At 70.7% G+C, this 42,717-nt stretch carries 41 protein-coding genes (1 of these 41 only partly in view); 21 read left to right on the forward strand and 20 right to left on the reverse strand.

The genetic code is table 11. The features are described 5' to 3' along the window. From ACESMR_RS19710 to ACESMR_RS19740, 7 genes are all read right to left on the reverse strand, one after another. Nucleotides 1-105, reverse strand: the beginning of a protein-coding gene (locus ACESMR_RS19710; protein WP_373048832.1) for a WD40/YVTN/BNR-like repeat-containing protein. The gene continues 2,130 nt to the left of window position 1, outside the view; 105 of the gene's 2,235 nt are visible here — the first part of the coding sequence; its start codon is at nt 103-105; its stop codon lies beyond the left edge, outside the window. A gap of 11 nt (nt 106-116) precedes the next feature. Further along, nucleotides 117-1,091: a hypothetical protein gene (locus tag ACESMR_RS19715; protein ID WP_373048833.1), complete on the reverse strand. Its 975-nt coding sequence runs from the start codon at nt 1,089-1,091 to the stop codon at nt 117-119. Between the two features lie 48 nt (nt 1,092-1,139). After that, nucleotides 1,140-3,185: a hypothetical protein gene (locus tag ACESMR_RS19720; RefSeq protein WP_373048834.1), complete on the reverse strand. Its 2,046-nt coding sequence runs from the start codon at nt 3,183-3,185 to the stop codon at nt 1,140-1,142. Beyond that, nucleotides 3,182-3,781, reverse strand: a complete 600-nt coding sequence (locus ACESMR_RS19725) for a hypothetical protein (protein ID WP_373048835.1) — start codon at nt 3,779-3,781, stop codon at nt 3,182-3,184. The genes ACESMR_RS19720 and ACESMR_RS19725 overlap by 4 nt, the downstream gene beginning before the upstream one ends. A 238-nt stretch (nt 3,782-4,019) precedes the next feature. Continuing rightward, on the reverse strand, nt 4,020-4,808 hold the full coding sequence (locus tag ACESMR_RS19730) for an ABC transporter permease (RefSeq protein WP_373048836.1): 789 nt from the start codon (nt 4,806-4,808) through the stop codon (nt 4,020-4,022). Nucleotides 4,809-4,810: 2 nt separating this feature from the next. Further along, entirely contained in the window at nt 4,811-5,617 is an 807-nt protein-coding gene (locus ACESMR_RS19735; protein ID WP_373048837.1) for an ABC transporter permease, read from the reverse strand. Continuing rightward, nucleotides 5,614-6,594: an ATP-binding cassette domain-containing protein gene (locus tag ACESMR_RS19740; RefSeq protein WP_373048838.1), complete on the reverse strand. Its 981-nt coding sequence runs from the start codon at nt 6,592-6,594 to the stop codon at nt 5,614-5,616. Before ACESMR_RS19740 ends, ACESMR_RS19735 begins: the two co-directional genes overlap by 4 nt. Nucleotides 6,595-6,766: 172 nt before the next feature. On the opposite strand from ACESMR_RS19740, the gene ACESMR_RS19745 reads away from it, so the two are divergent. The 3 genes from ACESMR_RS19745 (at nt 6,767) to ACESMR_RS19755 (ending at nt 9,605) form a co-directional block, all read left to right on the forward strand. Beyond that, a complete protein-coding gene (locus ACESMR_RS19745) occupies nt 6,767-8,524 on the forward strand; it encodes a phospho-sugar mutase (RefSeq protein ID WP_373048839.1) in 1,758 nt (585 codons plus the stop codon). Between the two features lie 197 nt (nt 8,525-8,721). Continuing rightward, nucleotides 8,722-9,456 carry a 3-oxoacyl-ACP reductase family protein gene (locus tag ACESMR_RS19750; protein WP_373048840.1) on the forward strand — a complete coding sequence of 245 codons (735 nt, stop codon included), beginning with the start codon at nt 8,722-8,724 and terminating at the stop codon, nt 9,454-9,456. Nucleotides 9,457-9,476: 20 nt separating this feature from the next. Next, on the forward strand, nt 9,477-9,605 hold the full coding sequence (locus ACESMR_RS19755; RefSeq protein ID WP_373048841.1) for a hypothetical protein: 129 nt from the start codon (nt 9,477-9,479) through the stop codon (nt 9,603-9,605). A gap of 115 nt (nt 9,606-9,720) precedes the next feature. Here the strand turns inward: ACESMR_RS19755 and ACESMR_RS19760 are convergent, their stop codons facing one another. Further along, nucleotides 9,721-10,350 (reverse strand): hypothetical protein, encoded by a 630-nt coding sequence (locus tag ACESMR_RS19760; RefSeq protein WP_373048842.1) that lies wholly within the window; start codon nt 10,348-10,350, stop codon nt 9,721-9,723. 204 nt (nt 10,351-10,554) lie between these two features. On the opposite strand from ACESMR_RS19760, the gene ACESMR_RS19765 reads away from it, so the two are divergent. After that, the gene (locus ACESMR_RS19765) at nt 10,555-12,078 is read left to right on the forward strand and encodes a leucyl aminopeptidase (RefSeq protein WP_373048843.1); all 1,524 of its coding nucleotides are present in this window, start codon (nt 10,555-10,557) and stop codon (nt 12,076-12,078) included. Nucleotides 12,079-12,307: 229 nt separating this feature from the next. On the opposite strand, the gene ACESMR_RS19770 is transcribed toward ACESMR_RS19765, so the two are convergent. Then, nucleotides 12,308-12,973: an RNA polymerase sigma factor gene (locus tag ACESMR_RS19770; RefSeq protein ID WP_373048844.1), complete on the reverse strand. Its 666-nt coding sequence runs from the start codon at nt 12,971-12,973 to the stop codon at nt 12,308-12,310. Between the two features lie 98 nt (nt 12,974-13,071). Here ACESMR_RS19770 and ACESMR_RS19775 point away from each other — a divergent pair, with 98 nt between their 5' ends. Then, nucleotides 13,072-13,488 (forward strand): DoxX family membrane protein, encoded by a 417-nt coding sequence (locus ACESMR_RS19775; protein ID WP_373048845.1) that lies wholly within the window; start codon nt 13,072-13,074, stop codon nt 13,486-13,488. Nucleotides 13,489-13,508: 20 nt separating this feature from the next. Here the strand turns inward: ACESMR_RS19775 and aat are convergent, their stop codons facing one another. From aat to ACESMR_RS19790, 3 genes are read right to left on the reverse strand one after another with little or no spacing between them, the layout of a single operon-like run. Then, nucleotides 13,509-14,225 (reverse strand): leucyl/phenylalanyl-tRNA--protein transferase, encoded by a 717-nt coding sequence (aat, locus tag ACESMR_RS19780; RefSeq protein ID WP_373048846.1) that lies wholly within the window; start codon nt 14,223-14,225, stop codon nt 13,509-13,511. Next, on the reverse strand, nt 14,125-15,474 hold the full coding sequence (locus ACESMR_RS19785) for an MFS transporter (RefSeq protein ID WP_373048847.1): 1,350 nt from the start codon (nt 15,472-15,474) through the stop codon (nt 14,125-14,127). The genes aat and ACESMR_RS19785 overlap by 101 nt, the downstream gene beginning before the upstream one ends. Nucleotides 15,475-15,479: 5 nt before the next feature. Further along, a complete protein-coding gene (locus ACESMR_RS19790) occupies nt 15,480-16,184 on the reverse strand; it encodes a hypothetical protein (protein ID WP_373048848.1) in 705 nt (234 codons plus the stop codon). A 114-nt stretch (nt 16,185-16,298) separates the two neighbouring features. Between ACESMR_RS19790 and ACESMR_RS19795 the strand changes: the two genes are divergently transcribed. After that, nucleotides 16,299-16,958, forward strand: a complete 660-nt coding sequence (locus ACESMR_RS19795; protein WP_373048849.1) for a M50 family metallopeptidase — start codon at nt 16,299-16,301, stop codon at nt 16,956-16,958. Between the two features lie 11 nt (nt 16,959-16,969). Here the strand turns inward: ACESMR_RS19795 and ACESMR_RS19800 are convergent, their stop codons facing one another. Genes ACESMR_RS19800 through ACESMR_RS19820 form a run of 5 tightly spaced genes read right to left on the reverse strand, consistent with a single transcriptional unit; the run spans nt 16,970 to nt 22,636 of the window. Then, entirely contained in the window at nt 16,970-17,473 is a 504-nt protein-coding gene (locus ACESMR_RS19800) for a peroxiredoxin family protein (protein WP_373048850.1), read from the reverse strand. Between the two features lie 8 nt (nt 17,474-17,481). Continuing rightward, nucleotides 17,482-18,138: an MBL fold metallo-hydrolase gene (locus ACESMR_RS19805; RefSeq protein WP_373048851.1), complete on the reverse strand. Its 657-nt coding sequence runs from the start codon at nt 18,136-18,138 to the stop codon at nt 17,482-17,484. A 14-nt stretch (nt 18,139-18,152) separates the two neighbouring features. Then, nucleotides 18,153-19,280, reverse strand: coding sequence for an MYXO-CTERM sorting domain-containing protein (locus ACESMR_RS19810; protein WP_373048852.1), 1,128 nt, complete (start codon nt 19,278-19,280; stop codon nt 18,153-18,155). A 59-nt stretch (nt 19,281-19,339) separates the two neighbouring features. Next, on the reverse strand, nt 19,340-20,449 hold the full coding sequence (locus tag ACESMR_RS19815; RefSeq protein WP_373048853.1) for a DNA topoisomerase IV subunit A: 1,110 nt from the start codon (nt 20,447-20,449) through the stop codon (nt 19,340-19,342). Then, on the reverse strand, nt 20,450-22,636 hold the full coding sequence (locus tag ACESMR_RS19820) for a DNA topoisomerase VI subunit B (protein WP_373048854.1): 2,187 nt from the start codon (nt 22,634-22,636) through the stop codon (nt 20,450-20,452). A 270-nt stretch (nt 22,637-22,906) separates the two neighbouring features. Between ACESMR_RS19820 and ACESMR_RS19825 the strand changes: the two genes are divergently transcribed. Together ACESMR_RS19825 and ACESMR_RS19830 are read left to right on the forward strand one after the other, a co-directional pair. Then, on the forward strand, nt 22,907-23,818 hold the full coding sequence (locus ACESMR_RS19825; protein WP_373048855.1) for a zinc metalloprotease HtpX: 912 nt from the start codon (nt 22,907-22,909) through the stop codon (nt 23,816-23,818). 238 nt (nt 23,819-24,056) lie between these two features. Beyond that, the gene (locus ACESMR_RS19830) at nt 24,057-24,338 is read left to right on the forward strand and encodes an STAS domain-containing protein (protein ID WP_373048856.1); all 282 of its coding nucleotides are present in this window, start codon (nt 24,057-24,059) and stop codon (nt 24,336-24,338) included. A 66-nt stretch (nt 24,339-24,404) separates the two neighbouring features. On the opposite strand, the gene ACESMR_RS19835 is transcribed toward ACESMR_RS19830, so the two are convergent. Continuing rightward, a complete protein-coding gene (locus ACESMR_RS19835; protein ID WP_373048857.1) occupies nt 24,405-24,938 on the reverse strand; it encodes a hypothetical protein in 534 nt (177 codons plus the stop codon). 221 nt (nt 24,939-25,159) lie between these two features. Between ACESMR_RS19835 and sppA the strand changes: the two genes are divergently transcribed. The 5 genes from sppA (at nt 25,160) to ACESMR_RS19860 (ending at nt 34,045) form a co-directional block, all read left to right on the forward strand. Continuing rightward, complete coding sequence (gene sppA / locus ACESMR_RS19840) at nt 25,160-27,676, forward strand: signal peptide peptidase SppA (protein ID WP_373048858.1); 2,517 nt, start codon at nt 25,160-25,162, stop codon at nt 27,674-27,676. Between the two features lie 432 nt (nt 27,677-28,108). Further along, entirely contained in the window at nt 28,109-30,028 is a 1,920-nt protein-coding gene (locus ACESMR_RS19845) for a DnaJ domain-containing protein (RefSeq protein ID WP_373048859.1), read from the forward strand. 5 nt (nt 30,029-30,033) lie between these two features. Further along, the gene (gene rho / locus ACESMR_RS19850; protein ID WP_373048860.1) at nt 30,034-31,380 is read left to right on the forward strand and encodes a transcription termination factor Rho; all 1,347 of its coding nucleotides are present in this window, start codon (nt 30,034-30,036) and stop codon (nt 31,378-31,380) included. Nucleotides 31,381-31,551: 171 nt separating this feature from the next. After that, nucleotides 31,552-32,256, forward strand: a complete 705-nt coding sequence (locus ACESMR_RS19855) for a winged helix-turn-helix domain-containing protein (protein ID WP_373048861.1) — start codon at nt 31,552-31,554, stop codon at nt 32,254-32,256. A 55-nt stretch (nt 32,257-32,311) separates the two neighbouring features. Then, a complete protein-coding gene (locus tag ACESMR_RS19860) occupies nt 32,312-34,045 on the forward strand; it encodes a sensor histidine kinase (protein ID WP_373048862.1) in 1,734 nt (577 codons plus the stop codon). An 82-nt stretch (nt 34,046-34,127) separates the two neighbouring features. Here ACESMR_RS19860 and ACESMR_RS19865 read toward each other — a convergent pair whose 3' ends face one another. Continuing rightward, on the reverse strand, nt 34,128-35,405 hold the full coding sequence (locus tag ACESMR_RS19865) for a porin (RefSeq protein ID WP_373048863.1): 1,278 nt from the start codon (nt 35,403-35,405) through the stop codon (nt 34,128-34,130). Nucleotides 35,406-35,753: 348 nt separating this feature from the next. On the opposite strand from ACESMR_RS19865, the gene ACESMR_RS19870 reads away from it, so the two are divergent. Genes ACESMR_RS19870 through phoU form a run of 5 tightly spaced genes read left to right on the forward strand, consistent with a single transcriptional unit; the run spans nt 35,754 to nt 40,171 of the window. After that, on the forward strand, nt 35,754-36,722 hold the full coding sequence (locus ACESMR_RS19870) for a phosphate ABC transporter substrate-binding protein (protein WP_373048864.1): 969 nt from the start codon (nt 35,754-35,756) through the stop codon (nt 36,720-36,722). 15 nt (nt 36,723-36,737) lie between these two features. Continuing rightward, the gene (gene pstC / locus ACESMR_RS19875) at nt 36,738-37,787 is read left to right on the forward strand and encodes a phosphate ABC transporter permease subunit PstC (protein ID WP_373048865.1); all 1,050 of its coding nucleotides are present in this window, start codon (nt 36,738-36,740) and stop codon (nt 37,785-37,787) included. After that, nucleotides 37,784-38,695 (forward strand): phosphate ABC transporter permease PstA, encoded by a 912-nt coding sequence (pstA, locus tag ACESMR_RS19880; protein ID WP_373048866.1) that lies wholly within the window; start codon nt 37,784-37,786, stop codon nt 38,693-38,695. The genes pstC and pstA overlap by 4 nt, the downstream gene beginning before the upstream one ends. Nucleotides 38,696-38,700: 5 nt before the next feature. Further along, nucleotides 38,701-39,474 carry a phosphate ABC transporter ATP-binding protein PstB gene (gene pstB, locus ACESMR_RS19885; RefSeq protein WP_373048867.1) on the forward strand — a complete coding sequence of 258 codons (774 nt, stop codon included), beginning with the start codon at nt 38,701-38,703 and terminating at the stop codon, nt 39,472-39,474. Nucleotides 39,475-39,484: 10 nt separating this feature from the next. Beyond that, the gene (gene phoU, locus ACESMR_RS19890) at nt 39,485-40,171 is read left to right on the forward strand and encodes a phosphate signaling complex protein PhoU (protein WP_373048868.1); all 687 of its coding nucleotides are present in this window, start codon (nt 39,485-39,487) and stop codon (nt 40,169-40,171) included. Between the two features lie 117 nt (nt 40,172-40,288). Here phoU and ACESMR_RS19895 read toward each other — a convergent pair whose 3' ends face one another. Next, nucleotides 40,289-40,543, reverse strand: coding sequence for a hypothetical protein (locus ACESMR_RS19895; protein ID WP_373048869.1), 255 nt, complete (start codon nt 40,541-40,543; stop codon nt 40,289-40,291). A gap of 231 nt (nt 40,544-40,774) precedes the next feature. On the opposite strand from ACESMR_RS19895, the gene ACESMR_RS19900 reads away from it, so the two are divergent. The 3 genes from ACESMR_RS19900 to ACESMR_RS19910 all read left to right on the forward strand — a co-directional run bounded on the left by ACESMR_RS19900 (nt 40,775) and on the right by ACESMR_RS19910 (nt 42,487). Then, nucleotides 40,775-41,497 carry a response regulator gene (locus ACESMR_RS19900; RefSeq protein ID WP_373048870.1) on the forward strand — a complete coding sequence of 241 codons (723 nt, stop codon included), beginning with the start codon at nt 40,775-40,777 and terminating at the stop codon, nt 41,495-41,497. Nucleotides 41,498-41,718: 221 nt separating this feature from the next. Next, nucleotides 41,719-42,087, forward strand: a complete 369-nt coding sequence (locus tag ACESMR_RS19905; RefSeq protein ID WP_373048871.1) for a hypothetical protein — start codon at nt 41,719-41,721, stop codon at nt 42,085-42,087. Nucleotides 42,088-42,124: 37 nt separating this feature from the next. Continuing rightward, nucleotides 42,125-42,487, forward strand: a complete 363-nt coding sequence (locus ACESMR_RS19910; RefSeq protein ID WP_373048872.1) for a hypothetical protein — start codon at nt 42,125-42,127, stop codon at nt 42,485-42,487. Nucleotides 42,488-42,717 lie beyond the last annotated feature (230 nt).

Here is a 42,717-nt window from a genome sequence, read left to right on the forward strand (position 1 = left end):
CGTCTCGCACGGCTCCATGAAATGGGTCTCGCCGCCGGGCGCCTCGCTCGAGAAGCCGCAGGCGCCGAGCGTCACCAGCGCACATGCCGCAATTACGTACCGCATCATGGCAGCTCTCACTCTCCGACTTCCTCGTCCTCGCGGACCGTCTGGCCCACGTAGAACACCACCTGGTAGTTGGAACCGGTCTCCTGCTTTCCGTGGGCTTCGACGCGCTCGCGCAGCCTCGTGCCCTCTTCGCGGACGCGCCTCAGGAAGCCGCTCACCTCTTCTTCGAGGGGATGCCCGTGCCAGACGTCGTAGCGGAAGGTGCTTCCCCCGATGGCATCGCCGGGGAGCGCGCGCCGCTCGCGCCGCTGCAGCTTGTTGGTGATGAGCGTCACCACGGCCTGGTAGTGGTCGAAGATCGCCGCCTCCCAGCCGAAGGCGGAGCCGAGCGGGATCACGCAGGCGTCGACCCGGAGCAGCCCGTCGCTCTCGGTGACCCTGCCGTCGGCGACCAGGCGATCGATCGCTGCGTCGAATTGCGCGCCGTCCATGCGGACGATCTCGCGGAGCGCCGGCCTGCCGATCGGCGCGTGGTGGTGGACCTGCACCCAGAGGAAGGCGGTCTCTGCTTCCGGATCGGCCTTGCGCCCCAGCGCACCGAGTTCCTCTGCGGAGGCGACGCGGTAGCCGGTGGCGTCGCCGCGGCCGGTCTGGAAGACCAGCCCGGTCTCGACCAGATCCCGGAGCACGCCGCGGACCGAGGCCTCGTCGTCGCGGCAGAAGCGCTGGAGGACCTCGGCCCTGCTCGCCACCTGCCGTTCCTCGAGGTAGCTCAGCACCGCTTCCCAGAGCGAGCGGCCGCGCTCGGTGGCGGACTCGCTCAGCCGCTGCACCTTGTCGTGGTAGGTGCGGAGCGAGAGGCCGAACATGTCGGCGATGACCTTGCGGCCGAGGCCCTGGTTCTTCAGCTCCGCGACCAGGTCGAGGAATACCTGGTTGGCGACGCTGGCGAGCTGGGCCCGCGCGCCGTGCTGCGTGGCGAGCTGCGCCACCAGCACCATGGTCTGCCGCGTGATCGCATCGATCAGCAGGTTGACGTTCATTCGACTCCTCGCAGAGTGCCCACTCTCGCCGCCCGGTCGGGGTAGTGCCTAGTGCGGAAATCCGCACACCCCCTCCGCTTCCGGGGCGAGCCGCCAGACCCCGCCGCCCTCGGTGCCCATGTACCAGATTCCCCCGACCCGACGGAGGCTGCGGATGGGCTGGTTCGGCATCCCCCCGCCCAGCACCCTCCACCGCGTCCCGTCGGTCGTACAGCGCACCTGCCAGCCCCCGCCGGCGAGGCGCCACGCCACCGCCACCTCCCCCGCGCCACCTGCCAGCGCCACCGCCTCGGCCCCCGGCATCTCCGGTGGGTCGAACCGCTCGAACCGCAGGCCGCCATCGGTGGAGCGATGGATCCAACCGCCGCGGCCCAGCGGTCCTGCCCGGGCGAAGAGAATCGTACCCGATCCCGCCAGCTCGACCACCGGCGTGAGGTCGTCGCCGATCCGGATCGGAAGCCCCTGCCCGACCGCTTCCCAGCTACCGCCGCCGTCCCCGGAGCGGAAGAGCCCGTTCCCCAGGGTGGCGGCGAAGAGCGCCCCCTCCACCGACGCCAGGGCGACGAGGGGCTCGAACCGCTCCTCGCCACCGACGGTGCGGCTCGGCAGGCCGGAGCTGGCCGGGTGCCAGCTTCCCGCCTCGAAGCGCCAGACCCCGGCGCCGGTGAGCTGCAGCGGCTCCCAGGGATCACTCGTCCGCTCGAAGCCGGAGCCGGTGGCGGCGAGCACGCTGCCCTCGTGATCGACGAAGGCCGCCACCTCCCGGTACTGGGTCCCTGCGATTCCCTGGTAGGTGGGAAAGCCCTCGACGACTGGCGTGAAGCGCTGGCCGCCGTCGGTGGAGGCGAAGACGCCGCCCCCTGCGGTCGCTGCCAGGAGCACCCCGCCGGCGACTTCGGCGGTGAGGATCGGCGGCGCGTCCTCCCCCGGTGGCTCGAGCCGCCGCCAGGTGGCCCCGGTGTCGGCGGAGACGTGGAGCCTGCCGTGTGGATCGCGGGCGAGGAGCATCCCCTCGCCGCCTGCCAGCGCATCGATGCGGGTCCGAACCAGCTCCGCCTCCACCGGCCCCCACCGCTCCCGGTGGCGGTCGAAGCGGAGGAGACGATCCTCGACCACGGCGAAGACCCCGGCGTCGCCTCCGTGGAAACCGGTGAGGAAGCCGGGGCCGAGACCGTCGTCCGCAGGGGTCCACCGGTCGAGGGCCACGTCCCAGCGGTAGACGTAGCCGGAGCCCAGGGCGGCGAAGAAGCCCTCCGGGGTGCCGACGAGGTGGGACGATTGGTAGCTCAACTTCTCGCTGCCGCCGAGAAGCACCTCGCTCCAGGTGGCGCCGAAGTCGGCGGAGCGGTGGATGGTCCCCCGCTCCTGGGAGACGGCGAAGAAATTCTCGGCGTGGTAGCCGAACGCGTCGGCGCCTGCGACGTCGTAGCCCACCCCGGCGAGCGCCTCCCAGCTCGCCCCGCCGTCGAAGGATCGGTAGAGGAGCTGGCCGCCGTAGCCCGGGGCGAGGAGGACGTCACCGCCGCTGATGATGCGGGTGGGAAGCGCCCCGTTCCCGGAGAGGGGCGCGAGGTGGGTCCAGCTCGCGCCGCCATCGGCGCTCCGCACCGCGGCGAGCCGCTCCTCGGCCGCCTCGTAGATCACCGCGAAGAGCCGCTCGCCGTCAGCAGCGAGGGAGACGATCGGCCCGGGGGCCTCGATCGCCCGCCAGCTCCTGCCCCGATCGTCGCTGCGGTAGAGGTGCTGGGAGTCGACCACGGCGAAGATCGAGCGCGCGCCCTCGACCAGCTGCGAGAGCGCGCCTGCGGGAAGGCCAGCGGCCTCCTCCCAGTGGAGGCCGCCATCCTCGGAGCGGAGCAGCACGTCCCAGGTGCCGAGCAACACCGTATCGCCGCTCACGAGGAGGGCGGTGGCGCGGCTCGTTCCGACGGGCCCCGCCGTCTGCTCCCAACCTGCGGGACCGGTGCACAGCGCCAGCTCGCAGGGCTCGGGGGGCGGCTCGCCGCATCCCTCACAGGGCACGGGCGCAGCCTCCCGCTGCCCGGCCCCGCAGGCGGAGAGGAGAAGCGCCACGGCGAGGAGGACGATCTTCACCGCTCGCGCATCCCGGCGACGCTCTGGCCGCAGTACCAGACCACCTGGTAGGGAACGGCGCCAGGCGGACGCGCCGCCGCGCTCGCCCGTGCGCGGAGATCGACGGCGTCGCGGCGCTCGCGGGAGAGGCGGCCGAGGATCTCGGTCTCGAGGGGATGGCCGCGCCAGAGATCGAAGCGGAAGGTGCTGCCGCCCACTGCGTCGGCAGGCGCCGCGCGCTGCACCGCCTCCAGCTTGCCGGAGATGGCGGCGACCACCGCGTTGTAGTGATCGAGGACCGCAGCCTCCCAACCTGCCGACGCCTCCAGCGGGATGACGCAGCTCTCGCAGCAGAGGCGGCCCTTCTCCTCGGTGAGCCTGCCGTCCGCGAGGAGCACGTCGACGATGGGATCGAGCTCCACCGCGTCGAGCTGCACCATCTCCCGCAGACGGGCCCGGGTCATCGGGCCGTTGTGGTGCACCGCCACCTGCACGAACGTCTCGAGACCGGCGACGCCCTTCCCGGCGCGGCGGTAGGTCGCCGCCAGCTGGGAGATCAGCACCAGGGTTTCGCGGGTGATTGCCTCGATCAACAGCTCCACGTTCATGGGAGCCATTCAAGCGATCGGGTGCCTTTGCCGATAGTGCGGAATCCCGCACGAGTCGCGCGCCGACGATCACAAGGAGTGTCAACCGGCGATCGGCTTCTGCCGTACCCTGGCACGACCACTTGCCCGACGACGCGCCTCTGCAGACGAGCGCCGGCTCGCAGCTCCTGCCATCGTCGCAACGGGCGCCGGCCGGGAGGCTCCCGCTTCCCCGCTTCCCCGCTTCCCACCCGCCGCACCCGGCCCTTCACCCGCCCGCGCTGGTGTAGTGGCGGATCGCGTTCTTCCACACCAGCCGCGCCACGAAGGAGAAGACCGCCGCCCCCAGCAGCGCCCACCCCGCCTGCCCCGGCCCGAGCCGCCCGAGGATCGCCAGCGCCGGGTAGGTGGTCATCACCGCCAGCGGGATGACGAAAGTGAAGACGAACGAAAGCACGCCGCGAAAGACCGACGAGGGCCACCGGGCCGCGTCGTAGATCGAGGCGAAGAGGTAGGAGAGGTTGTCGATCTTCACCACGAAGAACGCCAGGCTCACCACCAGGATCCAGAGCGAGTAGAGGATCGTCACCGCGCCCACGAGCAGCGCCAGCGTGGTGAGCACCGCGCCTGCGCTGGGCACGTGCCGCAACTCGACGAGCGCCCACGCCAGCAGCGCGAGGCCACCCAGCACGTCGGCGCTCTTCCAGATCTCGAAGCGCGCGGTGGAGACGAGGAATTGCGCGTCCGCCGGCTTGAGCAGGATGAAGTCGAGGGTGCCCTTGCGGATGTGCTCGACCACACTCTGGAGCGCCGGCTGGATCCCGCCGTCGAGCACGCCCTTGAGCACGGTGAACCACGCCACCACCACCAGCGCCTCGGGCCAGGTCCAGCCCACCACCGTCTCGCGCTTGTCGAAGAGGACGAGCAGCGGCACCAGCGCCGAAGCCGTCCAGAAGAGCGACATCACCGCGTCGACGAGGAAGTCGACCCGGTATTGGAGGGTGAGGAGCGCGGAGGCACGGAGCTGCACCGCGAGCAGCCGAAGGTAGCGGCGCACCCTTATCCCCCGTAGGCCGCGTAGCGCTTCAGCCCCGCCGCCCAGAGCCGCAGGCCCGCCACGAGGAAGAAGGCCACGTAGAGCCACTGCACGCAGAGCCCCACCGCGAGCCCCTCCCGGTCGACGAGCCCCAGCATCAGCTCGACCGGGAACGAGAGCAGAAAGCGGAAGGGGAGCCAGCGCGCCACCGCCCACAGCCACTCGGGCAGCAGCTCGAGCGGCAGGATGTAACCGGAGAGCACGAAGAAGAGCCCCAGCCAGAGCTCGAAGATCGAGAGCGAGCTCTCCCAGAAGAGCCCCAGCGTCCCGATCAGCGCCATCACGCAGAAGGTCATCAGCCACGCGCCGAGGAGCGCCACCGGCACCGCCGCCCAGAGCAGGAGATCGCCGGTGAGCGTCTCGCGCCCCACCCAGAAGAGCGCGCCCGCGGCGATGGGAAGCGACACCAACACGCGCATCGGGATCGCCGCGAGGTTGTCGGCGGCGAAGACGAGGAAGGGGTGCATCGGCTTGAGCAGCCGCATCCCCAGCGTCCCCTGCCGGATCTCGAAATTGAGCTCCCAGACCACCCACGATCCGGTGAGGAGCCGCACGATCAGCGTGGCGAGGAAGTAGCCGATGAATTCCGTCTCGCCGAAGCGCCCCACCGGCGCCTCCGCCGCCACCGCCGTCCAGAGGAGCAGCATCACCAGCGGCATGTTGGTGGCGAGGATCCAGACCAGGAACTCGCTGCGGTAGGCGATGGCGGAGGCGAAGCCCACCCGCAGGAGCGTCGGCGTCGCGCGCCGGATCTCGGCGACGCGGCTCACGCGCGCCGCCCCCTGGCGAAGAGCTCGGAGAGCACCTCCTCGAGCGGCGCCTCCTCGACGTTGAGATCGATCACCGGCAGCTCGGCGAGCGCAGCTGCGACCACGTCGCGCAGCTGCCCCGCGGGCACGCCGAGGATCGCCTGCGATCCGTCGCGCAGCACCACCCGCCCGCCGATCCGCTCGAGCTCCGCCGCGGTCACCTCGCGCCCCAGCCGCAGCGTGATCCGCTTCTCGGGGCGGGTCTGCCTGGCCAGCTCCTCCAGCGCGCCGTCCCAGGTGAGCCGGCCGTGGTCGATGACGATCACCCGCGGGCAGAGCGCCGCCACGTCGTCCATGTAGTGGCTGGTGAGGATCACGGTGGCGCCGTGCCGCTCGTTGTAGGCCTTGATGAAATCGCGGACCACCGCCTGCATGGTCACGTCGAGGCCGATGGTGGGCTCGTCGAGGAAGAGCACCCGGGGCCGGTGGAGGAGCGCCGCCGCCAGCTCGCATTTCATCCGCTCGCCGAGCGAGAGCTGCCGCGTCGGCTTGCCCACCAGGTCGCCGAGCTGCAGCAATTCCACCAGCTCGTCGAGGGTCTCGCGGAACCGGGCCCGGGGCACGTCGTAGATCGCCCGGTTGAGCTCGAAGGTCTCCGCCGGCGGCAGATCCCAGAGGAGCTGCTGCTTCTGCCCGGTGACGAGCATGATCGAGCGGAGGAAATCGGCCTCCCGCCGCCCGGGCTCGTGCCCCGCCACCAACGCCCTGCCGGCGGTGGGGTGGAGCAGGCCGGAGAGCATCTTGAGCGTGGTGGTCTTGCCGGCGCCGTTCGGCCCGAGGAAGCCCACCCGCTCTCCTGCGGCGATCTCGAAGGAGATCCCGTCCACCGCCTTCACGGTCTCGTAGCGGCGCCGCACCACCGAGCGGAGCGCTGCGGCGAGGCCCGGGGGCCGCTTGTGGACCTGGTAGTGCTTGGCGAGATCGCGGACGGAGATCATGGCGGCCGGGAAGGTAAGCCGGTGGCGCCCCCTTCCGCCACCGCACTTTGCACGTCAGGAAGCGGACGCCCCCCGCGCGCGTGCCGGTCGACGCCGGCGCTCCCCGTTGCTAACTGGAGGCGCATTCTGCGCGAACGCCGCCCGTGGACGCGGCGACCAGGGAGACCGCACCATGGACCAGAGCCTTCGCACGGCGGCAGAGAAATGGCTCGCCGAGGACCCCGATCCCGACACGCGTGCCGAGCTGCAGCAGCTCCTCGACAGGGGCGAAGAGGCGCAGCTCCGGGATCGCTTCGGCATGCGGCTGGAGTTCGGCACCGCGGGCCTGCGCGGCGTGATCGGCGCCGGCCCCAACCGCTTCAACCGCTCGGTGGTGATCCGCACCACCGCGGGCCTCGCCCGCTATCTCCTCGAGACGGTCGCCGACGTGAAGCAGCGCGGCGTGGTGATCGGCTTCGACGGCCGCCGCCTCTCCGCCGAGACGGCGAAGGACACGGCGGCGGTCCTCGCCGGCCACGGCATCCCGGCGCGGGTCTACACCGAGCTCGCCCCCACCCCGCTCACCGCCTTCACCGTGACCCACCTCGGCGCCGCAGCCGGCGTGATGATCACCGCCAGCCACAACCCGCCGGAGTACAACGGCTACAAGGTCTACTGGAGCAACGGCGCGCAGATCGTCCCGCCCCACGACAAGGGGATCAGCGCCGCCATCGACGCGGTGGGCGCCATCCCGGAGGTCCCGCGGCTCGAGGAGAAGGAAGCCCGGGCGCAGGGGCTCTGGCAGGATCTCGGCACGCAGGAGATCGACGCCTACTTCGCCGCGATCCGCGACCTCTCCACCAGCAGGGCCGGCCGCGACGATCTCACCGTCGTCTACACGCCGCTCCACGGCGTCGGCGGCAAGCTCGCCACCCGCGCCCTGCGCGAATTCGGCTTCACGAAGATCCACGTGGTGGAGGAGCAATTCGAGCCGGACATGCATTTTCCCACGGTCCGCTTTCCCAACCCCGAGGAGCCCGGGGCGATGGACCTCTCGCTGGAGCTGGCCCGGAAGACGAAGGCGGACCTCGTCCTCGCCAACGATCCCGACGCGGACCGGCTCGCGGTGGCGGTGCGCCGTCCAGACGGCTCCTACCGGCAGCTCTCCGGCAACCAGATCGGCGTGGTCCTCGCCGCCTGGCTGATGCAGCACGACCGGCGCGGCGGCGACAAGCGGCTGGTGATCAGCACCATCGTCTCCACGCCGATGGCGGGCGAGATGGCGAAGGCCTTCGGCGTCGCCTACGACGAGGTGCTCACGGGCTTCAAGTGGATCGCCAACCGCGCCATCGACCGCAAGCGGGAGAAGGGGGAGCGCTTCCTCGTCGGCTTCGAGGAGGCCCTGGGCTACAGCGTCGGCGAGGTCTGCCGCGACAAGGACGGCGTGAGCGCCGCTGCAGTCTTCGCGGAGCTCGCCGCGGAGGCGAAGACCCGCGGCCGCGACGTGGTGGACGAACTCGAGGACCTCTACCGGCGCTTCGGCGTCTACCTCTCGCGCCAGCATGCGGCGACGATGAAGGGCGCGGCGGGGCAGCAGCAGATCGCGAAGATCATGGACGCCTTCCGCCACCGGGCGCCGCAGGCGATCGGAGGCCTCGAGGTGCTGCAGATCCGCGACTTCAAGCTCGGCGTGATCACCAGCGCCTCCGGCGGCGAGGTGGACCGGATCACCCTGCCCTCCTCCAACGTCCTCACCTTCGACCTCCAGGGCGGCACCCGGGTGATCGCCCGGCCATCGGGCACCGAGCCGAAGATCAAATACTACTTCGACCTCCGGGAGCCGGTGCGCGCGGGGGAACCGATCGAAGCGGCGGAGCAGCGGGCCACCGAGCGACTCGACCGCCTCGAGGCGGACTTCGTGCGGCTGGCGAACGACGCAGCCGAGGCCTGAAGGGCAACGGCCCCGGTGTACCGAAGAGCGGCGTCCTCGCCTCGCGGGGGCGCCGCTTCTCGTTGCAGTAAAGCCGTAATTTACCGGCCTTTGCAGCCTGCCTGCCTGACTTCCTGATCCTGCCCGGGTGGCCTTAGCTTGGAGGGGCTGGCGCACCGCGTCGTGCGTCGATCGGTTGAGGGAAAGGGGCCGACACGATGAAGAAGGTGGCGCTGATCACGGGGGCATCCGGCGCACTCGGGCACGCGATCGCCCTGCGCCTGGCGCAGGACGGCTACGACCTGGCGCTCCACTACCGGTCGGGCGAGGAAGAGGCCCAGCACCTGGCTGCAGACCTCCAGCGGCAGGGGATCCGGGCCCTGCCCGTGCAGGCGGACATCTGCCTGCAGGAGGAGGTCGACAAGATGATCGAGGTGGTGGAGCAGGAGCTCGGCCCCCTCTCCGTGGTGGTGAACAACGCAGGCCTGGTGCGCGACCGCACCATCGCCAAGCTCACCGACGAGGATTGGGACATCGTCCTCGACACCAACCTCCGCGGCGCTTTCCACGTCTGCAAGGCGGCGGTGCAGCGGATGCGCCCCCGCAAGAGCGGCCGGATCGTCAACATCAGCTCGATCGTCGGCGCCATGGGCAACTACGGCCAGATCAACTACGCCGCCTCCAAGGCGGGGCTCATCGGCCTCACCAAGAGCCTGGCGAAAGAGGTGGCGAGGGACCAGGTTACGGTCAACGCCGTCTGTCCCGGCTTCATGGACACCCCGATGGTCCGCGGGGTCCCGGAGGCGGTGCAGGAGAAGCTGGTCGCCCAGATCCCCCTCGGCCGCTTCGGCGAGCCGTCCGCGGTGGGCGAGGCAGTTGCCTACCTGGCCGGTCCGGGGGGCGATTGGGTCACCGGCCAGGTCCTCCACGTGAACGGCGGGATGTACATGTAAAGGGGGAAGGAGGTGGCGCTTTGGCCGAGCCGAACGTTCCGGGCAAGCCTGCGAAGAGCACGTGGGTGAAGATTTTCCTCGTCTTCCTATTCCTGGCGATCCTCTTCTCCTGGATGACCTGCGCGTCCTTCGGGCTGCCCTTCCCGTAGCGGCCCGGGCCTGCGCCCGCCGGTAGCAGCAGGGCCCCGCTCCTCCTCGCAAGGCAGGGGGGACGGGGCCCTTCGCATCTCCCTTCGCCCTTCGCATTTCGCCGCTGCGGTCGCTTCAGTCCGCCGGCGCCCCGCGCCCCGCCGCCTCCGGCGAAGGCGGCTCCGACCGCACCACCCCGGGCTCCAGCCCCTCGGTCGGAGGCGCGGCCGGCAGGAGGTTGGGGGGCAGCTGCTGCTCCACCCGCATCCCCGGCACCTCGGAGGTGAAGGGCGGAAGGGTGCTCTCCCCCAGCTGCGCTGCAGCGGCCTCGTCGCCGGGCTGCACCGCTTCGATCCGCCGGGCCATTCGCACGTTCCCGTCGAGATCGAAGACCGCGTGGACCGGTGCGCCGAGGGGCAGCTGGGTCACGGAGACGGCCTTGCCGTCGAGGAGGTAGAGGGTCTCCGGCCGCAGAAAGAGGATGGCGTCGGGGGCGCCGCCGCCCCGCTGCACGCGGATCTGGTCGGGCGAGCTCGCCACCAGCTTTCCCTCGAGCTGCAGGTCGAAGCCACGGTTCCGGTCCTGGAGGAGCCAGTCGGCGGAGGGGTCGGAAGGCATCTGCAGCGGCGACGGGGATTGGGTCGCAGGCCCGTAGAGATCGGGTGGCTCGAGGAGCCGCGGCGGCTGCGCGACCGCCACGCTCCCAGCGAGCAACGCCGCCGCTGCGCCGACTGCTGCAATCGTCTTGTCGTTTCGGCGTTTCATCCCTTTTCGATTAGCCATCCTCCGGGCCGCCGACGAGAGACGTCCGCCCGGGCACCACGCCGGCGCCCGCCCCCGGGGCGACGAGCCGGCAGCCCGGGCCGCATGCTCGGAAAGGCGTTTCCCCCCTTGCCGGCTATGGTAGAACCCGCGGCTTCGGCGCCTGCTGCGAGACATTCCCGGGCGGCGCAACGGAGAGGAAAAAGCATGGATATCAAGCTCGCTCCATCCTCCCTTGCCGAGAGCAAGGTCGGTCTCGTCGCACTCCCGGTCTTCGAAGAGGACCTCGGCAAGAAGGGCGCCGCCGCAGAATTCGATGCCCTCGACGGCGCCCTCGGCGGCGTCCTCCGCGACATCGCCAGGCAGGAGGGCTTCACCGGCAAGACCGGCTCGAAGCTCCTCGTCCACTCCCATGGGAAGATTGCCGCGTCGCACGTGCTGCTCCTCGGCCTCGGCGCCCGCGGGAAGGCGGAGCTCGAGGCGCTGCGCAAGGCAGCGGGCAGCGCAGCGAAGGAAGGCACCCGGGTCAACGCGGGCAAGCTCGCCTTCGCGGTCCCCGGCGCCTTCGGTGCCTTCGACGAGGCCCGCGCCGCTGCGGAAGGCCTGCAGCTCGGCGCCTACCGCTACGACAAGTGGCGCTCGAAGAAGGACGAGGAGAAGAAGGAGCTCAAGGCTGCCTTCGTCACCTCGCCGGAGCACAAGAAGAACGCCGACGCCGACGCCGGTCTCGCGCTGGGCCTCGCGGTGGCCGAGGGCGTCTGCTTCGCCCGCGACCTCGTCAACGAGCCGGCGATGTTCCTGACGCCGACGCTCCTCGCGCAGGCGGCGCAGAAGAAGCTCAAGGTGCCGGGCCTCACCGTCACCGTGCACGATCGCAAGAAGATCGAGCAGCTCAAGATGGGCATGTTCCTCGGCGTGGCGCAGGGCAGCCGCGAGGAGCCCAAGCTCATCGAGATCAAGTACACGCCGAAGGGTGGCGCCCGCGGCGCCGCCGGCAAAGCCCAGCCGCTGGCCCTCGTCGGCAAGGCGATCACCTTCGACTCGGGCGGCCTCTCGCTCAAGCCGGCGGACGCCATGGTCGACATGAAGACCGACATGGCGGGCTCCGCCGCGGTCTTCGGCGCGATGCTCGCGATCGCCACCCAGGTGAAGCCGAACTTCCCGGTGCACGCCTACGTGGGCGCTGCCGAGAACATGCCGAGCGGCACCGCCTACCGCCCGGGTGACGTGCTCACCGCCCGCAACGGCAAGACCGTCGAGATCACCAACACCGACGCAGAGGGCCGCCTCGTCCTCGGCGACGTGCTCAACTACGCGGTGGAGCAGTCGAAGCCCCGCTGCGTGATCGACCTGGCGACGCTGACCGGCGCCTGCATCGTCGCCCTCGGCATGCACACCGTGGGCACCTGGTCGAACGAGGACGAGTGGGCCGGCAAGGTGGTCGCCGCGTCGAAGAGCGCAGGCGAGTCCTTCTGGCACATGCCGCTGATCGAGGAGGTGAAGGACAACCTCAAGTCGCCGATCGCGGACATGAAGAACTCGGGTGCCCGCTGGGGCGGCGCGATCTCCGCGGCGCTCTTCCTCCGCGAGTTCGTCGAGGGCAACGCCTGGGTGCACCTCGACATCGCCGGTCCCTCCACCTCGGACAAGGACGCCGGCTACCACGCCAAGGGCGGCAGCGGCGTCGGCGTCCGCACCCTCGTGGATCTGGTCCGCTCCCTCGAGGCGTAACCGGCCGTCGACACGCCCGGTGTCACACGCCGGGTGCAAGAAGCCCCGCTCGCACCGAAGAGGTGCGGCGGGGTTTCTTCGTTTCCCTCGCTCTCAAGGCTTGTCCAACAATCGGCCCCGGCGTGGCCGGGACCGATTGTCGGACACGCGCTCCCGCGCGGAAAGCCTGCTCCTTGTCGGCTCCGCCTCCGGCTCCGCTCTTCCGGGCCGTCCAATTCTGGACGGCCCTTCAGCGGCCTGCGTGGATCCTGGCGAGAACGCCTGCGACCACCCGGTTGCAGCGCGGCGCCTCGAAGAGGAAGGCCCCCGACGCGTTCGCTTCCATCCGGGCGGCGAGCTGTTCCCGCAGCATCGCCTTCGCCCGGTGGAGCCGCTGCTTCACCGCGTCCTCGCTGAGCTCCAGGGCCTCGGCTGCCTCTGCGGTGGAGAGGGCCTCCACCTCCCGGAGGACGAAGACGGTGCGATAGCCCTCGGGCAGCTCGTCGATCGCCGCCTCGAGCCAGCCCACCATCTCCCGATCCGCCGCCCGCTGCTCGGGGCTCGCTCCCTGTGCCGGCTCCATCTCCGCTCCTCCGTCGATCGCCACGAGGCGCCTTCCCTTGCGGAGCCAGCCGAAGGCCTCGTGGACCGCAATCCGCGTGAGCCACGTCGACAGGCGCGCGCTCCCCTGGAATTGGGCCAGGTGCTCGAACGCCGAGACGTACGCCTGCTGCATCACCTCCTCGACCTCGTTCTCGTCCCGGAGGATGGAACGGACGGCGCGGTAGATCCGCTGGTTGTGCCGGCGCATGAGGATCTCGAAGAGATCGACCTCGCCTGCGAGTACCCGGCGCACGATGGTCTCGTCGTCGGGGCCTGGGATGGCGGCTCTCGCCGCGGGCGGGTTGGGATTCATGCTCCATGGATGCAGCAGGCGGGGTGGTGGTGACAATGTCACCGCCGCGGGCGCAGCGACTCGATTGGGGTGGAACCCGAAAGCAGAGGGAGACCCCCATGGAACGCAAAGTCTCGTCCACCTTCCACCTTCTCCGGCTCACCTACGGCATCGTCCCCATCGTCGCGGGCGCCGACAAATTCGTCGGGCTGCTCACCGATTGGAGCGGCTACCTGGGCCCGATCGCGCTGCAGCTTCTCCCCTTTTCGCCGCAGGCCTTCATGTACCTCGTCGGCGTGATCGAGATCGCCGCAGGCATCCTCGTCCTCGTCCGCCCCCGGATCGGCGCCTTCGTGGTCAGCGCCTGGCTCCTCGCCATCGCGGTGAACCTCGTCCTCGGGGGCTTCTTCGACATCGCGGTGCGGGACGTGGTGATGGCGATCGGTGCCTTCGCCCTCGGCCGCCTCGCGATGGTCCACGCCGGGGAACGCGCCCACGCCGCGGCGCCGATGCGCCCGGCCCGGGCCCATGGCTGAACGCCCAGGCCGCGGCGGCCTCAGGTGAAGGAGCGATCGAGCCGCAGGGCCGCCGCCAGCCGCCGCAGGTAGTCGGCCCGGGGGATGGTGATCTGGCCGAATTTGGCGAGGTGCTCGGTGGGCATCTGGGAGTCGAGGAGCACGAAGCCCCGCTCCTCGAGCCGCTCCACCAGCGCCACCAGGCAGACCTTGGACGCGTCGGTGATGCGCGTGAACATCGACTCGCCCATGAAGGCGCCGCCGAGCGCCACGCCGTAGAGGCCGCCGGTGAGCTCCCCCTCGTGCCACGCCTCCACCGAGTGGGCCAGCCCCGCCCGGTGGAGCGCGCAATAGGAGCGGACGATCTCGTCGCTGATCCAGGTCTCGTCCCGCTCGGCGCAGCCGCGCATCACCGCCTCGAAGGCGGTGTCGATGCGCACCTCGAAGACGCCGCGCCGGATCGTCTTCGCCAGCGACTTCGGCACGTGGAAGGCGTCGAGGGGAAAGATCGCGCGGGGGTCCGGCGAGTACCAGCCGATCTCCCCGTCGATCTCGTCGGCCATCGGAAAGATGCCCTGGCAGTACGCGGCGACGATCAGCTCTGGAGTCAGCGGAGGGTTCACGGTCTGCGGAGGATAAGCTCCAAAGCCCGATCCGTCACGACGCTCGTGCTTCGATCCCCTCGCCGACCTGCAGCGCCCGCAGGCCGGGAAGCCGCCGCCACAGCCACACACCACAGGCGAAGGTGACAGCTCCACCCACCGCGATGGTGGGCCCCACGCCGATCCGATCGGCCACGGCGCCGCAGAGGAGCGCGCCCAGCGGGAAGAAGCCGACGAGCACGGTGGTGTAGAGCGACATCACCCGGCCGCGCATCGACTCGGGGGTGTCGGTCTGCACCACCGTGTTGGCGGCGGAGAGCATCGAGAGCATGCCGAAGCCCACCAGCGGCAGCGCCCCCAGCGAGAGCCACTGCATCCTCGAGAGGCCGAGGACCACCAGCCCCGCGCCGTAGCAGACGAGGCCGACGGAGAGCCGCGGCACGAGGCGTCGCTTGTCGACGAGGGCCGCCACCGCCAGCGCGCCGACGATGGAGCCGAGGCCCACCGCGACGTTGAGCCAGCCGAGGAGCTGCGGGCCGCCGTGGAGCACGTCGCCGGCGAAGACCGGCAGCATCGGCAGGTAGGGAAAGGCGACGAAGGAGGAGATCGCCACGAGCGGCAGCACCGCGCGGGTGTGCGGCGCCCGGCGCGCGTAACCGATGCCGGCCCGCAGCGCCTCGAGTGGCGATTCACGCCGCGAGGGGGCCCTGGTGTGCGAGGGCTTCACCCAGAGGGCGACGCCGATCGGCGCGAGGAAGCTCACGCCGTTGATGAGGAAGCAGACCGCCTCGCCCACCGAGGCGACGAGGAGGCCGGCGACGGCGGGACCCACCAGCCGGGCGGAGTTGACCGCGGCGGAGGAGAGGGCGATCGCCGAGGAGAGATCCTCGGGCCCTGCCAGCTCCACCAGCAGGGTCTGCCGCGCCGGCAGGTCGAACGCGCTGGCGATGCCGCCCACCACGGCGAGGCCCAGGATCCACGGCACGGTGATCCGGTCGGCGAAGATGAGCCAGGCCATCGCCAGCGCGACCAGGGCGAGGATCCCTTGCGTCACGGCGACCATGCGCGGCAGCGAGACCCGGTCGGCGAGGACGCCGGCGAAGGGCGCGAGGAGCAGCGTGGGGATCTGCGAGGCGAAGGTGACGGTGCCCAGCAGCAGCGACGAGCCGGTGAGCCGGAAGACGAGCCAGCCCAGCGCCACCGACTGCATCCAGGTGCCGGCGAAGGAGAGGGCCTGCGCGAAGAAATAGGCCCGGTAACCGGGATGCTTGAGCGCGCGGAGGGCGTGCATCCGCCCGGGCACTGGGGTCGGCGCGGTCGGCCCGCTGGCACTCGGCTGCCAACCGCCCACCGGCTGCGGCGCTGCGGGCCTGCCGCCCCCGGTCAGACCGTCGGGGCTCTTCAAGGCCGCTATCCTTCCTTGCCGCCCTTTTCGCCGACGAAGAACTCTTCCTTGTCGCGGAAGAGCACGTTGAAGGTCGTGAGCGAGCCGTAGCACCTGGTGATGTAGCTCTGGAGCTCGACCTTCTCGGCGTCGGTCATCTTGCCGTTGCCGTTGATCTTCGCCTCGAGGACCCGGAGGCGATCGCGGATCATCACCACCTTGTGGAGCAGCGAGTCGATCGGGATCTCGCGGGGCTGGAGCTCCGGGTTGGCGGGCTTGAGCACCACCGAGCCGCCCTCCCATTTGCCGGCGAGGGCAGGCGTGTCGCCCTCCCCGATTGCTTCGCGGATGATCTCGATCAGCTCGTTGCGGGTCATGGAAAGGATGTCTCCGATTTCGACGTCCGGCGCTGCAGGCCGGGTGAAGCTTTGCGTGACGACGCTGCCGCCGCGGCGGACGGTCGGCCCGACGATGGTCCTGGCCCGGCGCCTGGTGGGCTCCTCCACCGGCGCCGTGGGGATCTTGCTGCCGCGGGCGAGGTAGCGCTCGCAAGGCGCCGCGGTGGGGGGCAGGTCGCCGCGGCCGGGCTGGAGCCTGCACGGCCCCACCCAGCGCCCGCGGCTGTCCTGCATCTGCGGCCGCCACATCAGGCAATTGCCACAGACCTTGTCGGCGGGACCGATGGCCTTGCGGGCTTCGGTCAGGGGATCGAGCACTGCGTCATCGCTCATGGGGCACGAACCGTAGCGGGCGCCATCGGGGGGGTCAACGCGGCGTCCGGGCCTTCACAACCATGCGGCCGGTGGAAAACTGCCCGGTCGCCCTTCTCGTGGTATGCGGGCGGGATGCGCCTCGCCCCGCTCCTCGCGCTCGCACTCCTCGTGGCGGCAGCCCTCTGGCTCTGGGATTCGTGGACGGTCTACCCGCTCAAGCTGCTGGTCGTCCATTTCCACGAGAGCGGCCATGCGCTCGCCACCTGGCTCGCCGGAGGGCGGGTCGACTCTATCGCCGTCGACTTCGCGCAAGGGGGCGTCACCCGCAGCCGCGTGCCCGCCGGCCTCTTCCCCCACGTGCTGGTGGCCTCCGGCGGCTACCTGGGCTCGATGGGCTTCGGCGCGGGGATCCTCTACTGGGCGGGCAGGAGCGCGAGCGGCAAGCCGGTGCTCGAGGGCCTCGCCGCCTTCCTGGTGGTGGCGCTGGGGCTTTGGGCCCGGGACGGCTTCACCATCTTCTTCACCGCGGCGATGGCGCTCCTCTTCGCGGTGCTCGCCAGGGTGCTCCCGCCGAAGTGGAGCCGGATCACCGCCCTCTTCCTCGGCGTCTTCAGCGCGCTCTACGCGCTCTGGGACATCCGCGACGACCTCATCCTCCGCCAGAGCAGCAGGAGCGATGCAGGCGTGCTCGCAGCTGCCACCGGGATCCCGGCGCTCTTCTGGGCGGTGCTCTGGCTGGGCCTCGCCTGCCTCGTGCTCTGGCTGGCGCTGCGGAAGAGCGCGCTGCGCTGATCCACGCGAGCCTACCCGGCGTTGCGCGCCACGGTCGCCGGCGCGATGTCGGGCAGGCCGTCGGAGCGCGGGCTCGCGGTAGGCGCCTCGGCACCGACCAGCTCCGCCGCCCTGGCGGCGAGGCCGTTGTATTCACGCCGGGCCCAGCCCTCCAGCGAGGCCACCACCCGCTGCCGATCGACGAGGAGGACGGTGGGGGTGCGGCCGACCTCGAGGGCGTCGGAGGCCATGTAGGACGAGGCGTCGGTGCAGAGCTCGACGGTGCCGAGGCCGTGCTCGGCGGCGAAGGCTGCGGCGTCGCCGGGATCGTCCTGCGCCACGCCCACCACCACCAGCCCCTTGGGCTGGAGCTTCTCCGCGATCCGGCCCACCGCCTGCGCCGCGTGGCCCGAAGCGGCGCAATCGACGCGGAAGACCAGGACGAGGGTGGGCGCCGGTCCGCCGAGGTGGACGGTGCCGCCGCCGACCCGGGGGAGGAAGAGCGAGGGAAAGGGGGCGTCGGGTGCGAGCGTCATCGAGTCCTTCAGGTGCGCGGGCGCATTCGGTACGCGACGAACGAAGCGAGATCGCCGCGCTGGAAATAGGGGTTGGTGGCCTTCTCCTCACCGATGGTGGAGACGGGCCTGTCGGCATAGTTGTGGCCGGGGAAGACGGCGGTGCGGTCGGGCAGCGCACCGAGAACCCGGTGGATCGAGTCGAACAGCGCCGCCGGATCGCCGCCCTCCAGATCGCAGCGGCCGCACCCCCCGATGAAGAGCGTGTCGCCGGAGACCAGCGCCTCGTCGAAGTGGAAGCATTGCGCGCCGGGCGTGTGGCCGGGCGTGTGGACGCAGGTGATCCGCACCGGGCCCACCTCGACGCGGTCGCCGGGACCGACGGCGGTGACGTCCCCGCCGAGCCCCTGGAGCATGGGGGAGATCGCGATCTCGGCCCGCTGCGCGTAGACCCGCACCCCGGGCTTGCGCTCGAGGAGCGGCTGCACGCCGTTCACGTGGTCGTGGTGGTGGTGGGTGAGGAGCGCCGCGGTGATCTCCTTGCCGTCCTCTTCCGCCGCCCGGAGGATGGACTCCACGTCCCAGGCCGGATCGACGACAGCCACCTCGCGGGCACCGGCGGCGCCGACGAGATAGATGAAGTTCGCCATCGGTCCGAGCTCGAGCTGCTTGACGTAGCGTTCCATCCCCGCCTCCCCGCTCATGTCGAAGATCCGGACGAAGCGGCATCCTGTTGCCGCCGCCGACGCAGCGCAACCCCGCCGAGCGCGAGGAGCGCGAGGCCGGAGCCCCCTTCTGCAGCGCCGCAGCCACAGCGCCCTTCCGGTTCGATGGGACGGGCGATCGGGGGCGGTTCCTCCGCGGGGCCCTGCGGGAGCTCGGGCTGCGGAGCCGCAGGGGCGGTGGGCTGCTGCTCGACACCGGGGCCGGTGCGCCCCAGCCAGATCGCCACCTCGAGATCGCTGGCGCGCTCCGGCATCACCTCGGCTGCAGGCGCCTCCGGCTGCGGCGTGCCACCGGCACCTCCGGCAGGCGGCGCCGCCTCCTGCTGCCCCCCAGCACCGGGGACGACGCCGCGCTCCTGCTGCTGCGTCCCTGGCGCGACACCCTGCTCCTGCACGCCCTCCTCCTGCCCGGTGGCCTCGCCGCGCAGCGCCGGCACGAGGTGGGCCGGCGGCAGCGCCAGCCCCACCCGCCTCCCGGCGCCGGTGAGCAGGTAGATCCGCTCCCCCGCCGCGTCGCCGGGGCTCGCCGGCTCGAGGAAGAGCACGCCCCACGCCCCAGGCAGGGGCGCCCCTGGCTGCAGGCGGTAGCGACCCTGCTCCTGCGCGATCCGGTAGCTGCCGTCCGGCTCGAAGCGGACCTCCACGCCGTCCTCGGTGCGCCAGCTCCCCACCAGGAGCTGCTGCGCCGCGGCCCAGGCGCGGAGCCGATCCTCCAGCTGCGCCGGCAGCCGGTAGAGCCGGACGAGCTCCGGCTCCTCGCCGGGCCTGCTCCGGATCAGCTCGAGCTCGTTGGGGGTGCCCGCCCTGAACACGAGGCGGCGCTGCTCACCGGCGTGAACCTCGAGCCTGCCCGCCCGCTCCGCCTCGAGCACCGCCCCGGTCCAGCGCGAGCGGCCACCGCCGCACTCCTCGAGGACCTCGAGGGTGGGCTGGCTCTCGATCACGAGGTAGCAGGGGATCTCCTGCGGCGTCTCCGCCTGCAGGGCGCGGAGGAGCTCGCCCGGAACCCAGACGCCGGAGAGGGGCGCGGCGCTGCCGGCCGTCTGCGCGGAGGCGGCGCCGATCGCGAGGAGAAACGAAGCGAGGAAGACGAGACAGCGCATCGCGCCAAGGTTGGCAGGCGCTGCCCCGGAAGGCCAGCGCTTCGGTCCCTCGAGAACGCCTATTCGAGGAAGTCCCGCTCCGCCAGCTTCCGCGGCAGATACTCCTCGGTGATGAAGGAGATGCCGCGGCGGGAGAGGGCCTCGATCTCGTATTTCTTGTTGTTGCTCGCCATCGCCTCGAGCTCCCGGCGCCACTTCTTGTTCTGGAACCAGGGGTACTCGAGCATCTGCTTGATCCGCTTGTGGTCGCCGTCGTCCATGCGGATCGCGACCTCGGCGGGCAGATCGTAGGTCTCCGGATCGAAGGAGGAGATCCCGACGAAGCGCGCCCCCGGCACGGCCATGCGCATCGACTCGTAGGCCAGGTTGATCGAGCCCTGCTTGATCACCGAATAGATGTAGAAGCCCCAGGGATCGTTGTCGACGAGGACGTAGAGCGGGAGCTTGAGCTCGCTCGCCATGCGCTGCACCAGGCGGCGCACGCCACGGGGGGGCTGGCCACCGCCGTGGATGAGCATGCAGCTCTCCTTCTTCCAGTATTTGTCCTCGTTGAAGCGGCTCCACACCGCTTCCTTCTCGACGAGGAGCACGTACTTCGCCTCGTGCTTGCCGAAGCGGATCACCTCGGGCTCGACGATCGAGGGGACGCCCCAGCCGCCGGAGCCCTGCCGCCGCAGGTCGATGGTGTCGCCGGAGTCGATGATCGTCATCGGCCCCACCATCAGCCCCTTGCGGTTGGCGAAGAGATGGAGCTCCTCGCGGAGCGCGTCGACCGTCACCTCGAGATCTTCGATGATCGGATCGGACTCGTCCTGCTCCTCGAAGGTGTTCTGCTTCGTGTCACCAAGCGTGTGCTTGGTCATGTAGTAGAGATCACGGATGCTGGTGGTCTTGCCGGCCTCGAGCAGCTCCTTGCAGGCGCTCGCCACCAGGAAGGTCTGCATGAATTTGCGGGCCTGCGACACGTTGAAGAACGTGCGCTCCTGCTTGTCCTTGCCCAGCTCGATGATCTTGCGGCGTGCGTTGAAGTGCACGTTGGAGAGGGTGCGCAGCGGCACTTCGAGGCGCGGATGCTTCTTGCGCTTCACCTCGGAGACCACGCCCAGGGCGAGCTTCTCGATCTTGGCGAGCGTCTGCTCCGCGATAGCCGAATCCTTGCGAGTGGCCATTTAGCGCTCCTCCTCCATCACTTCGCCGTCCTCGTCGTCGTCGCGGCGTTTGCCGCCCTTCGCCACCCGGTCGAGGATCTCGTCGGTCTCCTCGCCGCCGGTGACGTCGCGGGCCATCTCGAGGAGCTGCGCCTTCACCGTCTCCCGATCGGCGCCGGTGAGCTCGTGGAGCGAGCGCGCCACCTCCTCGATGTAGAGCTCGAAGATCGAGCGGCGCTTCAGCTCGTAGGCCGCCGCCTTGCGCTTGCGCAGGAAGGCGGCGAGCTTGCGGCCGCACTCCTGGAGCGCCAGCCGGATCTCGGCGAGCAGCTCCGGGTAGTGCGCGATCGCCTCCTTCGACTCGGAGGTGAAGGGGACCCACACCGAGGCGATGTGCACGAGCAGCGCCATCGGCCCCACCGGCAGGCCACCGCGGGGCTGTTGCAGCTCGTACTTCTTCCAATCGGTCTTCACCACCCCGTCGGTGACGCCGCAGGCGCCGCGCTGGAAGAGCAGCGGCACGCGGTTCGCGAAGCGGTAGAGCTCGATCTGCTTGTCCTGGGGCCAGTCGCCACCCCAGGCCAGGCCCACCTCCACCTGGAAGGGATTGCCGCGGTAGACCTTGGGCGGCCTGGTGGTGGAGACGATGAAGAATTTCTTGCCCTTGATCAGCTCTTCGCCGGGCTCCGGCGGCGCTGCGTCCGCAGCGGCCTTCTCGATCTCCGCCTGCCGCTCCTCGGCGCTCTTCTCCTTCAGCTTCTTCCTGCCGCGGCCCCGCTTGCCCTTCCCCTCGAAGAGATCGAGGTCGGGCATCTCCTCCGCCTCGTCCTCCACCACGCTGAGGAAGGAGATCAGGCCCTTGCGGATCAGCTCGTCGCCGATGGGCGAGAGGCAGTTGGTGGGCGGCGCCATGATCTTCGTCTCGAGGATCCCCTTGCGCAGCTTCTCCGCCACCTCGCGATCCTCGGCGAGCTCGCCGGTCCGGAGCTTGAGACGCAGCCCGGCGTTCCGAAGGATCTCGTCGGCGACCAGCGCGGAGACCCGGGAGAACTCGTTCTGCAGGAAGGAGCGCACGTCGCGGTGCTTGCTCTCCTTCGCCATCAGCATGAGCGTGCCCACCTCGACGCCGTAGGGGTGGGGCTTGATCTCGAGGGCTTCCTTGGGCGGCTCCTCCGCCGCCCGGGGGAAGTGGATCGGCTCGGCGTTGGGCCGCTTGTAGGTCAGGGCGAGGTGCGGGTTGGCGAGGACGGTCTGCTCGACGTAGCGCAGCAGGTAGCGCTGGCCGCGGCCGTAGTCCGCCTGCATCTCGATCTCGACCCGGGTGCCGTGGTCCTTCTCGAGCTTGATTTCGTCGTCGGCGACCACCACCGGCACGTTCTTGCGGGTGTCGATCTGCACGTCGAGGCGGTGGCCGGGCCGGCCCCTGCCGGTCTTGGTCCAGACCTGCACCGGCTTGCCGGTGGTGATCTGCCCGTACATCGCCGCTGCGGAGATGCCGATGCCCTGCTGGCCTCGGGACTGCTTGAGCCGGTGGAATTTCGAGCCGTAGAGCAGCTTGCCGAAGATCTTCGGCACCTGGGCCTTGACGATGCCGGGGCCGTTGTCCTCCACGCCGACCACGTAGCGGTCGCCCGCGCCGGGCACCTCGCGGATCTCGACGGTGATGTCGGGGAGGATCCCCGCCTCCTCGCAGGCGTCGAGGGAGTTGTCGACCGCCTCCTTCACCGTGGTGAGGAGCGCCTTGGTGGGCGAGTCGAAGCCCAGCAGGTGGCGGTTCTTGGAGAAGAATTCCGAGACGGAGATCTCCCGCTGCCTGGTGGCCATCTGCTCGGCGGTGGCACGGCGCTTCGGCTTCGGCGCCCGCGGCGGCTGCTCGGCCTCCGCCGCCTCGGTGAACGCCTGCGGCGGCTCCACCGGCAGCGGCGGCGCCTGGACCTTGCCGCGGGCCCGGCTCCGCGCCGGCTTCGGCTCGGCCCTGGCCCGCCGGCTCGGCTTCGCTGCAGGGGCAGGGGCCTTCTTCGGCGGCGCCTTCTGTGTCTTCGAGGCCTTCTGCGCCTTCCCCGGCTTGCCGCCCACCACCTTCGGAGGAGGCGCCCCGACCTTCCGGTCGACCGCCCGCGACGCCGCCGGCGCAGGGCCCAGCAGATCGAGCTGTCCCGAGGAGGTGCGCCCCGCCTTGCGGCCCGCCGCGCTCTTCGCCTTCGCCATCTGCGTCCTCCCTGGAGCTACTGCACACGGGTCCAGCAGCCCCGATAGCACCAACCGAGGCCGACCCGCAAAGCGGCACCTGTTGAAAACCGCCGCCGTGCCGGGAGGTTTCCACGCCCCGGGGGACTTTTCCTGCAGGGTCCGCGGTTGCAGGGCGAGCGTGCGGCGGCAGCCTATGCTACCTGCGCGCCTGCAGGGCCCTTGCCTTTCCGCCGGAATGGTTAGGCTGGGAACGCACGCAGCACCACCGGCAAACCGGCCGAGGAGACGATGGCTTTCGACGCGACCCGCAGCTTCCCCACCGCACCCCGTTCCGCCAGCAGCGGCTTCGGCAACTGGCTGAAGACCGGCGTGCTCCTCGCCGCGATGACGGCGCTGATCCTCGTGGTCGGCAACCTCATCGGCGGCGCCACCGGCGTGCTCATCGCCGGCGTCTTCGCGCTCCTCTCCAACTTCGTCGCCTTCTGGTTCTCGGACACGCTGGCGCTGAAGGTGCACGGCGCGCGCCCGCTGGAGCGCAGCGAGGCGGCCTGGATCCACGAGAGCGTCGAGCGCCTCACCCAGCGGGCCGGGATGCCGATGCCCCGGCTCTACCTCGTCCCCAGCCACACCCCGAACGCCTTCGCCACCGGCCGCAGCCCGGAGAAGGCGGCGGTGGCGGTGACCACGGGCCTCCTCCAGATCCTCGACCGCCGCGAGGTCGAGGGCGTCCTCGCCCACGAGCTCGCCCACGTCCAGAACCGCGACACCCTGATCGCCACCATCGCCGCCACCATCGCCGGCGCCATCTCGGGCATCGCGCACATGATGCAGTGGGCGATGATCTTTGGCGGCGGCAGGAGCGACGACGAGGAGGAAGGCGCAGGCGGCCTCGTGGGGATGCTGGCGCTGATCATCCTCGCCCCGATCTCGGCGACGGTGCTGCAGCTGGCGATCTCGCGCTCGCGCGAGTACGGCGCCGACGCCACCGGCGCGGCGATCTGCGGCGACCCGCACGCGCTGGCCGATGCACTGGAGAAGCTGGAGCGCGGCGTGCAGTACGTGCCGGACAACGGCCACCCGGCCCACGCCTCGCTCTACATCGTAAACCCCCTTGCGGGGCGCTCGATCCTCCAGTGGTTCGCCACCCACCCGCCGATCGCGGAGCGGGTGAAGCGGCTGCGGGCGATGCGCTCGAACTGACGCCTGCCGTTGGATCCACGACAAGCGAGAGGGCGGCCTGCAGGGGTCGCCCTCTTTCTTTTTCGTGGAGCCAGGGCCTCCCCGCAGGCGTCTCCGCCGGTCGGGGTAGCCTGGTGTTCACCAGCCCCAAAAGAGACCGGCGCGCGACCTTGCGACACCACCGCCCGATGCCCATCCTGCGTCGGCTTCCGAGACGGCCTCGAAAGCAGAGCCAATCAATGCGTCCGGAGAGTTTTCCATGAGCGAGCTGACGATCGAGCCGGAGATGGGGGAGGGTGGGATCCGCTTGCGCCTGGGTGGCGTCCTCGACGGAAGCGGGGCCTACCTGCTGCGCGACCAGATCAACCAGGCAGGCCAGCCGGTGGTGGTGGATTTCTCCCGCCTCCAGCGCCTGTCGGACTTCGGTCTGGGGATCCTCGCGATGGGCCTGTCGGAGATGCCCAACGAGGTGCAGTTCCTCGGCCTCGGCCACCACGCCCAGCGGATCCTCCGCGCCTTCGGCGTCGCCAACGCCGCCTGAAGTCCACGCCTGGCGCGAAGCCACGGCCGGTGCCCTTGCGGGTGCCGGCCGTCGTCGTTCGGGCCCTTAGTTGAGGCCGGTCCGCTCCCCGCTGCGCCGCCGCCCCAGGAGCGCGGTGGAGAGGGCGCCGGCGCCACCGGCGCTCGCCGCCACCGCAGCCTCGCTCCGCTTGCCGGCGAGGCCCAGCGACACGGCAGCCGAGAGCGCCACCAGGGCGAGGACCACCGAGACGGTGATGGCGCGGTTGCGGGCCACCGGCGCCGGGTGGGGCCGGGCCGCCTCCAGCAACATCTTGCGGATGGTCGGATAGAGGGCCCGGGCAGCACCACAGCTCTCGCAGCGCAGGTCGCGGTGGTAGCCCTCGTAGCCACAGGCAGGGCAGGCGATCACGTGGTTCTTGCCGCAGCCCCTGCAGCGCTCGTCGGGGCTGCGGTTGCGTTCCCCGCAGGCGAAGCAGACCCACAGGCCGGCGCCGTGGAAGTCCGCGGCGCCGCAGACCTCGCACAGCCGGTCCCCGTGGAGGTCGCAGCTGCAATGGGGGCAGCTCCTCGGCGGTGGATCACGGTGTGGTTCGAAGGGATGCGAGCCGGCGAGCGACACGTTGCCTCCTCCTCCTGCCTGACGGTTGGAACCTAGCGCCGCCCTGCCGCAGGCGCGACCCCACCGCCGGAGGAAGCATCTCTCTTGCGCCGCCGTGGCGGCGACCGCATGCTCCGCCCCTGGCCCTGCGTCCGAGCGGACGTAGCTGCCGCTCCCCTGCAAGCGGAGGCCGTCCGTAGCTGCCTCGGCGCCGATCGGACGGACTCCCCGAAGGAGCCACGGTGCACCGCCTGCTCTCGTCCGCCTGCGCCCTCGTCCTCGCCGCTTCTCCCCTCGCCGCAGCGGCGCAGATCACCGCCGAGCTCGCCCGCGCGCCCACCGACGGCCTCGAGCAGCCCGCGGCCTCCGGCGCGATCACCGAGGGTCCCGCCGCTGCAGTGGTCAACCCCGCCGCCATCGGCCTGCAATCGTTCTCGCTGCGCTACCTCCACCAGGAGGGGGTCGACGGCGGGAACTACGCCAGCGGCAACGGCGACGGCCTCTACCTGGGCGGCAAGCTGGTGGGCCCCCTCGGCGGCACCTTTGCGGTGGAGTGGCTCCGCCACCAGCCGGGGATCGGCGACTACCGCCGCACCACGTGGGCCCTCTCCCTCGGCGGCGAGACCCTCGCCCTCGGCGCGGCGCTGCGGCTCTTCTCCGCGGATCTCGACGCCCTGGAGGACGTGGTCTCGGTGGACGTGGGCGCCATCGCCAGACCGGAGCGCTGGCTCAGCGTCGGCTTCACCGTCGCCGACGTGGACGCCTCCGACTTCGGCGGCACCCGGCTGCCCCGTCGCTACATCGGCTCGGTGGGCCTGCGCCCCGTCGGCGACTGGCTCACCCTCGCGGTGGACGGGGTCGTCCTCGGCGCCGAGGCCCCCGGCGACGAGAACGGCTTCGACGCCATGCGCCTCGGCTACACCGCCCGCGCCGAGGTCCTGCGGGGCGTGAGCCTCATCGGCGCCCTCTCCCACCGCGTGGACGGCGAGGGGCCGGTGGCTGCGCAGCTCGGCCTCGCCCTCGACTTCGACCACCTCGGCCTCGAGGCGACGCCGATCCTCCAGAGCGGCGAGGGCGACCCCGGCTTCCTCGTCGCGGCGGAGGTGAGCAAGGCGTCGCGGCAGGGCATCGGGCTGAAGCGGAAGGGCCGGATGGCGGTGGTGGATCTCGACAGTGCCATGCGCACCGCAACCGGGCTGCAGCTCTTCCCCTCCCGGCAGCGGGACGCGATGGTGGACGCGATCGAAGGATTGCACCGCCTCGCCGGCGACGACGGCGTCGAAGGCCTCGTGGTCAAGCTCCGCAGCCTCCCCGAGGTGGGACAGGGCGAGGCCTTCGAGCTGCGGCAGGCGCTGCTCGACTTCCGCGCCAGCGGCAAGCCAGTGGTGGCGCTCCTCTCCGGCGGCGACGACACCGAGTACTACGTGGCCAGCGCCGCCGACCGGATCTACGCCACGCCGGAGTCGGCGCTCTTCGTCAACGGCTTCGCCACCCGGGTGAACTTCTACGCCGACACCCTGTCGCTCCTGGGCGTCGACGTGGAGGCGGTGAAGGTCGGCGCCTACAAGAACGCGCCGGATCAGCTCACCCGCAACGACATCTCCGACGAGCAGATCGAAGTGATCGACTCCCTCCTCGACGATCTCTTCGGCCGCTACGTGGCTGCAGTGACCGGGAGCCGGAAGATCGACGAGGCGGCGTTTCGCGCAGCGCTGGAGACGGGCATCCAGTCCGGGAGGCTGGCGAAGGAGCTCGGCCTGGTCGACGACCTCGTCTACCCGGACGAATTGGAAGAGGAGCTGGAGGATTGGCTCGGTCGCAGGGTCACCCTGGCCGACAAGGCGCTTCGACCGGAGGCCTGGGACTCCTGGGGGGCTGCGCCGATCGTCGCCATCGTGCCGATCGAGGGGACGATCACCGGCGGCAGGAGCGGCGGCGACTTCGGCTTCGTCGAGACCACCGGCGCCCAGACCGTGGTCGACGCCATCGAGAGCGCCTCGAGCGATCCGCGGGTCCATGCGATCGTCCTCCGGATCGATTCGGGCGGCGGCGACGCTGCGGGCTCCGAGCGGATCTGGCGGGCGATCGTGAAGGCCCGGGACCGCAAGCCGATCGTCGCCTCGATGGGCGACGCCGCAGCCTCCGGTGGCTACTTCGCCGCGGTGGGCACGAAGCGGATCTTCGCAGCCCCCGGGACGATCACCGGCTCGATCGGGATCTTCTGGCTCAAGCCCTCCTTCGAAGGCCTCCTCGACTTCGTGGAGGTGAAGAGCTACCGCAGCCTGCGCGGCGACCTCGCCGACATCGGCAGCCTCCAGGACGATTGGTCCGAAGCGGAGCGCGCCGCGATGGAGCGCTACGTCGAGGACGCCTACCGAGGCTTCGTCGAGGCGGTGGCGGAGGGCCGGTCGCTCCCGGTGGAGGCGGTGGACGCGGTGGCCCGCGGCAGGGTCTGGACCGGTGCGCAGGCGTACGAACGGAAGCTGGTCGACGAGCTCGGCGGCCTGTCGCAGGCACTCCGCTACGCCAGGGAGCAGGGGGGGCTCGGCGCGGAGACGGCGGTGGAGTACCGGGTCTACCGGCCCGGCGCCGCGCTCCTCTCCCTCGGCCCTGGCTTCGCGCTCACCCTCGAGACGCCGCAGCTCGAGCTCCCCGACCCGGTTGCGGCGCTGGTCCGGGACCGGCTGCCGCCTGCCCTCCTCCTGCCCAACGAGCGGGGGCTCTGGGCCCTCGCGCCCTTCGAGATCGAGGTTCGTTGAACCACCGGGCCGGTGTTTCGTCGCGCAGCGACCGGCCTCCCGTGCGGCGATTTCTTCTCCGCACGTGCCGGAATGCCGGTTGTCGCCCGGTATCGACCGTGCTAGAACCGCCAATGGGTTCATCCGCAGGGCGAGAATTCCGCCGGCGGACGAGCTGCCGGTAGATCGAACCGCACTCGTTTTTCGAGGCAAGCGCCACGAGGCGCTGCCCCAGCAGCCAGAGCGCGGGCCGTATCGGCCGGATGCGACGGTGGCAAGAGCCGGGCACGTGGGGACGGACCTCCCGAGCCGGCTGCGCCCTGCAGACGCCTGAAGAGTTTCCGGCCGGTTCGTCCGGCCCCGCACCGATCCGATTTGTCCACGCAGGGGCTCCCACGCCCCCCATCGCCGGTGATCCGCTTTCCCCGGCTGCGCGAGAGCCCTAGGTTCCGCATGGCGAGCAAGATCCTCATCCTGAGCGACGACGACGGGGTGCTCCGGCCTGCTGCCGATGCGCTCGGCGCGCTGGGTGGGATCGTTGCGACGGAACGGTCGGCGGAAGCTGCCCTCGGGCGGCTCCTCGCCGGCGAAGCCGATGTGGCGGTGATCGACGCCGACCTCCCGGGTGGGGCTGGGCCGCGCACCGCGAACGAGCTGCAGCGACGGATGGGCACGCTTCCCGTGGTGCTCCTCGCCGCACGCGAACGGCAGGACCGGGTGAACGAAAACGGGCAGCGCCGCCAGGCGACAGTGGGCAAACCGATCCGCGCCGAAGAGCTGGGCGAGGCGGTGCGACACGCCCTCGAGCCAGCGCTGACCGCCACCACCCCGGGGCCCGCCCTCCCGCCCCACCTCCCCATGGCAGGGCAGCTCCGCGAGCGGCCCGTCCACGTGGTCCTCGGCGAGATCTGCCGGCGGCGGGCCACCGGCGTGCTCGACCTCGACGCGCCGGGATTCCGCGCCCGGATCTTCTTCGAGGAGGGCCTGGTGGTCTCCGGCACCTCCAACGAACCGCGGACTCTGGCGGGCTATGCGGACGTCGCCGCCGGGGCCCTGCCCCGTGCGCAGCTCGACGCGGCGCTGGCCCACGTCCGCTCCGCCCGGGTTCCGCTCCACGAGGCGCTGCGCGCCACCGGCGCCTTCGACGACGCGGCCCTCGCCGCGGCGCTCTCCCGGCAGGCCGCCGCTGTGGTGGTGCGCTCCTGCTCCCTGCCGTCTGGTGGCTGGTCGTTCGTCGAAGGCGAGCGGGCCCCTGCGGTGGTGGCGCGCCACCATCCCCTCGCCCTCGCGCTGGCCGGCGTGCGCGCCGCCTACCCTGCCCCGACGATCCGCGCCTGGCTCGATCGCCACCGGAACGAGCGGCTCGCCGCCCATCCCGAGCTGGAGACGCTCCTCGCCGAGGCCGGGATCTCCTCCGCTCTCGCCGCAGCGGCCCTCGGCGCCTCCACGGCGATGGAGCTGCTCACCCGGCTCTCCGAGGAGGAGCTCGCCCTGCTTTTCACGCTGGCGGGCTTCGCGCTGCTGCGCTTCGCGCCTGCCGCAACCCCGGGGCATGGACCCCGCCCGCCGGTGGTTTCCCAGCTGCAGGGAGAGGCCCGGAAGGCGCGGCAGAGCGCCGCCTCCAACCGCGGCACGCCGCTCTCGGCAGAGGAACGGCGGGCCGTCGAGGCGGAGGATCGTCGGAGCGAGGGATGCACCTGGTACGAGGTGCTCGGGCTTCCTCCCGAAGCCGCTCCTGCTGCGATCAAGCAGGCCTATTTCGCCGCGGCGAAGCGTTGGCACAGCGATGCCTTCGCCGGGCGTGACCTCGACGGGCTCGCGCCCCTCGTCGAGCGCATCTTCGCGCGGGTCTCGGAGGCCCACTCGGTCCTCTCCGATCCCGCGAAGCGGGCAGAGTACGACGTCTTCCTCGAGCGGAAGGCGAAGGGCCTGCCCACGGACGTCGCCGCGGTCCTCCGGGCCGAGGAGATGTTTCTCAAGGCGCAAGCGCTCTATCGCACCCAGCGTTATGCGGATGCGGAGGCGCTGCTTCGGCAGGCGGTGGAGATCAATCCCGCCGAAGCCGAATTCTGGGCGTACCTGGGCGCCTCCGCCTACCAGGCGCACGGCTTTGCCGCCGCTGCGCAGGCACGCGAGGCTTTTGCCCGGGCCCGCGCCCTCATCCCCCGGTCGTTGGTGACGGAATATCTGGAAGCGCAGCTGGAGATCGGAGAAGGCGAGCTCGACGCCGCCGAGCGCCGGTTGCGGAAGATCCTGCTCGACAAGCCGGACCACCAGGAGGCGAGGCGCGACCTGCGCACCCTCCGCGAGCGCAAGGAGAGGGAGTCCGCCACCGGCCGCGGCTTCCTCGGCACGCTCTGGAAGCGAAAGTGACGCGAATGGCAGCGAACGAGTTTGGCGACGCACAGATGATGGCAGCGCACCCCGGCACCGAGTCGGGCTCCGAGAACCGCCCTGCGGCGCAGGGTGGCGAGGGCCGCGCCGCAGCTGGCGGCGAGCCCCAGGGTGAGGCAGGCCGCAAGAGGCGCCGGCGCCGCAGGGGTCGCCGCGGTGGCGGTGGCCAGGGCCCGCAGCCCGGCGCCGAGGGTGGCGCGGCAGCGGCACCGCAGCAGCAGGCCTCGGCGCAGCCGCAGCTGCAGCAGGTCGAGGGCATGCTCGACACCGAGGTGAAGGGGCAGAACGCCTACCTGCGCCGGCCCGAGAAGAATTTTCTCCCGAGCCCGGACGACCCGGAGATCCCCAAGCACCTCGTGCAGCGGCTCCGCCTCCGCTCCGGCGCGCACCTCGTCGCCGGCGCGCAGCAGCGCGGCAAGCTGGTGGTGCAGCGCGTGGAGACGGTGGACGGCGTGCCGCCCGAGCAGGCCTGGAACCGGCCCGACTTCTCCGGCCTCACCGTGATCGATCCGATCCGGCGGATCCGGCTCGAGACCAACGGCAAGGAGCAGCTCACCCGCGTGCTCGATCTGATCGCTCCGATCGGCTTCGGGCAGCGCGCGCTGATCGTCGCGCCGCCCAAGACCGGCAAGACGATCATGCTCCAGAAGATCGCGCAGGCGATCAGCGCCAACCACCCCGACGCGGTGCTGATGGTGCTCCTCGTGGACGAGCGTCCCGAGGAGGTCACCGACATGCGCCGCTCGATCCAGGGCGAGGTCTACGCCTCCTCCTCGGATCGCTCCTCCGCCGATCACCTCAAGGTGGCGGAGATGACCATCGAGCGCGCCAAGCGGCTGGTGGAGCAGGGCAAGGACGTGGTGGTGCTGCTCGACTCGATCACCCGCCTCGCCCGTGCCTTCAACAAGGAGATCGAGTCGTCCGGCCGCACCATGTCCGGCGGCGTGGACTCCAAGGCCCTCGAGAAGCCGAAGCGGATCTTCGGCGCCGCCCGCAACTGCGAGGAGGGTGGCTCGCTCACCATCATCGGCACCGCGCTCATCGACACGGGCAGCCGCATGGACGAGGTGATCTTCGAGGAGTTCAAGGGCACCGGCAACATGGAGGTGACCCTCGATCGCGCCCTCGCCGAGAAGCGCATCTTCCCCGCCGTGAACATCCCGCAGTCGGGCACGCGCAAGGAGGAGAAGCTCTTCACGCAGAAGGAGTACGAGAAGATCCGGCTCCTGCGCGTGGCGCTCTCCAACTACAAGCCCGTCGAGGCGATGGAGAAGCTGCTCAACAAGATCGGCGAGTTCCGCTCGAACGACGAGTTCCTCTCGGCGGTCTGATCGCCGCGGCCATCCTCGTGGCAGCCGATGCCGTCCCGGCTCTCCCGGGGCGGCATCGCCGTCTTCGGGAGCGCGTTTCCCTCGCGTGACGGCCGCGTGACGGGAAGGCGAAATCATCGGAGCGGCAGCTGCTCGGCTTGACGAAGGCGCGGGATGGGGCAGAGTGAGCCCGTGGCCAAGATTCTCATCGTCGAGGACGAGACCGATCTCCGCGACCTGCTCGCCTGGAACCTGAAGGCGGCGGGCCACGAGGTGGTCGAGGCGGCGACCGGCGCGGAAGGGATCGCGCAGGCGCGGCGCATCAAGCCGGACCTGATCCTGCTCGATCTCATGCTGCCCGACGTGCCGGGCACCGAGGTCTGCCGCAGGGTGAAGAGCGACGCGGCCTTCGCCGGAACGCGGGTGGTGATGCTCACCGCCCGCGGCGAGGAGATCGACCGGGTGGTCGGCTTCGAGCTCGGCGCCGACGACTACGTGGTGAAGCCCTTCAGCGTCCGCGAGCTCACCCTGCGCATCGGCGCCGTGCTCCGGCGGGGCAAGCCCGAGACGCAGGAGGAGAAGCCGATCGTCGCGGGCAGGCTCCTCGTGGACCGACCCCGCCACAAGGTGGTGGTGGACGGCGAGGACGTCGCCCTCACCGCCCTGGAATTCAAGCTGCTCTGGACCCTGCTCTCCCGGCGCGGCCGGGTGCAGTCCCGCGAGCGCCTCCTCGAGGACGTCTGGGAGATGAGCCCCGACGTGACCACGCGCACCGTCGACACCCACGTGAAGCGGCTCCGCGAGAAGCTCCTCGGCGCCGGCGACTACGTGGAGACCGTCCGCGGCGTCGGCTACCGCTTCGCCGAGCGCGTGGACGGCGAAGAGGGCGAGGGCTGAAGGGCTGTCCGGGAATCGTTGGACGAGCCTCGAGCGTCCGTTGTCCGGAGGCGCAGTGAATTTCGGCATCGGCGGCCGCCTGCTGGTCGCGCATCTGATCCTTTCCCTCGTCGTGCTCGGCGCGGTGGAGCTGGCGCTGCGGCCCATCCTCCGCGGGGAGCTCGAGTCGCAGCTCGACGAGCGGCTGCGCGTCGCCGCCAGCGCCCTCGCCGAGCAGCTCGACGCGGGGATCGATCCCGAAACGGCGGTGCAGCGGCTGGGCCGCGCCACCGGCTTCCGCATGAGCGTCGTCGGCACCGACGGCTTTCTCGCCGCGGACAGCGCGGTGCTCCCGCCGGAGCTTCGCGCTGCGGGCTCCCACGCCGGCAGGTCCGAGGTGCTCGCCGCGCGGCAGGGACTGGTGGGCCTCGCCGAGCGGCGCTCGACCACCACCGGGATCGAGACCCACTACGTCGCCGTCGATGCAGGTGGGGGCAGGGTCACCAGGGCGGCGGAGGATCTCGCCTCCCTCGACGATTCGATGGCGGCCGCCCACCGCGCCGTGCTCCTCGCAGCGGGCCTGGGGCTCCTCATCGCCGCGCTCCTCGGCGGTGCCGCCTCCCACGTCGCGGGAAGGACCGTGCGCGACCTGCAGGTCGCGGCGCGGCGCATGGCCGCGGGCGACTTGAGCAACCTCACCGTGCCCCGCGGCCCCGGCGAGCTGGGCGACGTGGCGGTGGCGCTGGAGCGGCTGGCGGGACGGCTCGCCGAGCAGATCGGCAGGCTCACCGCCGAGCGCGATCTGCTCGACGCCGTCCTCGCTGCGATGGAGGAGGCGGTGCTGGTGCTCCGCCCCGACGGATCGCTGCTCCTCGCCAACGAGACGGCGAAGCACCTGCTCGCCCTGCCCCGTAGCGCGCAGGACCAGCCGCTGATCGAGACGGTGCGCTTCCCGGCGCTCCTCGATGCGGTGCAGCAGGCCTCCTCCGGCAGCGCGGCGCCCCTCGAGCTCGTCCTCCAGGGGCCGCCACGGCGCGAGCTCGTCGGCCGCGCCGCCCCGCGGCCCGAGGGGAGCGAGGCGGCGGGGGGGGTGGTGGTGCGCGACGTCACCGAGCTGCGCCGCCTCGAGGCGATGCGCCGCGATTTCGTGGCCAGCGCCTCCCATGAGCTGCGCACCCCGGTCGCCGCGATCCGCGGCTACGCCGAGACCCTCGCCAGCGGCGCCCTCGACGATCGCGCCACGGCGGAGCGCTTCGTGGGTGGCTTGGGACGGCAGGCGGAGCGGCTCTCCCGGCTCATCGACGATCTGCTCGATCTCTCCCGCGTCGAGTCGGGCGGCATCCGCCTCGCGCCGGAGCCGCTCGCAGCGGATGCGGCGTTGCGCCGCCTCGCCGAGGCGGCGCGGGATCGAGCGGAGCGCAAGGGGTTGGCGCTCCTGGTCCGGAAGCCGGCGGAGGGGTTGCACGTCCACGCGGATCCCCGGGCCATCGACATGATCGTCGGCAACCTCGTCGACAACGCGATCAAGTACACGCCGGCAGGCGGCACCGTCACCCTCTCTGCGGAGGCGGCGGAGGGCGCGGTGCGCCTGGTGGTGGCAGATACCGGGCCGGGGATCGAGGCGCAGCACCAGGGACGGATCTTCGAGCGTTTCTACCGGGTCGATGCAGGCCGCTCCCGCGACGTCGGCGGCACCGGCCTCGGCCTCGCCATCGCCAAGCACGTCGCCCAGCAGAGCGGCGGGGACGTCGGGGTCGAGAGCCAGCCTGGCGCCGGCTCGCGATTCTGGGTGCGGCTGCCGGCTGCCTGATCGCGGGAATCGCCTCCGCAAAAGAGAAGAGCCGTGGGGAGCGATCCGCACGGCTCTCTCCGCTACCTGCGTGGCGTTTGGTTCACCACGCTGCCTGCAGCTGCAGTCGGACCTGGTTGGCGCCATCCTCGAAGGCGATGGCGTCGAGTCCGTCCACCTCGGTGCCCCAGAGGCGGAAGTAGTCGGCCTGCACCTTGAGCTGGTGGCCGTGGAGGTACCAGCTCACGCCGCCGCCGAGCTCGCGGCCCGCCTCGGCGAGCGACTCCCGCAGATCGAGCGAGGCGCCGTCGAGGGTGTGCTGCTCGGTGTAGCGGGCGGCGATCTCCCAGTGCGGCCCGATCATCTGGCCGGCCTGCACGAACCAGCCCCACCCATTGCGCGGATCGACGACGACGGTCTCGCCGCCCGCCTCGCCGGTGAAGGCACCGTCACCGCGCTCGTCCCGCCAGATGAACTGCGAAAGGACGGAGAGGCCGCTCCACTTGAAGATCGCGTCGGCCTCGAGGTGGAGGTAGTCGAAGCCCTCGAAGCCCTCCAGGGTGGAGAACTCCTCCCGGAACGCGGACCCGCGGTTGCTGTTGGTGCGGATCGCGTTCTGGTTCCAGGCGATCGAGGCACCGAGGGCGAGACGGGGATCGGCGGAGCGATCGAGGTCGGCCTCGACGTAGTCCTCGAAGGCGCCGAAGGGCCGGTATTCGGCGCGGGCGAGGTAGAGGAAGCCCGCGGGTGCCTCGACCCTGCCGCGGCCATCGCCGCCGTAGAAGCCGAGCCAGTAGCCGAAGCGGCCGTCGTTGCCGAAGAGGTCGTCGGAGTGGAGCGTGAAGCCGATGTCGCGATCGAGGGTCATCTCGGCGATGAGCGGCGAACGGTCGACCAGCTGGAGGTCGCCGGACGAGATCACCCGCTGCCGGTCGAAGGGGATCTTGTACATGCCGATCCGCAGCTGGAGATCGCGGAGCTGCTGCAGCTCGAGGTACGCGTCGAGGACGGGAGAGCCGGTCTCGTCGAGGTCCCGGGGCGCGAAGGCCAGCTCCATCTTGTAGGTGATGTCCTCGTCCCAGACGTAGCCGTCCATGGCGAGGCGCGCACGCCGGATGTAGAGGTCCGTGGACAGGTCGCCGTCCGCCTCCGAGAGGGTCTCGAGCACCTGGAAGCGACCGCGGAGCCGAAGGCGGTAGTCGCCCTCCTGCTCGAAGACGACACCCTTGCCCGGCTTGGCGGTGACGACGACGCCCTTCGGCGTCTGCGCCTCGCCGGCCTCGGCGGGCTCCTGCGCCGCTGCAGGGGTGGCGGCGAGCAGCAGGGCTGCGCCGGTGAGGGAGGTCAGGGTCGAGCGCTTCGGCACGCTGTGGCGGGTCATGTCGATTCCTTTCCGTTTCGATGGCGGCTCGATGGCTACGCCGTGGCGCCAAGGTGCAGGGCCCAGGTGGCAGCTATGTGACAATCAAGCAGCGGTTGCTTGCCAAGTCGCCGGTGGGCCGGGGGCCGTGGGGTCCCGCTCCGTCGGCAGGGAAGCGGGCGCCGGATGGGTGGAGACCCGACTTTCTCGCAATCGGTTCCACGCTGGACCGGCAAAGGGCGTCAATCCCGCATCCGGAGCGCTCGCTTCGGAAGGGCCGGGTTCTGTGCCCTCCTTTTCCCGCGGCTGTCACCGTGCTGTCACACAGCCGCCCTACCGTGCGCCACCAGTCAAATGGAGGACGACCACGTGACCGTTCGCATCCTTTCCTTTCTCGCAGCGGCGACCCTTTTCGCCGCCTGCACCAGTGAGAAGCCCGCCGGCGAGCAGCAGGCTACCGAGGGTAGCCAGCCTGCAGCCGCAGCCTCGAAGACCGTCACCGTGAAGGGCTCCGACACCCTGGTGATCCTCGCCCAGCGCCTCGCCGAGCGGCTCATGGCGGAGAACCAGGGCATGACCGTGCAGGTCACCGGCGGCGGCAGCGGCACCGGCATCGCCGCGCTCATCAACGGGACCACCGACATCGCCACCGCATCGCGCGCGATGAAGGACGCCGAGAAGAAGCAGGTGGAGCAGAAGCGCGGCGCGCCCGCGATCGAGCACGCGGTGGCCCTCGACGGTCTCGCGGTCTACGTCAACGAGAAGAACCCGATCCAGGCCTTCAGCCTCGAGCAGCTCGAGGGCATCTACACCGGCCAGATCAAGAATTGGAAGGAGCTCGGCGGCGCCGACGCCCCCATCCTGCTCTACGGCCGCGAGAACAACTCCGGCACCTACGCCTACTTCAAGGAGGAGGTCCTCGCCGACGAGGACTTCGCCGCCGAGACCCAGAGCCTCCCCGGCACCGCCGCGGTGGTGAACGCGGTCTCCAAGGACCCGAACGCCATCGGCTACGGCGGCATCGCCTACGGCTCGGGCATCCGCGCCGTTCCGGTGAGCAAGGAGACCGGCGGCGAGGCGGTGGAGCCCTCGCTGGAGAACGTGACCAGCGGCAAGTACCCGATCAGCCGCAGCCTCTTCATGTACACCGCCGGCGAGCCCACCGGCGCGGTGAAGGCCTACATCGACTACGCGAAGTCGGACGCCGGGCAGAAGATCGCCTCGGAGGTGGGTTACTACCCGCTCCCGAAGAAGGCGGCGGCAGCGCCCGCTCCGGCCGCTCCCGCAGGCACCGAGAACGGGCAGGCCGGCGAGAAGCAGGCCGCTCCGGCCAAGTAAGGCTCGAAGCGAAACATGGAGATTCCCATCGTGGACGAGAGCGAGCTGCGCCTTCCCGCCTCCCCTCCGCCTGCAGCGGTCGCTGCAGCGGCGCAGGGCCCAGGTGCCCGGCAGCTGCCCGGCATGCGCCGGCGGAAGCTGACCGACAAGCTGGCCCGCTGGGTCATCGCTGCGGTCGCCTTCTCCGCCATCGCCGCGGTGGTGCTCATCTTCGTGTTCGTGCTCCGCGAGGCGCTTCCCCTCTTCACGGACGAGCACGTTCGCGAGGAGGTGACGCCGGCGCAGATGTTCCTGCCCCAGGCCTGGAAGGAGGGCGCCGCGCCCTCCTACTCCTGGCAGCCGGTCTCGAACACGCCGAAGTACAGCCTCGCGCCGCTGGCGGTGGGCACGCTCAAGGTGACGCTGGTGGCGCTGCTCTTCGCGGTGCCGCTCGCGGTGGCCGCCGCGGTCTTCTCCGCGGAGTTCGCCTCCCGGCGGCTGCGCGAGGCGATCAAGCCGGCGATCGAGATGCTCGCCGGCATCCCCTCGGTGGTCCTCGGCTTCTTCGCCCTGATGGTGCTGGCGAGCCTCTTCCAGGACACCTTCGGCTTCCACTTCCGGTTGAACGCCATCGTGGCAGGCGCCGCCCTGGGGCTCACGATCATCCCGGTGGTCTACACCGTGACCGAGGATGCGCTCATCGCGGTGCCCCGCTCCTACCGGGAGGCCTCCCTCGCCCTCGGCGCCTCGAAGGCACGCACCGCCTGGTCGGTGGTGCTCCCCGCCGCCTCCCCCGGCATCTTCGCCTCGGTGGTCCTCGGCTTCGGCCGCGCCATGGGCGAGACGATGATCGTGCTCATGGCCTCGGGCAACGCCGCCATCCTGAGCGCCGATCCCACCAAGCCCGTGCGCACCATCCCCGCCACCATCGCCGCCGAAATGGGCGAGGTCGTCGTCGGCGGCGCCCACTGGTCGGTGCTCTTCTTCCTCGGCTGCCTGCTCTTCCTGGTGACGCTCACCTTCAACACCGCAGGCGGCTGGTACGTCGCGCGGCTGCGCAAGAAGCTCGGAGGGATCGCGGCATGAAGGCGGCCCGCTTCTCCGCCCACACCCGGGCGAACGTGATCTTCGCCGGCATCTCCGGCAGCTCCGCGGTGGTGATCATCGCGCTGCTCGCCTGGATCCTCCTCGACGTCGGCATCAACGGCTTCCCGAAGCTCTCCTGGGAGTTCGTCAGCGCCAGCCCGCGCGAGGGCATGACCGAAGGCGGCATCTTTCCGGCGATCTTCGGCACCGTGCTGCTGGTCCTGATCATGACGATCGCGGTGGTGCCGGTGGGCGTGCTCACCGCCATCTACCTCTACGAGTACGCGAACCAGGAGGGGATCTTCGCCCGCGCGATCCGCAGCGCGGTCTACAACCTCGCCGGCGTCCCCTCGATCGTCTTCGGCCTCTTCGGCCTCGGCTTCTTCATCCAGTTCGTGGGCGGCGGGATCGACAACTTCTTCTACGGCGGCAGGGTCGTCTGGGGACAGCCGGCGATCTTCTGGGCTTCGCTCACCCTGGCCACCCTCACCCTTCCCGTGGTGATCGTCGCCACCGAGGAGGCGCTCCGCACCGTGCCCCGCGAGCACCGCGAGGCGGCCCTGGCGCTGGGCTCGACGAAGTTCGAGTCGCTGGTGAAGGTGGTGCTGCCGCAGGCGATGCCCGGCATCCTCACCGGCGCGATCCTCGCCGTGGCCCGCGGCGCCGGCGAGACGGCGCCGATCCTCTTCACCGGCGCCGCCTACTTCCTGCCGCACCTTCCCACGGCGCCCTACGATCAGTTCATGAACCTCGGCTACCACGTCTACGTGCTGGCCACGCAGTCGCCCGACATCGAGGCCACCAAGCCGATCCTCTACGGGACGGTTCTGGTGCTCCTGCTGGTTACGGTCCTGCTCAACCTCGTCGCCATCACCCTGCGCTCGCGTCTGCGGGCAGGTCGCGCCTGAAAACCATGCCGAATACCCAGCCGAACCGGGCCAAGCTGGCCTCGAAGAACCTCGAGCTCTACTACGGCGAGAAGCGCGCGCTCCACGGCATCTCGATGGAGATGCCGGAGCGGCAGGTCACCGCCCTCATCGGCCCTTCGGGCTGTGGCAAGTCGACCTACCTGCGCTGCTTCAACCGGATGAACGACCTCATCCCCGGCGTGCGGATCAACGGCGCCGCCACCATCGACGGCGCCGACCTGAACGGCCGCGGCGTCGACGTGGTCGAGCTCCGCCGCCGCGTGGGCATGGTCTTCCAGAAGTCGAACCCCTTCCCGAAGACCATCTTCGAGAACATCGCCTTCGGCCCGAAGATCCAGGGGGAGAAGGACAAGGTGAAACTCGAGCGAATCGTGGAGCGCTCACTGCGCAACGCCGCGCTCTGGGACGAGGTGAAGGATCGCCTCCACACCTCGGCGCTCGGTCTCTCCGGCGGCCAGCAGCAGCGCCTGTGCATCGCCCGGGCGCTGGCGGTGGAGCCCGAGGTCCTGCTCATGGACGAGCCGGCCTCCGCGCTCGATCCCATCGCCACGGCCCGAATCGAAGAGCTGATCCACGAGCTGAAGGAGCGCTACACCATCGTGATCGTCACCCACAACATGCAGCAGGCGGCGCGCGTCAGCGATTACACCGCCTTCTTCTACATGGGTGAGCTGGTGGAGTTCGCGCCCACCGAGACCATCTTCACCAACCCTCGTGAACGCCGCACGGAAGATTACGTGACCGGCAAGTTCGGATAAGATCGCCCGAATGCCCATGCACACCGACAAGATGTTCGAGGCGGAGCTCAAGGATCTCCGCGAGAAGCTCCTGACCCTCGGCGGACTCGTCGAGCAGGCGATCGTCCTCTCCGTTCGCTCCCTGTCGGAGCGCGACAGCGAGATGGCCGAGGGCGTGCGCGAAGCCGACAAGCGGGTCAACCGCCTCGAGGTCGAGATCGACGAGCTCTGCCTGCGCCTCCTCGCGCTGCGGCAGCCCGCGGCGTCCGACCTGCGCTTCATCACGCTGGCGCTCAAGGTGGTGACCGATCTGGAGCGGATCGGCGACCTGGCGGTGAACGTGGCGGAGCGTGCGCTGCAGCTCAACCAGGAGCCGCCGCTCAAGCCCTACGTCGACGTCCCGCAGATGGCGGAGATCGCGCAGCGGATGCTCAAGGATGCCCTCGACGCCTTCGTCGCCGGCGACGCCTCGATGGCCCGTGCGGTGCTGCGCAAGGACGAGGAGGTCGACCAGCTCTACCACGGCATCTTCCGGGAGCTCCTCGGCTTCATGGTCGAGGATCCCCAGACCACGCCGCGGGCGATGGCGGTGCTCTTCGTCGCCAAGCACCTCGAGCGGATCGCCGACCATGCGACCAACGTGGCCGAGATGGTGATCTTCTACGTCGAGGGGCGGGACGTGCGGCACCCGGGCAGTAGACGGGTGGTGACGGGCTGACCGTCGCCAGCAGCGGCGCGAAGGGACGACGGGCCCTCGAGGTGCAACCTCGGGGGCCCGTCGTCGTTCCTGCATCCAGCCGCTGGGCGACGAGGTGGGTGCCGGTCCCGCGGCGGATCAGGCGCCGCCTGCGCCACCCGTGCCTCCGGCGCCGCCGGCTCCACCCGTGCCGCCGGTGCCTCCCGTACCACCCGTACCACCCGTACCACCCGTGCCACCCGTGCCACCGGTGCCACCCGTGCCACCGGTGCCGCCGGCCCCGCCGGCGCCACCATTGCCGCCGTCGTCGTCGTCGTCGTCGCCGCACGCAGCCCCGGCGAAGGCCAGCAGCGCGGCGAGCAGAATCATCCCGAGGCCCTTGTGGATCGTCATCGTCTCGAATCCTCCTGCGCCGACCGTCCCGCCGGCGGATCTCCGTGCATAGCCGCTGCACCGGCGGGCGCAGCGGGTAAGTCGGTGGAGCCCCACCCTCGCTTGGGGTAGTGCTGCCGGAGATCGGACAATCCGCTCGAGCGTTGCCCGCGTGGGCCGGCCGGTGCTGCGTCACCACCTTGTCACCCGTGCGCCCCGCGGCTGCGCGTTCGGGCTGGCAGAACACGCACCATGGCACTGGTCCTCATCGTCGAAGACGAGCCCGATCTCCAGGCGGTTCTCGATTACAACCTGCGCCGCGAAGGCCTGCGCACCGCCCTGGCTGCACGCGGCACCGAGGCACTCCGCCTCGCGCGCCGGGAAGCACCGGACCTGGTCCTGCTCGACCTCATGCTCCCAGACATCTCCGGCACGGACGTCTGCCGCGAGCTGAAGCGGGATCCGGTCACTTCGAAGGCCGCGGTGATCATGCTCACCGCGCGGGGTGAGGAGGTCGACCGCATCGTCGGCTTCGAGCTCGGCGCTGACGATTACGTGGTGAAGCCCTTCTCCCTCCGGGAGCTGGTCCTCCGGGTGAAGGCGGTGCTGCGGCGCAGCGATGCCACCGCCGAGAGCACCGAGCGGGTGCACGCCGGGCCGATCACGGTCGACCGCGCCGGTCACCGGGTGCTGGTCGACGGCGCCGAGGCGGGCGTCACCGCCCTCGAATTCCGGATCCTCTCGCTGCTGGTGGAGCGACGGGGCCGCGTCCAGACCCGCGAGCGGCTCCTCGCCGACGCCTGGTCCGACGACGACGACGTCTCCGAGCGCGCCATCGACACCCACATCAAGCGGCTGCGGGAGAAGCTGGGGGGCGCCGCGGCGTGGATCGAGACGGTCCGCGGCGTCGGCTATCGCTTCCGCGATCCCGAGGACGCGACGGGCGGCGGTTCCGCTGGAGCGCTCGCGGGGTGAGTCTCCTGCCTCTCCCCTGGCGGGTGAAGGGACAGCCCACCCCGACACGGATGTCAGGCCGACGGACGCCGCCCCTGCCATGTACCTGCGGGCACGTCGCGCCGTCCAGCCCCACTTCCTCCTGCAATTCTCGATGGCTGGAGCCACCCATTACGCAGCGTGAGCAGCAGGCACACCTGTTGCTTTGCACGCCCACCATGATCGAACGTCGATTGGATCGGGTGGGGATCGCGTTTGGGGCGCTCTGGCTCGTCGCCCTGCTCGCGCAGGGCTGCGCCCATGGCCAGGTGCCGCAGCGCGGACATCTCGTCGTGCGAACCGAGGAGGGCGGAACCATCCGACTCGGCGATAGGGAGGCCAGCCTCGACCAGGTGCGCGCCGATTGCCGCGGGCCCTTCACCATCGTCGAAGAGCGGGAGGTGGTCGTGGGCTTCTACCGAGAGGAGAAGTCCGAGACCACGGGCTTCGGTCTCTTCACCGCCTCCCACGAAGAGACCAGCGTGCAGCATCCCCTCACCGCGTGGGAGTTGAGCTACCGCTGCGACGAGCCGCGCCCCCTCCGCCCTGCCCTCGCCAACGCCGGCCGATAGAAGAAGGCTACCAGCCGCCATCGACCAGGAGAGGCACGTGCAGCCAGCGCTCAAGCGACTCGTCTTCATCGCCGTCGCCACCGGACTCGTCGCGTGCACCCCGACCGCCGGACGGCTCCTCGAGCGGAACGAAGCCGGGGGCAGCATCATCGTGGGTGATAGACCGAAGACGCTCGAGCGTGTCGCGCGCGATTGCGGCGGCGGCTTCACGATCGTCGCAGAGCGCGAGGCGATCGTCTCGGGGCACGCTCCCGAAGACGACGACGAGCCCCTCGCCCTGGCGCTCGTCCGCACCCTCGGCGGGCACGAGGAGCCCGAGGAGAGCTACGAGACGGTTCGGGTCTGGGACTACCGATGCACGGAGCGGCGCTCGGTCCTTGGGGGAAGGCCGCGTCGCTGACGGCGTCGCCGCCGACACGAAGGACGAGCCCTCGCTCGGGCTGCGGTCCGATGCGTTCAGGCTTGGTGAGCCGACCCGGCAGCGGCTCGCGCGTCGGGGACTTAAAAGGCGAAACCCCCGAACCGCGCTGCGCGGTTCGGGGGCTCGCAAAAAAAATCCGGCAGCGTCCTACTCTCCCACACGGTTTCCCGTGCAGTACCATCGGCGATGAGGGGCTTAACTTCCGTGTT

It is taken from the genome of Vulgatibacter sp., assembly GCF_041687135.1.
Classification (GTDB): Bacteria; Myxococcota; Myxococcia; order Myxococcales; family Vulgatibacteraceae; genus JAWLCN01.

Excerpts from the sequence above, each read along its gene's own strand:
- ACESMR_RS19795 (WP_373048849.1), top strand. The coding sequence starts at position 16,299 with ATGCGCCTCGCCCCGCTCCTCGCGCTCGCACTCCTCGTGGCGGCAGCC.
- pstB (WP_373048867.1), top strand. The coding sequence starts at position 38,701 with ATGCCGAATACCCAGCCGAACCGGGCCAAGCTGGCCTCGAAGAACCTC.
- ACESMR_RS19745 (WP_373048839.1), top strand. The coding sequence starts at position 6,767 with ATGGACCAGAGCCTTCGCACGGCGGCAGAGAAATGGCTCGCCGAGGAC.
- ACESMR_RS19810 (WP_373048852.1), bottom strand. The coding sequence starts at position 19,280 with ATGCGCTGTCTCGTCTTCCTCGCTTCGTTTCTCCTCGCGATCGGCGCC.
- ACESMR_RS19800 (WP_373048850.1), bottom strand. The coding sequence starts at position 17,473 with ATGACGCTCGCACCCGACGCCCCCTTTCCCTCGCTCTTCCTCCCCCGG.
- pstC (WP_373048865.1), top strand. The coding sequence starts at position 36,738 with ATGGAGATTCCCATCGTGGACGAGAGCGAGCTGCGCCTTCCCGCCTCC.
- pstA (WP_373048866.1), top strand. The coding sequence starts at position 37,784 with ATGAAGGCGGCCCGCTTCTCCGCCCACACCCGGGCGAACGTGATCTTC.
- ACESMR_RS19770 (WP_373048844.1), bottom strand. The coding sequence starts at position 12,973 with ATGAATCCCAACCCGCCCGCGGCGAGAGCCGCCATCCCAGGCCCCGAC.
- ACESMR_RS19895 (WP_373048869.1), bottom strand. The coding sequence starts at position 40,543 with ATGACGATCCACAAGGGCCTCGGGATGATTCTGCTCGCCGCGCTGCTG.
- ACESMR_RS19740 (WP_373048838.1), bottom strand. The coding sequence starts at position 6,594 with ATGATCTCCGTCCGCGATCTCGCCAAGCACTACCAGGTCCACAAGCGG.
- ACESMR_RS19750 (WP_373048840.1), top strand. The coding sequence starts at position 8,722 with ATGAAGAAGGTGGCGCTGATCACGGGGGCATCCGGCGCACTCGGGCAC.
- ACESMR_RS19805 (WP_373048851.1), bottom strand. The coding sequence starts at position 18,138 with ATGGAACGCTACGTCAAGCAGCTCGAGCTCGGACCGATGGCGAACTTC.
- ACESMR_RS19775 (WP_373048845.1), top strand. The coding sequence starts at position 13,072 with ATGGAACGCAAAGTCTCGTCCACCTTCCACCTTCTCCGGCTCACCTAC.
- ACESMR_RS19825 (WP_373048855.1), top strand. The coding sequence starts at position 22,907 with ATGGCTTTCGACGCGACCCGCAGCTTCCCCACCGCACCCCGTTCCGCC.
- ACESMR_RS19765 (WP_373048843.1), top strand. The coding sequence starts at position 10,555 with ATGGATATCAAGCTCGCTCCATCCTCCCTTGCCGAGAGCAAGGTCGGT.
- ACESMR_RS19725 (WP_373048835.1), bottom strand. The coding sequence starts at position 3,781 with ATGGCTCCCATGAACGTGGAGCTGTTGATCGAGGCAATCACCCGCGAA.
- ACESMR_RS19790 (WP_373048848.1), bottom strand. The coding sequence starts at position 16,184 with ATGAGCGATGACGCAGTGCTCGATCCCCTGACCGAAGCCCGCAAGGCC.
- ACESMR_RS19715 (WP_373048833.1), bottom strand. The coding sequence starts at position 1,091 with ATGAACGTCAACCTGCTGATCGATGCGATCACGCGGCAGACCATGGTG.
- ACESMR_RS19830 (WP_373048856.1), top strand. The coding sequence starts at position 24,057 with ATGAGCGAGCTGACGATCGAGCCGGAGATGGGGGAGGGTGGGATCCGC.
- ACESMR_RS19845 (WP_373048859.1), top strand. The coding sequence starts at position 28,109 with ATGGCGAGCAAGATCCTCATCCTGAGCGACGACGACGGGGTGCTCCGG.
- ACESMR_RS19865 (WP_373048863.1), bottom strand. The coding sequence starts at position 35,405 with ATGACCCGCCACAGCGTGCCGAAGCGCTCGACCCTGACCTCCCTCACC.
- ACESMR_RS19900 (WP_373048870.1), top strand. The coding sequence starts at position 40,775 with ATGGCACTGGTCCTCATCGTCGAAGACGAGCCCGATCTCCAGGCGGTT.
- ACESMR_RS19820 (WP_373048854.1), bottom strand. The coding sequence starts at position 22,636 with ATGGCGAAGGCGAAGAGCGCGGCGGGCCGCAAGGCGGGGCGCACCTCC.
- ACESMR_RS19815 (WP_373048853.1), bottom strand. The coding sequence starts at position 20,449 with ATGGCCACTCGCAAGGATTCGGCTATCGCGGAGCAGACGCTCGCCAAG.
- rho (WP_373048860.1), top strand. The coding sequence starts at position 30,034 with ATGGCAGCGAACGAGTTTGGCGACGCACAGATGATGGCAGCGCACCCC.
- phoU (WP_373048868.1), top strand. The coding sequence starts at position 39,485 with ATGCCCATGCACACCGACAAGATGTTCGAGGCGGAGCTCAAGGATCTC.
- ACESMR_RS19760 (WP_373048842.1), bottom strand. The coding sequence starts at position 10,350 with ATGAAACGCCGAAACGACAAGACGATTGCAGCAGTCGGCGCAGCGGCG.